The following is a 57,671-nucleotide window of genomic DNA, read 5'->3' on the forward strand; positions in this document are numbered from 1 at the left end:
AGCATGATTTTATTGCCCGGGCCGCCTTCAATGGTCTGATGGCTGATACCGAGTGTGAGTGTAAAACCCGGATTGGTCAAACAGAAGATATAATGCACGATGGTCCCACGGCGCGGTTCAAAACATTGCCCGGTGCCAGTAATGCGACGGCAGTCGATTTTGTCGTCGTAACGGGCATGAACTATGCCAAGTTTCACGGCGATGATCGCATCGATCAAAAACAGCATCTGGAAGAAAACAATACGAAGCTTCCTCAGCCTTATTCCGGTCCGGATAAGCACCTGGGTTATCCGGCGCTGGAGACCATTCTCAAGTTGAAGCCGGACTTTTTTATCGGCACCGGCGATAACGTGTATTACGACACACCCGATAAGCCCCGCGCGGAAACCATTCCCGAAATGCGACGGAAATGGCATGAACAGTTTGTGCAGCCCCGCTATCGCGATCTGTTTGCGGCGGTGCCCACCTACTGGGAAATTGACGATCACGATTACCGTATTGATGACGGCGATAACACAGGCGATCATCATCCCACCCCGGCAGAAGGTCGTGCGATGATGCTGGAACAACTGCCCGTCGCGCCCATGAAAGAGACCGGAGCAAAAACGTATCGCACGCAGCGGGTCAATAAAAATCTGCAGATCTGGCTGCCGGAAAACCGCATGTATCGCAGTCCCAATGCCATGGAAGACGGGCCCGAAAAAACGATCTGGGGTGCCGAACAGAAAGCGTGGCTGAAGAAAACACTCAAGGAGAGTGATGCCACGTTCAAACTGCTCATCTCGCCGACACCCATGATTGGGCCCGACGATCTGCGCAAGACCGACAACCACTGTGACATCGGCGGGTTCCGACATGAACGGGATGAGTTTTTCAACTGGCTCAAAGAGAACGGGCTGGATCAGCAGAACTTTTTCATCGTGTGTGGTGATCGTCACTGGCAGTATCATGCCATCGATCCGAGCGGTTTTGAAGAGTTTTCCAGTGGAGCACTCGTTGATGCCAATTCACGACTGGGACGCAAAGCGGGCGACCCGAAATCAACGGACCCCGAGGGGCTGATCAAACAGCCTTATCTGCAGGATCCGCGTTCCGGCGGGTTTCTGCTGGTGAAAGTGACGCCGAAGACTAAAGAAGATCCGGCAACCCTCTCCTTTCTGTTTCACGATGAAAAAGGAAAGTTGCTCTACCAGCACGATGTTCCCCAGGGTGATGGGAAACCGGCGGAAAAATGAGGGGCTGCTATTCTTTAAAATCGGTGTCGGCTGTTTTCAGGTCGAGAGGTTGAATCCAGATATTACGGTAGCGGACATCGTGTCCTTCGCACTGCAGCTTGATCCCGCCGGGCGTGTCGGTAATCCCGAAACCGTTATTATTGCCTCCATCCAGGCCAGAGTTCGCGCCGCCCCAGACTTTATTGATGGTGACGTTTTCGTGGACTTTTTTTCCGTTGAAGTACATCGATACTAAAGGTTTTTCGACGAGCTTACCATCTTTGAAGCGGGCAGCGCGGAAGGTGATGTCGTAAGCATTCCATTTCCCGGTGCCGTTATAGGCGTGGTATGGTGATTCAGTTTCGTTGATGACGGCCGCCATGCCGTGCTTTGTCTTATCGCCGTCCAGAACCTGGATTTCATAGCGGTTCTGCAGATAAACGCCGCTGTTACCTCCCGGCTTCATTACCAGAAATTCCACATGCAGACGAAAGTCCTGATATTTCTTTTTTGTGACGATGTCAGCGGTTCCGTATTTGCCACCCGCGGCAGCCGGGTCATCTGACATGATGACGGTACCCGCATCGACGGGGTCTTCTACCACTTTCCATTTGATCGGCAGTGAGGAACTGAACCGCGGGCCTTCCCAGTAAGTCCATTTCTGATCCAGCATTTCGCGACTGCCGTCCAGCAGGATTTCCGCATCTGCAGGTGCTGTGGCACCAATGCCGACTTCAGCCCAGGCACTCGAACCAGGTGACAGCAAAAGAAACAGAGCAAATAGGGATGTGATGAATCCAGTGAAACGCATGATGAATCCTTTGAAACAGGGGGAAAGCCAAAGCTGTATTATGTGGTAACCGGGAAGTCAGCACAATCAGGGAATTCAAATTCGGACTTCCCGCTGCGCACTTTTGTTCCGGCACAAGACAGCTGATTTAACAGACATGCTTTCAAATAGATCTCAACTATGACATCCGCAAAGGTTTAATGGTGAAAGCCGGAACCTTCTGCTTCGGTCTGAGGGGTGTGCCGGGGATGGGCGGCAAAATAATCGATGGCGTGTTGCAGATCAGCGAGCAGCATCTCGGCCATGTCGCGCGTGAAACCTTCTTTGCAGACACAACGCAATACGGCGAGGTCGTCACGGTTTTTGGGGAAGGTGTAAGCGGGAACCAGCCAGCCACGTTCACGTACTTTATTCGAAATATCGAACACACTGAAATTGGCAGTTTCGTTGGTAGTAAACGCGAACACGGGGATGTCACTCCCGTCCGAGATTAAATCGAAGGGGCCCAGTTTCGCGATGCCTGCAGATAGATGCAGGGCAACATCCTGGGAAGTCTGATGGATCTCTCGATACCCTTCGTGACCCAGGCGCAGGAAGTTGTAATATTGCGCCACCACCTGGTTACCGGGACGGGAAAAATTCAATGCGAAGTTGGGCAGATCGCCGCCCAGATAGTTGCAGTGGAAAATGAGTTCTTCCGGCAGTTCCGCTTTCTCACGCCAGATGATCCAGCCGACCCCGGGATACACCAACCCGAATTTATGCCCGGACGTGTTGATCGATTTCACCAGCGGCAGCCGAAAATCCCATTCCAGGTCCGGTTGCAGAAACGGTGCGACGAATCCCCCGGAAGCGGCATCCACATGAATGGGAACTTCCCAGCCGGTTTCAGTATTGAGTTTGACGAGTGCGTCGTTGACTTCTTTGACGTTTTCATACCGTCCATCAAAGGTACTGCCCATGATCACGACGACGCCAATCGTATTTTCGTCGACAAGTTTTAAAGCTTCTTCAGCAGTCAGGCAGTAGCGGTCGCCTTCCATGGGGACGAACCGGGGTTCGATTTCCCAGTAACGACAGAATTTTTCCCAGCAGACCTGCACGTTAATGCCCATGACCATGTTCGGTTTATCAGCGGGTTTGCCGGCGGCTTCTCTGCGTTTGCGCCAGTTCCATTTGAGTGCCATCCCACCCAGCATGGCTGCCTCGCTGGACCCGATTGTCGAACAGCCGACGGCGTTTTCTTTTGAGGGTGAATTCCAGAGTTTCGAGAGCATGTTGGTACAGCGCAGTTCAATCTCTGCGGTCTGCGGATATTCATCTTTGTCGATCATGTTCTTGTCGAACGTTTCCGACATCAGCTGCCGGGCTTCATCCTCCATCCAGGTGGTGACGAAGGTCGCGAGGTTCAATCGCGAGTTACCATCCAGAATCAGTTCGTCACGGATCAGGTTATAAGCGACTTTGGGAGGCAGACCTGCGCCTGGCATCTCGTACTTGGGGACAGGCTCCTGGGTGAAGCGTCCCCCGTATGCGGGAGTGATGAAGGATTCGGGGTCAGATGGATGCAGATTTTTCTGGCCATGCAGCATGAACAATGCCCTCCTGGTTGATCAGTACGGATTCAAAAGCGTGTACTGCTATCCTACTGTCTGGCGCAGAGATTTGAATGAAGATCGCTTGTGGGATCTGCTTTTCTGCAAACTTTATGTATTGCAGCCCACGGCGCACTGGCCAATGATGTCCAGCTTATCGTCATTGAGATAGCAGTAGCGGTTGACCCAGACGCCGTCCGGGCTGATATCGGTCGCGACCTGCATGCGTGTCCGGAAATCTTCCGTGGGGCCGTAGCCATGCGCGAGTGCATAAATGGGCATGGGGCGTGCCAGTTTTCTGGCCGCCAGAATTTTCCGTTCCTGTGCGAGGGGGCCGGCGGTGTGAGGTTGATCAGGACCCGGATAATAAACGTCTGCCAGGCGCGTGGGGTGCGACCAGTCGGTGATATCAAGAAATTTGAACAGGGCGCGGACCAGCAGCGATTCCGAGATACCAGGATTGGCGGCCAGTATCTGATCGCCGTAGGCACGCAACATCATCGACCAGTGCATTCCATACAGTTTCACGCTGACCGAGTTACAGTATTTCGCAGCCAGCGAGTAATTCATGCCCGACAGAATTGACCAGGGGGGAGGGAAAGCGCTGGGTGCCAGTTCCACACCTGGTTTACCGCAGTCGTCCATTGTATTCCGGAAACCGGCCAGCAGTTCCCTGGAAAGCTGGGCTTTCATCAGCAGCATCTCTGCGGCTCCGGGATACTGGTCGTTGAGCCAGACAGGGAAGTTCGCGGCCTGGTTGTCTTCGGAGAGCCAGTTTTCCAGATCGTAATTCGTCAGCCCGCCATTGAGTTTCTGGTACAGGGCCTGCGAGTCTGACTGCATGTTTTCAAAGTTGTAACCCAGGCGGCCTGCTGCCTGGCGGGCATGCTCACTGAAATCGAAAAAAGCGGAGTCCAGAAAGTAAGGTGGATATTCGGGCCAGTCAAATCGGAGGCCGTCAATATCGGGATACTGGTTGAGTAAATCGCGAATCAACGCGTGCTGATATTCAATGATATGTGGACTTGCCAGACTCCCGTTATTGGCAACCCGTCTGCGGGGCAGTGATCCATCGGGCAGACGGGGGATATCTTCTTCGACCGGTCCGCCGAACTGCACACGATATCCGGGAGGGATCGCTGCCTGGACCTGGAAGTAAACTTCCAGTCCCCGTTCGTGGGCGGCTTCAATAAAATCTGCGACGACGTGTCCTGCGCTGTGTGTGAGTTCGTCCGCCGGCGCGGGCTGATAGCGCAGACCCGAATAGAGAGACTGATCGGGGATAAAACTGGGAGATGTTTTGACCCAGAGTTCCCGTTTGCCTTCCCACAACGGTCGATCCAGCAGGCGAACCTGTCCCGCGCCTGCATCAGCCGGGGGCTCGCGGACGCCTGTCTGTTCGTCAGCCAGTTGCATCACATAAGGCGAAGTGGAAACGGCCGTGATCCCGGCCCGCTTCATGAGATTATCGAGAACCGATTCGACGCCCTCGTACTGCAGGTACTCCGGTAAGACTGTCACACCAATTTGTCTCTGCTGGCTCATGTTTTCCTCACGTTGAAGCAGAATAAAACTCTGACAACGCTATCTTACCGGTCCGCCAGAATGTTTCTCCACCCCGGTGAGGAAAAAATTTCTGACTTTACGCAGCCCCGGGTAATTTGTCACAGAATGCGACCAGAATAAAAGTGGCGACCGGGCCCAGCAATAAGGAGAGCAGAAACCAGGCCAGGCCGCTGCGGTTCTTCCCTTGTGCCAGGCCCGCATTGATCAAAGCCAGTGACCCCCAACCGACCAGATATCCTGATTCCTGGGGGATTTGCGCTGCGAATAACATGTTGGTTCCTCCTGCAATCATCAGACTGTTTCTCGCCGAATCAGGTCCGGCTCCTTCTTCGATTCAGGCTGCCTGTAAAAAAACGAGCCCCGTCAATCAGTGATCGAGGGGCCCGGTATTTGAAAATCAGATGGTTGTCAGATTCACTCGGTAATGATGTCGTTCACAGTACCACCGCTGGGAATCATCGGCAGTACGTGTTCCTGGTAGGTACAGATGACATCCAGCAGATAAGGTTGATCCGAGGCCAGCATTTCTGCCAGGGCTGCCGGATATTCTGCTTTGGAGCGTACCTGTTTTGCCTGCAGGCCAAAGCCTCTGGCGATGGAGACAAAGTCGGGATAGGTGGCTTCAGCATGCTCGCCTGAGCCTTTGCCTTCCCATTCCGGATGATGCACAGGACCCAGGTAGGTATGAGCACGTCGCCCTTCCATGAAGCGGTCTTCCCATTGCACGACCATGCCCAGGTGCTGGTTATTCAGCAACAGAATTTTGACCGGCAGATTCTCAGTATGCAGTGTTGCCAGTTCCTGAATGTTCATCAGCATCGAGCCATCGCCGTCGATGTCGACCACGAGGTCATTGGGAAACTGTGCCTGTACGCCCATGGCAGCGGGCAGTCCGAAGCCCATGGTTCCCAGACCGGAACTGCTGAGCCAGTGGCGGGGTTTGTTGAATTTGTAGAACTGGGCCGCCCACATCTGGTGCTGACCCACGCCTACAGTGATGTAAGGGTCTCTGTCTTTGGACTGTTGCCAGAGTTCGTGGATCGCATACTGCTGCGACATGACGTCACCCAGTTCGGGGTATTTGAGCGGGTATTTTTCTTTCCACTCTTTGCACTGTGCCAGCCAACTGTCGACCTGGGGCAGGTCGTCATCGGTAATCGTTTCGTTGAGGGCGACCAGCACATGTTTCAGGTCGGCATTGATGGGGATATGCGCTTCCTTGTTTTTCTGCAGCTCGGAAGGATCGATATCGACGTGCACGATTTTTCCATGCTTGGCAAACTCTTCGAGTTTACCGGTCACGCGGTCATCAAAGCGTACGCCGAACGCCAGCAGCAGGTCTGCTTCGTTGACGGCGTAGTTCGCATACACGGTTCCGTGCATGCCCAGCATATCCAGGCTCAAGGGATCCTCGCCAGGAAATACGCCCAGTCCCATCACTGTGGTGGTAACCGGTATATTGGTTCGTCGGGCGAACTTGACCAGTTCTTCAGAGGCGTCTGAAATAATTGCCCCGCCACCCACATACAGGATCGGTTTTTTGGAACGTTTGATGGCTGCCAGAATCTGTTTGATCTGTTCCGGAGCCGCTTTCCGCATTTCCGGGCGATAGCCGGGCAGGTAAGTGTCGGGATTGTAATCGGGTTCTTCATCCAGGGTTGCCAGCTGACAGTCCTTCGGGAAGTCGATCAGTACGGGACCGGGACGGCCGGTATTCGCGATGAAGAAGGCTTCTTTCACGATGCGGGCCACGTCTTTGACATCGGTCACCATATAGTGGTGCTTGGTGATCGCGCGGGAAATTTCCACCATGGGAGTTTCCTGGAAGGCGTCACTGCCGATGACGGCTTGAGGCACCTGGCCGGTGATTGCCACCAGGGGAATCGAATCGAGCTTGGCATCTGCCAGTGCTGTCACCAGGTTAGTTGCCCCGGGACCACTGGTCGCCATGCAGACTCCCACTTCCCCGGTCGTGCGGGCAATCCCCTGTGCAGCAAAGCCGCCCCCCTGTTCGTGGCGGGGCAGAAAGGTGCGGATCTCGTCCTTGTATTTCATTAAAGCCTGGTGCAGAGGCATGCTACAACCACCTGGATAAGCAAAGATGGTTTTCACGCCCTGCCGCACCAATGCCTGGACCAGAATCTCAGCGCCATTGATTGTCTTCGTTTGCGTGTCTTTTTCGTTGGCAGTGGCCACTGTTTCACCCTTCTGTTTTTTCGATAATCTCAAAATGTCTCAATAATTTTCCAGAATCGATCAATGCCGCCGGTTCACTCAGAAAAGCTCCCGTCCGGCTGACCGCTGTTTTGCTGTTACCACAACAGACAGTTACGTAGACGCACCTCGTACGCCAAATGTTCGTTGCGGTAATCAATCACTTGATTGGTGGTCAATTCTATCTTGTCTCAGGGACAATAACGAGTCATTTCCTGCTCAGAATCCAATATTCGTCGAGAGACACGCCCATTAGTCCGCTTCAGCAAACAGATTGCAGAGACTGTTTCGTTTATAGAGATTAAACATGTTAGATCGGGTCCTCTGCTCGACCGCGGACAGGTGATGTGCGCGAAGATTAATGTCAGATACGTTTAAGTCTATTGCTATTCGTTGTTTATGAAACAGGGGATGGGCCGGATTGACCGAGAATCGCTGGTTTGAGAACAATGGTGGGCGGGCGAAAAGTTGATTCGGCACTTTACATAAATGATCTTTGAAATGAGCTTGCCTGGTAGCACAGTCGATCAGTAATGATAGAGCGGAAAATCGAATCTACTCTGATGAGCATAACTTCACTGTCACCTCCTGCTCGCTGCGCTCGGCCCGAATTGCATTCGAGCTCACCCGATCCTGATCGTATGGCTAAATATTTCGATCACTGCTGGTGAGCGAAGAGTTCCACACAACAGGAATATCGTGCTCAATCTTTCCCACCCGGCTTCCGCGGAAACTGTGCTTCCAGCAACTGCACCGCTTTTTTAAATTCCGCCTGATCCGAGGGATGTTCGATGATGTTCGTATTCTCTGCCGGATCGCTGGTGTGATCGTAAAGTTCCCGCGCGATCACCTTACCGGTATTGAAATTACGCCATTCGGTGTAACGATAGCGGGGCGTGCGGACGGAAACACCCATGTTTTCGGGCTGCTTTTTGTAGTACGCGGGGCGTGGATGCTGCGTATAGGCGGCTGGTTTGACTGACTGTGTCGGGTCCTTCAATACAGGCACCAGGCTTTTGCCCTCCAGCTTTCCGGGGGAGGGGAGTCCGCATAATTCGACCAGCGTCGGATACATGTCGAGCAGTTCCACCAGCGCGTCTGATGTCTTGCCCGCCTGCTGCATATGAGGCGTTGCGATCAACAGAGGCACACGCGCATCATTTTCGAAGTTGGATGTTTTGCACCACAGCCCATGTTCGCCCAGATGAAAGCCATGGTCCGACCAGAATACGATGATCGTGTTCTCGCGCAGTCCCAGGCGATCCAGTTCCGCCAGTACTTTACCAATCTGCGCGTCCAGGTAACTGATGCCTGCCAGGTAACCGGTCCGCAGTTCTATGATCTGCGCATCGGTCAGCTTCCCCTCCACGGCTCTCAAAATTTCCCGACTGTCATGCAGGGCAATATCCGGTACGTTTTTCGGAGGCTGGGGATTATCGGGAACCGTAATCGGACTGTCGTCATACAGGTCCCAGTATTTCTTAGGTGGATTGAACGGCAGATGCGGTTTCCAGAAGCCCACTGCCAGGAAGAAGGGCTGCTGTTTCTGTTTGATGTTCTGCAGCGCTTGGACGGCGAGATCGGCGATGCGACCGTCAAAGTAAGCGGAATCAGGGACGTCGCGGCACTCGGATCGCGGCGCTTTCGCAAGGTTGACCGGCAGTTCCCGGTTATTGTTTAACAGAGGCTGGTCGTCATCGTGTCGCGCAAAATGCATGACGGCCGGCACACTCCACGAAGCGGGGTCGCCCTCGATCTTCTGCCGCCAGTTATGAAAAATCTTGCCGATGTTCTGTGTGAAGTAACCTTGCTGCTTGAACAACTGTGGCAGCGTCACGATGTCCGCATCGACTTCGCGAAAGTGTGTGGGCAGATCCCAGATCTCAAGACTGTCCGGACGTCGCCCCGTCATAAGTGAGGCCCGCGAAGGGTTGCACAGCGCCTGCTGACAGTAGGCCTGTTTAAACAGCACGCCTTCCGCCGCCAGCTGATCCAGGTGCGGCGTCTTCACCAGGGGATGTCCATAACAGGCCAGATCGCAACGCAGATCATCCGCGCCGATAAACAGCACATTTGGTTTTTCAGCCGCCTGTGATTGTAACCCGAGGGCAGGGCAGAGGATCAGGAGTAACACAACTACCAGCGGAGAGCGGCGTCTGCCAGTAAAAATCATGAGCACAGGCTTTCAGAGTAAGAATTCAGAACGATCAGGACCGACTCTGTTTTCATTCTGCAGCCCGCAGACTGATTCCGCAAGCATTGATTTGCAGAGGCTCCCATTTGCGGAATAAATAATATTTGTGAAAAAACAGCAAACTGAATAAACAAATAATTTGATTGACAGTGTCTGATAATTGTATTACTGTGTTGATACAGTACTAAATGAGGGTTTTCCCAATGCAGATTCAATTATCAGAAGCGGATGGCACGCCTTATTACCAGCAGGTTGTGAACCAGGTCAAGTTTCTGGTGGCCTCCGGTCGTCTCGAAGCCCACGAGCAGTTGCCGTCCGTCCGTGGTCTGGCACAGCAGTTGACCATCACCCCCAATACCGTCGCGCGAGCCTATCGCGAGCTGGAAGCCGAAGGGGTTGTGATCTCCAGACGCGGTGCCGGCGTTTTCATTTCGAACGGCGTTTCCCCCCTGTCCAACAAAGAAAAACGCCGCATCCTCAACGAACGCATGGATGCCCTGCTGACCGAATCGCGTCAACTGGGTGTAGATGAAGAGACCCTGTTGAAATTACTCCGTCAGCGGAGCCAGAAATTTGATTCACATCAAGAGGTCGAAAAATGAGCGAGCATGTCATTGAAATCAGCAATCTGAGTCGTCGTTTCGGCAAGAAACAGGCGCTGTCCGACGTCAGCCTGTCTGTGCCTGAAGGCTGTGTGTTCGGACTGGTCGGCGAAAACGGAGCCGGCAAAACCACCCTGTTGAAACATGTGCTGGGCTTTTTGAAGCCGCAGCAGGGGAGCGTGCGCGTATTTGGTCTGGACCCGGTGGCTGACCCGCCGGGCGTACTCGGGCGGATCGGGCATCTCTCGGAAAACCGCGACCTCCCGGCCTGGATGACGGTCCGCGAGCTGATTGAATTCACGCGGGCCTTCTATCCGAAATGGGACCCCGTCTACGCCGAAGAACTGCGGATGATGTTTGAGCTTTCGCTGAATCAGAAAGTACCCACACTGTCGCGAGGCCAACTCGCACGGGCCGGTCTGCTCGTCGCGCTGGCGCATCGACCGCCGCTATTGGTGCTGGACGAACCTTCGTCCGGCCTGGACCCGGTAGTTCGCAAAGACATTCTGGACGCCATCATTCGCACGGTGGTCGAGGAAGGGCGAACGGTTCTGTTTTCCTCGCATCTGCTGGACGAAGTGCAGCGCGTCTCCGATCGCATCGCGATCCTCGATCAGGGCAAACTGTTACTCACGAGTCCACTGGATGAAGTGCTGGTCTCGCATTACCAGTTGACAATCCGCTTCCTGGAACCGCAGCCCTTTTTCCCCCAACTCACCGGCGCACTGATGTGGTCGGGTTCCGGCAGAGAGTGGAAGATCGTCTGTAACGGTCAGAAACAGGAACTGGAATCAGAGCTGGAACTGATGGAAGCCGAAATCCTCGATCAGACGGCACCGACGCTGGAAGAAATCTTCGTCGCCCGGATGAAGTCGGCTCAACGTGCTTCTGCACAGGAGTAAATTATGACACATCTGCTCTTTGTCGTCACAAAAACATTTACGAAACGCGCCTGGCTGGCGGCGGTGCTGGCTGTCAGTGTGCTGGTGTTCGTGCCGCTCGTTTTTCGTGGATTGATGTCGATTAAAGAACTGGGGGCTTATGGTATCTCCACTGATCCGTTTCAGTATCATTTTGTGTTCCTGGGATTGTCATGGATCTTTTTTATCGCAATTTGTGTCCATGCATTACAGGGGTGTGAGAAAATCGTGCTGCGATTGCCAGTTTCTTCAACTGCGATTGTCAGCGGCTTGATCATGTTGACGGTCGGGCTGGTATTGATCCTTAATCTGGTTACGAATGGGCTGTATCGCGTCTTCTTTTTCGATCACAACCGGCTGAGCGAATATTGGCCATTACTGGGGCCATTATTATTTTTAGTCACACTCGTTCTGGTAGGACATTCTTTGTTCTGGAGCAGGTTTGCCCCCAGTGTAACCGGCAGTCTCTTCAGTATCAGTTTCGTCGCTGCTCTTTGCTGGTGGTTTGCCTCACGCTATTTTCCAAACGGTTTTCAAGAACCGGTAGTGCCTTGGAATCATGTCACTCTTTCGGACTGGTCAACCTTGCTGGTTATTAACATCGCTGCCTGGTACCAGGGAACTCGTGCATTTGAGAAGGTTCGAGCTGGGACGGCTGAACCCAGCCTGCAGTGGTCGAAGCTGATGGACTTTTGGAATACCCTTTCATCGGGAATGCATATTGATAGTTCTGTAGAATTCAGTTCGCAACAACGTTCGCTGTCACAATTGCATTGGGGCGATTCCTGTCGCCGTCCGGTGGTCATCGGGGGACTGTGTTTTGGCGCGGGGGGAGTGTTCCTGAGTTTTCTGTTGTTCAAACTGTCTTTTGTACCAGGAAGCCAGCAGTCTGCCTTTTGGAATTATCTCCAAAGCATCTCAGTTGTAACCAATACATTGATTTTACTTGCGGCGCTGCTTACGGGGTTTCTGCTGGGCGATGGGATTCACAATCCCGGACGCACAGAACTGAAACGTTACCTGAATGCCGTTCCACTGTCAGATCGTGTTTTTTCTGCTGTTTTGATGCGAAATTTAGTCAAGACGGTCTGTCTAGTCTGGTCCTGTCTGGTGCTGGGTTGTCTGATCAGTCATATCATCGTACTGCATTATTTTGATTTCAATGCATCCCCATTGAATATGCTGTTTTTAGAGTCTTATGTCAGCAGGATGCCAGAACAGCCAGTGTCTTTTCTGTTTCTCTCGGCGACAATTTTATGGGGTGTTTCATCCACCATGGTATCGATTTTCTGGACGGGTCGTACCTGGTTCTATTTTACGGTGCTTTCCCTGTTTGGCGGATTGTGTTTTGCCTTAATTCTGATCGGTGCCTGCATTCAATCTGAATCCATTACCGGATTGCTTTACGGCTTGGCCATGACGCTTTCCTCTTTTCTATTGGGAGGGACGGTTGCCGCTTATTTGATTACATATCGAAAAAAACTGATTTCAGTAAGCGGTATACTCGTGGCAGTTCTTTTCTCGCTGGCCGCAGTCTGGTTCTGCAGTTCTCTTTCTGCTGAGGATTATGATTCCCTTTTTTACCGAATCCTCGATTCGAATTTCTTCTTTCGTGCAGCGGGAATTAACAGTATGCGATTTTTTGTTTTCGTACTTCTGGTTTTACTTACAACCCCCTTCGCGACGATTCCCCTGGCGGTCTCCTGGAATCGGCATCGGTAATTGTTCAAGGTGCATTTGATGTCATCTGCCTTTGTTGTGACAACTCGACTGATCTACAAGCGTGCCTGGCTGTCGATACTGTTCTGGTCGGTGTTGTTTGTACTCATTCCCTTCGCGTTTTTGAGAATCGAACAATACCTGGCAGGACCAGTCTCCTGGCGATGTGGGAATCGAACATTCACTGATTATGCATTTTATTATTTTTCATATCTGTGCATGTCCAGCACGATTTTCATGAATGTCAGTGTGGATGTGATAAAGGATTGTCGGAAGATCTGTCTGGGGCTTCCTGTATCGTCCCGTGTCATTGCGAGTTGGCTGATGTTAATTGTGGTAGCGCTGTTTGTCGCGATGCAACTGGTGACCTATGGAATGTACCGTCTCCTGATACTGGATCAAACCGTTCTCAGAGAATTTTGGCCAGTGACAGGACCGCTCTCATTTCTCGTGACTTTGATTCTTGTCGGATATTGTTTTTATTGGTTAATGCATGTTCCCAGTTTGCCTCGTCTGTTGGCAGGCATTATCGTTTTGCCGGGGATGTTGGTCTGGTTTGTTGCCCGCTTTTTTCCGGATGGTTTCAATGAAGGTCTAGAGCCCTGGAACCGGGTGACCCCGGGAGAATGGGGGACCATGCTGGGTGTCTCACTGGGAGCCTGGTATCTGGGGACGATTGCTTTTGCGCAGGTTCGAGCTGGCACCACCGTTTCCAGTACATCCTGGGAGCGTCTGCGGGAATGGTGGAAAGTACTATCCGTTGGTACGGGTTCTGAAATACAAAAGAGTCAACATTCGCTGGCGGCGATGCTGGCGCAAGTGCACTGGCGTGATTCGTGCCAGCGTGCTGTGATGACAGGATGTGTGCTGGTAGGGGGTCTGCAACTGACAGCGAGTGGTCTGTTCGGAGCGTTGATGTTCTGGAACAATGCATACTTGCGAGGGGTTTCGCCAGATTCATTTATGATGAATCTGGTCGGGATGCTGGTTGCCGTTTCTACTTCCTTCTGCTTCATATCGGTTGTGGTTGTAGCGGTTCTACTTGGATTGGGAATCAGTAGCAAACGGCCCGGGGAGATGAAGTTGTATTTGTCTCAGATTCCCGTCTCCGATCGAAGTATGAACAGCATTTTTGCTTGCAATATGTTGAGAGCCTGCGGTTATACCTGTCTGATCAATCAGGTTGTCCTGCTGATTTGTCTGTGTGTAGTTGCTGCATTGTATGGTTGGCAGACGTTTACAGTGCTGCTCCATTCCGGATTTTTTCATGTGCGATATTCGCTTCATATTGTGCTGATGCTGGGCGGGCTGTGGCTCATTGCCGCCAATCTGGTCGCTTTGCTCTGGTCGGGCCGAGGAAGACTGCTCGGTGTGGCTTTGTTGTGCCTGGAGTTGGTCTTCATGTTTTATGCGATGACGGTGTATTTACTGGGGCGGTATAGCAGCAACTACTTTTTGAATGGAGTCGTTTTCTATGGAATGCTGCTCTCAGTCTATCTCCCTCTGATTTGGGGAATGTTTCACGCGTTTCGTACCGCTAGCCGTAAGCAACTGTTGACGCGAAGACAAGCCCGGCTGGCATTGTCTGGATGGTGCGTCTCAGCCATTGTACTGCTGATTTACATGCTTAGCCGTTTGGATAATTCTAACATGTTGCCTCAGACGGGCGCATTCTGGTTGGTCAACTCCGGCTTGTGTGCATTATTTCTGCTCCCCTTCGCGACGATCCCCCTGGCAGTGTCGTGGAATCGGCATCGGTGATATATGGCTTTTTCAATTGTAAATCTGGTTCAATGAGTGTGCGGTGAAATCATGACTCATCTGCTCTTAGTCGTTACAAAAACATTTACGAAACGTGCCTGGCTGGCAGCGGTGCTGGCTGTTTGTCTGCTCGTGCTGGGGTCGCTCTCGTTGCGTGAGCTGATCTACCTTCTGGAGGGGCCGACGGACTCCGGCAGTGTGAACCCCTTTCATTTTCATTTTGCGTTTCTGGCGACCTCCTGGGTGACCTTTATTGCCGTCTGCCTGCAGGCGCTGCAGGGGTCGCAGCAGATGATTCGGGGGCTGCCGATTTCTTCTGCCAGGATTGCCAGCGGCCTGATGTTTTCTTCCGTCGGAGTTGTGGTGCTGCTCAGTCTGGTTACAAATGGTCTGTATCGGCTGGTCTTTTTTGACGAACACTGGCTCGCCGACTATTGGCCCGTGCTGGGGCCGCTGTTGTTTCTCTGCACACTGGTGATGGTCGGGTATCACTGTTTCTGGAGTATGCACGCACCCGGTTTTCTGAAAGTCGCAGGCTGGGGGATGGCTTTTGGATTGCTGTTTTACTGGTTCGTCAGCCGATATTATCCGCATGGTTTTGCGAAAGGTGTTGTTCCCTGGAGCCATGTCACGCTGACAGAATTTGTCACACTGCAGCTGGTCAGTCTGGTTGCCTGGCTGGGGGGAGTCCGTGCCTATTCGAACATTCGCAATGGTGCTGCCATGCCGTCGCCGCAATGGGATCAGACGCAACTCTGGTGGACCGCATTGATCACCGGCCGGATTCCCGAACGGATGTCGGTCCCCCTCTCACGACGAATGACACTGGCGCGCATGCACTGGAGTGGCTCCTGTCAGCGGGCAGTCATTGTGGGTGGAATCCTGTTTGGTGTGGCTGTGCTGATTGTGAATCTGGCTGCCGCTGCAATGTATGATTCCAGCAGCCCTGAATTGAATAACCTGCTAGAGCTTTCCGAAACTTTTCAGGTATCCACGCTGGTACTCTCCGGCATTGCGGCGATTGGAGTGACCATCATGCTGGCTGGCAGTGTCGCCGGGACGGGCAATACAGAAATGAATCGCAGCCTGGCGATGACGCCTCTGTCAGATCGCGAACTTTCTGCTTCGCTGTTTGGGAACATGTGGAAAACCTGTCTGGCGTGCAGTGTGATGCTTCAACTGGCCCTGCTGCTCAGTTACGCCGGTTTTTTGATGATGCAGGGAACAGAAATAGTTCACTCAAACTACGACATGGGTGAATGGCTGAAACAGAACCTGATCTATTCCAGCGTCGCAATGATCGGGTCCTGGATCCTGACTGCCAATTTACTCGCACTCTGCTGGACCGGCCGCCAGTGGGTCTGCAATACAGTTGTAGGCGTCGTGGTGGGAGGCAGTGTAACGTTCATGATCATAAGTCAGATTCTGAGATCCAGTGGCTTTTATCAGGCTGCCCAGTTATTGGAAAAAAGCGTATTTCTCGTGATGACGTTGTCGATCATCAGTGCCACGATTGGTGCCTGGCTGGATGCCGGAAAACGGTGCTTAATTCGAAAACGAACGCGCAATGCGGCGTTGTGCTGCAGTATTGCCGGTCTGGTCTTGTTCAAAACCTGGGTCTTCCGGCAGACAGTCGGACCCGATCACTGGATCGGATTTTTATGGATTGCAACTCTGATTGCATTGATCCTCGCACCGTTTGCAACGATCCCCCTGGCGCTCTCCTGGAATCGGCATCGTTGACAAAACTGAATTGTGTGAGATGTATATAGTCTGTTGTATTGAGTCTTCCTGAAAGTTGAGGTGTCCCTGATGTCATCTGCCTTCTATATGACGACCCGCAATTTCTGTAAACGCGCCCGGCTCGGCGCCTTGCTGGCGGTAGGAACGCTGGTGCTGGGGCCGTTGATTTCCCGTATGATCATGCGGCTGCAGGGGTTGAGCCTGGAGCATCTCGAACAGAATGTGTTCGATTATCACTTTGCCTACCTGGGGGTCTCGTACATCTTTTTTCTGGGGGTCTGCCTGCAGGCGCTGGCTGGCAGCGAAAAATTCTGCCTGGGTCTGCCGGTCTCTTCCACTTCCATCGCCACCTGGATGATGCTCTCGATGGTGGGGCTGGTAGTCGCGCTGCAACTGGTAACCAACGGCCTGTATCGCGTTCTGTTTTTCGACGATCGCTGGCTGGCAGACTACTGGCCTCTGCTGGGACCACTGCTGTTTATGGTGACTTTGATTCTGGTGGGGCACGCGGCTTACTGGAGCCTGCATGCACCCAGCCTGACGAAATTCACGTTCTGGTCTGCCGCGATTGTCGCGCTGTTCTGGTGGTTTATCTCTCGCTACTTTCCCAACGGTTACTACCAGAAGATCGTACCCTGGCGAGCCGTCACGCTGGGAGAATTCCTGCTGATGCAACTGGTGGGAATCGCTGCCTGGTATCAGGGAACCCGGGCGTTTGCCCATGTACGAAATGGGACCGCTCTCCCCAGCCCCCAGTGGGAACAGCTTCAGGTCTGGTGCAATGGTTTGCTGACAGGCTCTGTCCCTGAGCAGCCGATTGTGCCTCTCTCACGGAAAGCAGCGCTGGCCCGATTGCATTGGCGCGATTCCTGTCAGCGTGCGGCGTTACTTGCCGGAGTGGGATTTGGACTGACCATGCTGGTGATCAATGTGCTGGTCATCGCCAACTTTGATCCCTCCCGAACCAACCAGAATAATTTCAGTCAACTGGTAGAAGTTTTTTTAATTTCCTCAATGTTCTTTGGTCTGGTTGCAGCCATTATCGTTGCCGTCCTCATGGGAGAGGGGACCACGGGTAGCGGACGAACTGAAATGAAGCAGTTCCTTGCCAAAGCGCCGCTTGTCGATCGCGATCTGAATTCGACCCTGTTCCGCAATCTGCTCAAAACACTGGGACTGACATTTATGGGTATCATCGTTGCGCTGGGGCTCAGTCTGATCATCGCCGGGATCTGGCATGGAGCTGAGGTATTTCAGGTGTTGTTCTCTTCGGTCATTCGGGGAGGGGGCTCGATTCTGCCTGTGTTTTTACTGGTCATCGGTTTCTGGGTCATCGCGGCCAATATGATTTCTGTCTTCTGGACCGGTCGTTCCTGGTTTTATTTTACGGCGATCGGCGTCTTCTTCGGGGGGATTGTCTTTTATATCATTCTGATGAATCTCGGAGATACTCTGTTTCGCAATTCGATTCTTTATCACTACATGACAATCGTGCTGCTGTTGTTGCCGCCTCTGTTGATTTGTGCGGGAACCTTCGCCGCGTATATGGTTGCCTGCCGCAGGAAACTGATTTCACAGACAGGCTCAATTGTGGCGCTGGTGCTCTGGATGTGCTCTGTCACTGGAGTTCTGATCTGGATGCTGGAACGCTCTCAATATTATCACGGTGTTGTCTGGGGATTGTTGCTGATCTACGCGACGCTGGCAGCTTTGGTTCTCGCGCCGTTCGCGACGATTCCCCTGGCGCTCTCGTGGAACCGGCATCGGTAATCTAACTGAAACAGGATCACTCTGCTATGAAAAAGAGGCTTGTTTTAAGCCATGAAATTCGTTGAAAAATGAGGTACCACTGATGTCAGCCATCTTTTATGCGACCACCAAACAGTTTTGTAAACGTGCCTGGTTCGGCGCGGTCCTCGCCGTCGGGGCGCTGGTGATGGTGCCTTTGTTAATTGTGCTTATTCTAAAGTTCAATGGATTACAACCAGGACAGATGAACCAGAGTTACTTTGACTTTCACTTTGCCTATCTGGGGGTCTCCGGGGTCTTTTTTCTGGGTGTCTGTCTGCATGCATTCTCTGGCAGCGAAAAGTACTGTCTGGGTCTACCGGTTTCTTCGACTTCCATCGCCACCTGGCTGATGCTGGCAATGGCGGGATTCGTGGTGGTGCTGCAACTTCTGACCAATGGCCTCTATCGGCTGCTGTTTTTTGATGAGCACTGGCTTGCCAATTATTGGCCTTTATTGGGGCCTCTCTTATTTCTGGTTACCCTGATTCTGGTGGGACATTGTATGTTCTGGAGCATGCATGCTCCCAGCTTTACCAAGACATTTCTGGGAGTCGCTTTGACGATGGGTATGCTGGTCTGGTTCGTTTCCCGGTATTACCCGAACGGGCTCAAGTCAGATATCGTTCCCTGGAGCCGCGTGACGCTGGGCGAGTTTGTGACCATGCAACTGACCTGCCTCGTAGCCTGGTATCAGGGGACACGTGCCTTTGCAGAGGTCCGTGCCGGCACCGCGGTTCCCAGCCCTGCCTGGGAAAGGATGAAGGTCTGGTGGTATGCGCTGCTCACCGGAGCGATTCCCGAGCAGTCAGCGGTTCCCTGCTCGCCGAGATCATCGCTGGCCCGTTTGCATTGGCGCGATTCGTGTCAGCAGTCTGTTATTGTCGGGGGAGGAGTATTCGGCCTGTTGTCGTTGATGTTCAACCTTTTGATAGGGACACGTCTGAATTCAGAGCCGACGGCTCTGCGAGATGTCATGGAAGGTTTTGTAGCCATGTCAACTATTCTCACCTTGGCCGCTGCTGTCACTGCAGGAGCGATATTGGGGCTGGGGATTTGCAGCACGGGACGCACGGAAATGAAACGCTGTCTGGCAATGGCTCCGCTGACGGATTCTGATTTTAATGCCACCCTGTTCGCGAACATGGTTAAAGTGTTGGGCTGGTCCATTCTGATCATTCAATCGGCTCTGCTGCTGAGTCTGATCGTCACTGCAGTACTATATGAAGTAGACACGTTTCGCGTACTGCAGGTAACCGGTTTTCTGGGGAATGGATCAAACAGCTTGAGTGATATGCTGTTGTATTTATTCGGGGAAAATGGATTTTTATGTCATACGCTGGTGACATTGATCGGATTCTGGATCATCGCCGCAAATATAGTTTCCGTACTCTGGACAGGACGTACCTGGTTTATCGTCTCTGCGATCGGAATCTGCTTTGGTGGTCTGTATTTCTACAGCATGATGATTAGCTTGCTGGAAGCATTCTTTCCTCGTCAGTATCTGGCGGAATTGGTTATTATCAGTATGTTGCTGTTTTTATATTTTCTGATTCTGGGGGGCACTCTTGCCGCCTATTTGACTGCCCTTCGCAGGCAATTGATCTCAAAAGCCCGGTTCCTTGGGGCTGGTTTGCTCTGGTCATTTGCTGTCATGGGAGTTCTGGTGACTTTGCTGAGCATGGCTCCCCATTACCCGTTTCGGACGATGTGTGGGGAGTTTTGTGTTTTTTCAGTTCTGGGTGCCCTGAGCCTGGCACCGTTTGCCACGATTCCCCTGGCGCTCTCGTGGAATCGGCATCGGTAATTCAGAGTTGAATAAATAATAAATCAAAGAGTCATACTGTGATATGGATTAATAGAAACTGAGGTAACCCTGATGTCTTCTGCCTTGATTGCGACGACAAAAAGTTTCTGCAAACGTGCCTGGCCGAGTGCCTCGATCGCCGTGGCGACTCTGGTGATCGTGCCTCTGATGATCAATATTCTGATGCGGTTGCAGGGATTGACTATCCCTTATAGCGATCAGGAAATATTCAGCCTGCATTTTACCTACCTGGGAATTTCCTGGATCATTTTTCTGACGATCACTGTCCGTGCTCTGGCAGGCAGTCAGAAATATTGTCGCGGGTTACCGATCTCTTCCCGCGCCATCGCGACGTGGCTGATGCTGGCGATGGTGGGACTGGTGGTTGTCTTACAACTGGCGACCAATGGTGCCTACCGGGCTCTGTTTTTTGATGAACGCTGGCTCTCCGATTACTGGCCCGTTTTAGGGCCGGTACTCTTTCTGGTGACGCTGGTCCTGACGGGGCACGCGATATTCTGGACTCTGAATGCACCCAGTTATACACGCATCATTTTGAGCATGGCTATCATCGTGGCCCTGTTCTGGTGGTTCCTGTCGCGCTACTTTCCCCAGGGATTCAAAGCCGAGGCCGTTCCCTGGAGCCACGTGACTCTGGGCGAATTCGTGCTGATGCAGCTGGTCAGTCTGGCGGCCTGGTATCAGGGAACCCGCGCCTTTGCCGGTGTCCGTTCCGGGACCGCAGTTCCCAGTCCGCAATGGACACAGACACGCAACTGGTGGGACAGCCTTACCACCGGCGCGAGCTCCAGCGGACAGACGGGGTTGATTTCACACCGGGCAGCTCTGGCCCGCCTGCACTGGCGCGATGGCTGCCAGCGTGCGGTCATCATGGGTGGGGGACTGTCTGGAGTCGCCGTCCTGGTTCTCAATACAACGATGCGAAACGGCAATGGTTCACATCCGATTAATATCACCGAGGGTTTTCTGCAAATCTATCTGATGTTCTCGATCATCGCTGCCCTCGTGGTCGGGCTGATCGTCGGTGAAGGAACATGCGGACCGGGCAGAACGGAAATGAAAGGCTTTCTGGCGGTCACCCCGCTATCGGATCGTGACTTCGCGGTCGCATTATTCGGAAATATGGTCAAAACGGTACTCTATTCCAGCCTGCTGATTCAGGCGGGGCTGATGTTGAATATGATGGCGTTTGTCGCCCCCGGAATGCTTCAGGGAGACCAGGCTTCGATTATAATCTCCAGAGTGGCCCTCTACTGGTTCGTTTACAGCGTGAATACCCTGGCCTGTTTCTGGACGATTGCTGCGAATGTGATTTCCGTATTCTGGACGGGGCGTTCCTGGTTTTATTATCTGGTGATCGGAAGTATTATTGGCTGCTTCGGGCTCTTTGTCTTCATCGTCAATTTTACGGATCGATTCTTTTACTCCCGTAATATTAACTACCTGCAGATGGCATTCTTCCTGGTGCTGGCGCTGTTGATTTTCATTGGCGTGGTGACCGCTTTTATAACCGCCTGTCGCCGGGGACTGGTCAAAGTATCAACCGCAAGAATCGTCGGCGGTCTCTGGCTGATCGGTTCTCTGGCAGCGATCTGGCTCAAATTTCCTTCAATGAAGGGGCGGGAAGAGATGATGGCCTTCTGTCTGTACGTCTTTTTACTCTCCCTGTATGCACTCGCATTCGCTCCCTTCGCGACGATTCCCCTGGCGCTCTCGTGGAATCGGCATCGGTAACTCTGGTACTCTCAAGTGATTACGTAGCTGTGTTGCCGCCCTAAATCCTGTGAAATTCTTACTTTCAACGCAATTCCCTCTCGATAGTGACTTGCAGTCCTGAGCTGAGCAACTAAAAATAAACAGTTAAGGCAGCTGTTCTGTTTCAGGGCTGATCGGTCAGTGTGCACATTTCTGAATGTGGATGCCCTTCTCCCCTGAAGAGGCGCGCTGCTGTCCTGTATCAGCTATCTGAGTCGTTCCACTGAGGAGAAATCATGGCAACTGCAACATCTCGCATTTCCGCGCGAACCCTGGCCGCAGGGATCACGTGTACTTTAGCCGTCGGTTTCAGTCTTTCCCTGATTCAGGCTGAAGAACCGGTCATCAAGGTTCCGCTGGGGCTGCCTCCGATTGTCTTTCCGGAAGATAACCCACCCACTGCAGAAAAAATCGCGTTGGGCAAACAGCTGTATTTTGACAAACGGCTCTCGCGTGACAATACCATCTCCTGTGCCAGCTGTCATTCGCCGGATAAAGGTTACAGCAACGCCGATCAGTTTGCGACCGGCTTTAAAGGCCAGAAAGGGGGCCGCAACTCACCCACGGTGATCAACGCTGCCTACAACAAATTTCATTTCTGGGACGGCCGCGCCGGATCGCTGGAAGAACAGGCGCTGGGACCGATTGCGAATCCCATCGAAATGAATTTAACGACCAAAGAAGCCGTCGAACGGATCAATGCCATACCCGGCTATAAAAAGCAGTTCCAGAAAATCTTTGGCTCCGATGCGACCGAAGAAACCGTCGCGAAAGCCATCGCGACGTACGAACGTACGATTCTGTGTGGCGATGCCCCCTACGATCGTTTTAAAGCGGGCGATAAAAAAGCCCTTTCGGAATCCGCACAGCGGGGCATGCAGCTGTTTTTTGGAAAAGCGGCCTGCAGCTCGTGTCATTCCGGTCCTACGTTTACCGACCATGCTTTTCATAATATCGGCGTGGGCATGGATGCGAAAGAACCGGATGCCGGACGCAAAGCCATCAGCAACCTGGGCGGCGATCAAGGCAGCTTCAAAACGCCGACCGTGCGTGATATCGGCCGATCTGCTCCTTATATGCACGATGGCAGCCTGAAGACTTTGAAAGAAGTTGTAGAACACTATAATAAAGGCGGTATTCCCAACGAGTTTCTCGATGAAGAAATCTTCAAACTGAATTTAACTCCTCAGGAAGTCGATGACCTGGTGACCTTCATGAAAGAAGGCCTGACCAGTTCCAACTATCCTGAGCATAAAGAACCTGAGCTACCCTGATTGAACTCTCTCGGCAATGTCTCAATAGATGCAGACGAGACGCAAAACTAATTGAAAATCCCTTTTTCAAAGGAAGATGAACACCATGCAGTGGAATTTACAACGAATCTTGAAAGCAACCGCATACTGCCTGACCGCAGCCTGCCTGATGCTCGGAAGTTCTTACCTGGTCGCCGATGAAAAAGGTGACAAAAAAGGCGATGAGAAAAAAGAAGCCGCCAAGAAAGAAGAACCCAAAAAAGAAGAGCCAAAGAAAGAGGAGCCCAAGAAGGAAGCACCGAAGAAAGAAGATGCCAAGCCTGCTCCTAAAAAGGAAGAGCCTAAAAAAGAAGAACCCAAGAAGGAAGAGCCTAAGAAGCCGGCTGTCACTGTGAAAACCCTGGTGACCAACCTCGAAAGCCCCAGTGGTATCGCTATTCAGGAAGGTACGGGACACGTCTTCGTTGCCAGCCGCTACGGTGTTTACCGCTATGACCCCAAAGGTAAAACCGTCGATCTGGAAATCGCCGGCTACCCGACCGACGTCTACGGCAAAGGTCCTAAATACAACATCGGACCTCTGGGCGTGGCTTTCATGGATAAAGATCATCTCGTCGTAGGTGACGGCAGCCGTCCCGATGGGGAAGAACTGGTTCGCATCTACAAAGTCGGCGACAAACCTCTGGAAAAATGGGTCAAAGAAGACACTGCCGCGCAGACGCTGGGTCCCATCAAAGCCGGCGATAAATCTGCCAAAGGCGAAGGTAACTTCTACGGCGTTGCCGTGGGTGGCGGAGATATCTTCATCACCTGTAATGGCGACGACACCAAAGGCTGGGTCGCCAAGTCGGTCATCAAAGACGGCAAAGCCGGTCCCCTTGAACCGAGCATTGCTACCAAGGAAGCAACCAATGTCGATGCACCGGTTGCTATTACATTCTCACCCGATGGAAAAGAACTGGTCATCGGCCAGATGGGTGAAGTCAATGTCGCCGACGATTGCCTGCTGACCTTTTACGATCCCAAAACCGGCAAGCTCACCAAGAGCCTGAAAACCGGTCTGAACGATATCGCCGGCCTGGCTTACAGCCCCAAGACCAAGAAGCTGTATGCGACTGATTTCTCCTGGGTCGACGCTGCCAAAGGTGGCCTGTTCGAACTGAAAATCGAAGGCGATAAAGTGACCGCTGAAAAAGTGATTTCACTCGATAAACCAGCGGCTATCTCTTTTGACAAAGAAGGCAACCTGTATCTGACCGTCTTCGGAACTCAGGGGAAAGATCCTGAAAAATCTCCCGGTTCACTGGCAGTCATCAAGGCTGGTCTCTAAAACAGACGCTCACAATGCGGGTTGTTTCGTTCAACGATCAACCCGCGTTCTGTTAAAAACAAAATTTCTATCCCCCATATTTTGAAGGTAAGTAAAGACTAATGACCGTTCAAGTTATGCAACCCGCTCCTGATTTTGCACTGCAGGGTTACGATCGCGCCTCTGATTCATTCAAGGATTACAAACTGGAAGACTTCAAAGGCAAGTGGGTTTGCCTGTTCTTCTATCCGCTGGACTTCACATTTGTCTGTCCTACAGAGCTGGTCGCATTCAATGAAGCTCTCGGCGAATTTGAATCACGCAACTGCCAGGTTCTGACTGCCAGCACCGACAGCAAGTACTCCCACAAAGGCTGGTGCGACGCGGATCCTCAACTGGGTGGCCTGAAATACCCCATGCTGGCTGATGGCACTCACAAGCTGTCCCGCGATTACGGTGTACTCAAAGAAGATGCCGGTATCGCTGTGCGTGGGATCTTCCTGATCGACCCCAATGGCGTCTGCCAGTGGCTGGCAATCCACGGTCTGAGCGTCGGACGAAACGTGGAAGAAGTCGTGCGTGTTCTCGATGCACTCCAGACAGGCGAAAACGTTCCCTGTAACTGGAAAAAAGGCGAAAAGACACTCTAAGCCATCCGGCTTCGTTAAACGAATTTCAAAGCAGGAGACTCCCATTTGGGGCTCCTGCTTTTTTTACCGCCCTCCTCCGGTAAGTCGCCGGGATTCGGCAGTTTGAATGCAAAAGTAAGCTCCGTCACCTCGTTTTTACGTGACTTCCGACCCGTCTGCTGCTACCTTAAAATTATCAAACCCTGATTCGCATCCGATCCAACTGAGGAGAAAACCGTTGAAGTGCTCAGCCTCTCTGTTCCGATTTTCGTTACTGTTCGTCGTTGCCTGCAGCTCGGTCTCCTGCCTGGCTTCCAACCAGGCCGATCAGAAAGAGCAGCAGACTCAAGAGCAGACGCAGCAGGATAAACTTTCGGTTCTGCTCATTGACGGACAGAATAATCATCAATGGCAACTGACAACGCCGGTCCTTAAGAAGATCCTCGAGAATTCCGGGCGCTTCACCGTCGAAGTCTCCACCACCCCCGAAGGCATCCCCCGCAAGCCACGTGTGCCGACCGGGAAAGATCAGGAAAAAGACGATGTACAGCAACTCAAACGCTGGGAAGAAACCGTCGCCCGCATCAAATGGGAAGCACCCGCGCAATGGAAAGCGTGGCGGCCGGACTTCAGCAAATACGATGTGATCGTCAGTAACTACAACGGCGAAAGCTGGCCCGAGGAAGTCAAACAGTCGTTCGAAAAATATGTCAGCGAGGGAGGCAGCTTCGTCGTCGTGCATGCTGCCGACAACGCATTTCCCGACTGGCCCGCCTACAACGAAATGATCGCCGTCGGTGGCTGGGGAGGCCGCGATGAAAATTCAGGCCCCATGTTGAGACTCCGCGAAGGTGAATGGGTCGAAGATACCTCCGCCGGTCGGGGAGGCACACATGGCACGCGGATTCCTGTTGTCGTCAAGGTCCGCCAGCCCGAGCATCCCATTGTAAAGGGACTCCCGCAGGAGTGGATGCATCCCGCGGATGAAGTCTACGGCAAACTCAGGGGGCCCGCCAAAAACGTTTCTGTTCTGGCAACCGCTTATTCCGAACCCGAACAGCGGGGCACAGGGGAACATGAACCGATCATGATGACGGTCGATTACGGCAAAGGACGTGTGTTTCATACGACCCTGGGGCACGATGTTACTGCCCTGCAGGGAACCGGTTTCCAGATCACGTTGCAGCGGGGAACCGAATGGGCGGCGACCGGCGAAGTCACACAGCCCCTGCCCAATGTCAAGTGGAACGATCACGAACCGACCGTCCAGAAACCTTAACTTAAGGTGACCTCCGAGGCGTGAGTGAAGTCATTCAACGGCGTCACTCTCGCTGATCGGTTTATGCAGCTGCACCGGTTTGGTCTGGTTCTTTCGCATCTTCAGATTAATCATTTCGACGGTAATTGAAAATGCCATTGCGAAATAGATATACCCTTTGGGCACATGCACGCCGAAGCCTTCCACCATCAGCGTCACGCCGACCATGATCAGAAACGACAGTGCCAGAATTTTGATCGTCGGGTGATCGTCCACAAAATCGCCGATCGGCTTCGCAGCGAACAGCATCACGAGGACCGAGAGAATAATGGCAATCGCCATCAGTGAAACATGGTCCGACAGCCCGACTGCCGTAATCACCGAATCCAGTGAAAAGACGATGTCCAGCACACCAATCTGTATCAGAATCGAACTGAAACTGGCCTGAACTGCACTCGATGCGGTTGGATCATGCGCACCACCTTCCAGGCTGTTATGAATTTCATGCGTTGCTTTCGCCAGCAGAAACAGGCCGCCACCAATCAGAATCAGATCCCGTCCCGAGAAGTCCCGCTCGAACAGCGAGAACCAGGGCTCGGTCAGTCCCATCACCCACGAGATGGAAAACAGCAGAACCAGCCGCGCCACCATCGCCAGGCCCAGTCCCAGTGAACGGGCCAGGTCCCGTTGTTTTTCCGGCAGGCGTCCCACCAGAATGGAGATGAAAATGATATTATCGATTCCCAGGACGATTTCCAGCGACGCCAGTGTCGCTAATGCAATCCAGGCTTCCGGGCTGGCCATCCATTCGAACATTCTCACTCCAATCGGTAAAGGTGAAATTCAACAGCTGAATCGCATCACGATGAATCATAGCGTCTCCCGATCTATTATACTCGGTACAAATGGCCTTGGAGACGCTACAGTAAAACTGGACACAGTCCAGCGGATTATACACATCCGCTCGAATCTGAAAAGCAGAAGAACGAGCAGGAAGCCAGATTGGATGAATGAAAATCTGAAAACGGTCCCCATGTACTGAAAATCCGCAACTCCTGCCGGGTCATATTCCTGTTGCCTTCCCGGAACCACTGAATAAAAGGGGTTCGATATTTGTATCTTGACTCGCAGTCGCCATTCGGGAAACTGCGTTGACTTGTGTCGCGCGCGTGTCCAGTTCTGCGAGCACTGGAATTGTCAGCACCTGCGCGGCAGAGCACCACAAAAGTCGCTTGTTGCAGCACGCTGGATTCAACCGACTCTGCCACCTGTTCCCGATGAGCAGTTCAAAAAGCTGCGGGTCGACTCGGTTCGCTCCGCCATCGTTTCGCAGTGGTGCCGTTTCAGCCACGATCACCCCGGTATCGCGACTTATCGCCTTGACTGGTGAACGCCGATCGACAGAATCCTCCATTCGTAAACCCGGTACGACAGAATGACCTCCCCAAAGTCTGAGTGTCAGGGTGCCAGACAGCAGCGCGCAGATCGGCATGGAAGCCACCTTCTTGATCAGGTACGGGAAAAAGAGCCAGACGGACATGAACAATCAGCCTGGGCCAGCACAATAAATAGGCTGGATTCTACCTGAAAGTCGCGATCGCCCTGCAGATAAACAACGGCCAGCAGTGATCAGTGCTGTTGCCCCCTGGTTTTTAAGGTTTTTCAGGGGGCAATGAGCGGAGTTTTACTGAACATTAATAACCATGAATCTAGCCGGTGATGCTTTAAGTATTCTTTGTAACGACTCCAGATTACGGTAGTATACATGTCCCTGCACTGCAGGTGTCCAATTGTTACAGCAGCGCGATTCACAGCCGGATATTTCTTTATGTTTCCATTCCACTGGTTAACCACTCTCCAGCAGCAATACCGTAGCCGTTTCAGAAAGAGCGCGCGGCTCAGACAACACCGGAATCGACACGCCTGCACCCCCTGTATCACGCGCGCCACTCCCCGCCATGCGGTCGAGTCGCTGGAAGACCGCACGTTGCTGACCGCTTTCACAGTGGTGAATACGGATGACTCCGGAGCAGGCAGTCTTCGCGACGCGATCGAACAGGCCAATGCAAGTGCCGGTGCAGATACGATCTCGTTTGATGCTGCGCTGGCGGGTGAATCGATTGTGCTCTCGACTGAGCTGCAGATCACAGATGACCTGACAATCACCGGTCTGGGGGCCGATCGACTGACCCTTGATGGAAACGGCGACAGTCGGATATTCAACCTGAATAATTGGATTGCAGATGAGGCAATCATAGTCGAAATAACTGGTCTGACTCTGACAAATGGATCCGCGGATAGTGGGGCTGCGATTATCAGTTACGAATCACTGTCTCTTTCGGGGATGGTTTTCTCAGACAACATAGGATCTTCTAGAGGAGGGGCCATATACTCCGATGACTGGCACCTCTCAATCAGTGACTCAGAATTTCTGCGAAATACATCCCGGTCCGGTGGTGCGATTTATAGTCAGTCAGCTTTTTTAAACGTGGAACGTGTCACTTTTACAGGCAATACTGTAACTGGAAACAGGGACGGTACAGGAGGAGCCATCACTAACATTGCTGGTTCAATGAGGGTCACCAACTCATTTTTTTCTCAGAATACTGCATCTCGACTGGGGGGAGCGATCCATAATTCGCAGTACAGCAGCGCTCAGATTTCCAACACGGTCTTCTCGCAGAACAGGGCTCAGAGTGGTGGGGGAATCAGTAGTCTGGAAGCGTTTCTGAATGTGGCAGATAGTACGTTCACGGAAAATCAGGCAACCGAAAACGGAGGTGCTGTTTTTGTTAAAGTTTATGAAAGCGTTGTCATAGGATCACAGGCCACGATTTCAGGCAGTACATTCTCTATGAACTCGGCAGGAAATTCTGGAGGAGGGATCGCCAATCATTACGGAACTCTGATCGTGGAACATAGTTTCCTGCATGCCAACAAGTCGCTGGTTATCGGTGGTGGCATTGACAACAGAGGGACTCTCACACTCCTGGGCAGTACGCTTTCTGAAAATACCGCCGACTCTTTTGGTGGGGCCATTTCCAATATACAGGAGGGGACTGCGACGATTTTTAACAGTACGCTCTCCGGAAATACCACCTTTTTTCTGGGGGGTGGTCTGTTCTCAGTCACTGCGTCCCCTGTCACGATTATCAACAGCACGATTACGGGTAATTCCGCTGTGACCTCAGGCGGCGGGCTTTACGTTCAAGGTTCGAAACCACAGATTTCCAACACGATCATCGCCGGAAATCTTGCGAATAGGAGTGCACAGATCTTCGGAGCTGATACCGGTTCAAAAAATATCGTTCAGGAAAGTGTTGAAAACCTGATCGATCCCGTCCTGCGCTTCAGCGGAGGGGCAACTCCCACCCATGCCCTGCTGGCAGGCAGTGCGGCGATTGACGCGGGCAAAAATAATGCAGCCACTCAGGTCGGCCTTAACACGGATCAACGGGGGGAAAACTACGCGCGAATCAACGCGGGAACCGTTGACATCGGGGCGTATGAGTTCAACGGATATACCCTGGTTGTCGATACCCTGTCCGACGAAGATGACGGTAACTATGCCACCGGTCAGCTATCTCTGAGAGAAGCGATCCGTCTGGCTAATGAAAGTCCTTTTACAGAGACGATTGTCTTTGAGGATTCCCTTTCCGGGCATACGATCATTTTCAGTCAGGAAATTGCCATTACTGACGATCTGAAAATCATCGGACCGGGCAGAGATCAACTGACCCTCGACGGGAACGGCGACAGCCGCATTTTCAATATCAGTGACGGAGTCCAGCAGACCAGAATCCTGGTCGAAATCAGTGGCCTCACACTGACGAATGGCTACGCCGAAAATGGGGGTGCCATCCGTTGTCTCGAAAATCTTTCAATCGTGGATTTGACGATTACCGGAAATACTGCCCTGGAAAACGGGGGAGGGATTGTTAGCGACTTCGGTATTGTGACGATTTCCAATTCCAGTTTTACTGCAAACCAAGCCTCACGAGGCGGCGGTATCAGCAGCGATGCCGGACTACCGAATATCTATTCGAGCGTCTTTAATATCACCTCAAGTACCTTTGCTGAGAATATTGCCAGCGATAAAGGGGGAGGTCTTTACGTATCTGCCTATGGCATGGAGATCTATGATTCTGATTTCACACGCAATTCAGCCGAATCAGGAGGTGGCATCTTTATTCAACAGGCATACAACAAACCACTGATTTATAATTGTCGATTCACTGATAATACGGTGCTCAGATCTGGTGGCGGCATCCACAATGCGACTAGCGATTTGAGAGTCTATTATTCCAGTTTTACAGGCAACGCTGCAACAGGAAGCCCGTACTGGGGGGTAGGTGGGGGCCTGTATAATTCGGGATATTCAGTGCAGATATGGGGTTCGATCTTTTCCTCAAATACAGCGATATCGGAAGGGGGAGGAGTCTATCTTTTCGGAGAGGCGGACATCGGGTACACGCAATTCTCCGGGAATTCCGCTTTGTATGGTGGCGGGCTTTATTATTGCGGAATTACATTGTCAATTTATGATAGTTCTTTCATTGAGAATGTTGCCCTGAGAAATGGCGGAGGCATCAATCATCAGGGACTGGAACTGGAACTGGAATCGATCCGCTTCATCGGGAATACTGCAGCAGAGTTCGGCGGCGGTCTCTTCAGCCGGGGAGATCTGCTGGTCCAACGCAGCTTATTTACTGAAAACACAACGGGCACTTTCGGTGGTGCTGTATACGCCAACTCCGCTGGAACCACTACGATTTACAATACTACACTTTCCGGAAACACGGCATTCGACCAGGGAGGCGGCTTTATTCCAGAAGCAATTATCCAGTGACCGTCATTAATTGCACAATAGTTGGAAATACTGCGACCAATAAGGGGGGCGGGATTGCGATTTATAACATCAAAGGCAAGCTGCCGGCTAACATGGTTTCTCCCATGGTTACAAACACGATTGTTGCCGGAAATACTGCAGCCTCTGATTCCCAGGTTTCAGGACCATTTTTCAGTGACAGTAATATTATTCAGGACAGCATCCAGGGACTGCTCGATCCGGTATTGAGAGATCATGGCGGCCGGACAAAGGTGCACACCTTGCTGCCAGGCAGTGCTGCCATCAATGCTGGTAACACCTCGATTGTATGGCTGACAGGATTGCATAAAGATCAACGGAGCAATTTGGAGATTCCTCGAGTTGTCGAATGGATCGTTGATATCGGTGCTTTTGAATATCAGGGACCATTTACCTATTTTGATTTACGTGTTGTGGAGACAGAAACTCCAGTCACAGGCAATGGTGAGACGGAATCGATTCCCTTGGGGCTTAGCGTAATTGATGAGTGGCAACCATACTGGCTGGAAATCTGGGTCAGTTCATCCACGTTAGAGTCAGGCATATTCTCTGTTTCTCTGAATTTCAGTTACAACACTGCGATTACTACCGCCACTCGTATTGAATTCGGCTCAGCCTTCACACTGAACCAGGCGGGTACTATCAACGATCAGTTGGGAATGATCACAGGGTTGTCCGCAGAGAGCAGTCTGACTGATGTCGGCGACGATCAATACGTTCTGTTTGCCCGCATTCGGTTTGAGTCAACGCCAGAGGATGGCATCGACCTGGACAGCAGCAGACCGTTTCTGACTGTCGCCGGTACTGAATTCTCTATCGATCAACCAGAGATCCGCTTTGTGGGAGGCGCGGAAAGTGAAGAAATCATCTATGCCTTATCTGACTTCCAGATTCAGGCGAACCCGTTTGATTTGAATGATGATGAGCGGATTAATTTTCGTGACCTGCAGATCTTTATGAACGCTTACAGGTCGCAAACAGTCACACAAAATAATAACGTGAGTCAGTTCATAGACTATAACCAGAATGGGCGTGTCGATCTGAACGATCTGATTCTCCTGGCCATGAAGTGCGGTACGACTAAAAAACAAACAATGTCGAGCACTGTTCTGATGAACGGAGATCAGCTGTTAACCCTAGAAGCTCCCGCAACATCAACCCAGGTGAAAACACGAACGGTCACGCAGAACGCTGCAGAGACAGTACTGGAATCCGTCGTCGAGCAAATCAGTCCGCAGCTGACGTCTGATCAACGTGAAACACTGGAGGCAGTGAATATCGAAGTCGTCGACCTGGCAGCAGGCACTCTGGGCCGCGCGGTTCCGGGTACAATTTACATCGACGTCAACGCCGCCGACGATGGCTGGTTTGTGGATGCGACCCCCGCGGACAACAGCGAGTTTTCCTCTGCCAGCGAACTCTCATTGATCGCCTTACCCGACAGTGAAGCGGCAGGGTACGTTGATCTCTGGACCGTCATCCTGCACGAACTTGGGCACCTGCTGGGTTACGATCATGCAGATGATGGCGTCATGCAGGAAAGTCTGACCCCCGGCGAACGTCGCCTACCGGACTGGAACGAAGAGACCGATGATTTTTTTACAGGGCTGACTCAAGGGGCAGAAATGATAGGCTTCTAACTGGACTGAGACAGACCTTGACTGACATGAAAGACAGGATCTGTTACAAAAGTCTCGCACTGTTTATTTTCCACTAAACGACTCTGATACGACCGATCTGAATCTTTCCAGATCCCAACTCGGATTTATAAATATGTTTCGCTCACAGTGGCTGACCTCACTGGCCCGCCAGCTCCGCAACCAATGTTCCCGTTCCCGGTACTCGCGCCGCCACCAGCACCACGGCTTTCACAAGCCCTCCGCCCAGGCACTCGTTTCCCGCAAGGCAGTAGAGTCGCTGGAAGACCGCACACTGCTGACCGCTTTCACGGTGGTGAATACGGACGACTCCGGCGCAGGCAGTCTCCGCGATGCGATCGAGCAGGCCAATGCGAATGTCGGCGCGGATACGATTTCCTTCGACTCTTCACTGGCGGGTGAGACGATTGTACTGAGCGATGAGATATTGATTTCCGATGACGTAACGATTACCGGTTTGGGGGCTGATCAGCTCACGCTGGATGGGAATGGAGACAGTCGGATCTTTAATATCGACGACTCTCTCTCGGAGTCTGAAATCATTGTCGAGTTAAGTGGCTTGACTTTGAGCAATGGATTCGCAATTGATGGCGGGGCGATCCTCAATTATGAAAACCTCACGATCACGGACTGTATCGTATCGGGGAATAGTGCATCGAATAGCTTCTTTCATGCAGGCGGCGGTATTTATAGTGCGGCTGGCTCCCTGACAGTCTCAGGTTCTTTATTCTCTGGAAATTCAGGGTATAGCGGAGGAGGGATTGCTACTGTCAACACGATGCTGACGGTGACGCACAGCACGTTTTCAGGTAATACAGCGCAGGAAGGCGGAGGCATAAATTTTGAGTCACCCTATCAGAATGACATCTATACTGCGTCTGTAACAAGTTGCAGATTCTTACAGAACAATGTTACTGGTAACGGTGCCGGAATTCTCTTCGAGCATGGTCAGGCATCTGTTTCAAACAGTATTTTTACGGGCAACATTTCCGACAGAGTTGGAGGAGGGATTGCAAACTACTGGACTACCTTGTTCGTAGAGAACAGTACGTTTCATCAGAACTACGCCAGAGTATATGGTGGCGGAATCAGTAACGGTGGAATATTTTCTTCAGAGGGAGGAGGAGACCTCACTCTTCTCAGTAGCACACTTTCAGAAAACAGTACAGTTAATAACGGTGGTGGATATTACTCTAATTACGGTCTGACCAGGATTTTCAACAGCACGCTTTCAGGTAACAGTACGCTTCATTCAGGGGGAGGGATCAATGTTGGCAGGCCAATCTACGTGGATACGTACTCTGCTCCCAATGTCGAAGGCCCTGCAGAACTGGAAATATTCAACTCCACAATCACAGGAAATACAGCCAACCATAGATCCGGGATTTACACGATATATCAGATTGAGGTTACGAATAGTATCATAGCAGGAAATCCAGCAGACGAATCTTATCCACAAAACTCAGACAAAATCACTGCCACCAGCAGTATTATTCAGGACAGCATTGAAAGCCTGCTGGACCCGGTGTTGAGAGACAATGGCGGTACTACGAAAACACATGCATTATTACCGCTTAGCGCTGCCATTAATGCCGGTGACAATTCCACAGCTTCAAACGCGGGGCTCATTAATGATCAACGAGGAATCGGTTTCCCAAGAATATTTGATGGTATAGTTGACATCGGTGCTTTTGAATCGCAGTCATTGCACTTTCTCGTCGACTCTACCCTGGATACCGATGATGGCAACTATTCCGCCGGAAACTTATCGTTGCGGGAAGCCATCAAACTGTCGAATGAATCAGCGTCGGTTGATACCATCACCTTTGATGCCAGCCTGTTTGATCAGACGCTCCTGCTTTACAATGAGCTGGTGATTACCGATGACGTGACCATCATCGGCCACGGTGCCGCGCACCTGACCCTCAGCGGCGATGGAACCCGCCGGCTCTTTCGAATTGACGATGGGGATGCTGAGACTTCCATCAGCGTGGAGTTGAGCGACTTCACACTGGCAAATGGGTTCGCTTATTACAACAGTGGTGGCGCCTTCACAATCTGGAATCACTGTCCGTTTCCGATGTCGTGTTTGCAGACAATCAGGCCAGCATTTTATATGGCGGGGCTATTTTCAGTGCCGGCGACCTGACAGTGACGAACAGCACGTTTGTCCGCAACTGTTCAGATTACTATGGCGGCGCCATTTACAGTACCGAAGGTTTATTGTCGATCACGGGCTGCGATTTCACAGAAAATCAATCGGCCTATGCGGGAGGCGCAATCGTCGTTCAAAACGGTAACCTGACGGTTTCTGGCAGCACGTTTTCGGAAAACAGCAGTGCTACCTTAGGAGGGGGGATATTCATCAAGGAGGGAGTTTTAATCGTCAGTAATACGGACTTCACAGAAAACAGTTCAGGAACAGGAGGTGCGATCTATCATCAGATCTCGTCGACCTTCCCTCCCGTCTTTACGGAATTGACCATCACGGACTGTACCTTCCAGGGCAATACGACAACCTCCAGCGGAGGGGCCGTGTTTTATTTGTCGGCGCTTTCTGTGTATGGTTCCTATTACACTGCTTATGTTGAAAACAGTCTCTTTTCAGAAAACAGCGCCATCTCAGGCGGCGCGCTGTTTTTAAGTGGAGAAAATATTCTTGTCACAGGTTCCACCTTTTTTAAAAATTCGGCAAAGTTCTACGGCGGGGGCATCAATAGTGAAAGTGATAACCTGACGATCCAGAGCAGTCTGTTCGAAAAGAATTCTTCGAACTACTGGGGAGGAGCAATTTTTTCAAAGAGGTCCCTGGTTCTCCAAAACAGTACGCTCTCCGGCAATACAGCTGAACAGGTCGGCGGCGGCATCGCCTTTAATAACATGGGCTATGACTGGGAGATCATTAATTCCACTTTGACCGGAAACGCTGCCTCCAGGATCGGGGGCGGTATCTATGTGTTTCCCGGTATGTATGGGACGATCACCAATTCGATTATTGCCGGTAATACGGCTGCTTCGACTCCGCAAGTTGTAAACTCTGTCACAAAAACAAACAGCATCGTCCAGGAGAGCGTGGCAGGTTTGCTCGATCCTGTTTTGAGAGACAATGGCGGCGTTACGAAAACACACGCGCTTTTACCAGGAAGTGCAGCCATCAACGGCGGTGACAACAATGCTCTGGATGACACGAACCAGTTGATCATCAACCGCAGAGCCATCACTCAGGACCCGCGCGGCGAAGGATTTGAACGCATTGCAGGTGAGACCATCGATATCGGTGCCTTCGAAGTGCAACACACGTTTGCCCAGGTTGAGTTGCGGATGGTCGACGAAAAGACGACCACTCAAAGCAATGGAGAGCAAACGACTCTTCCGGATAACCTGACCTGGATTGATGAATGGAGCGGTTACTGGCTGGAAATCTGGATCAGTACTCCCGCGGCGACCGATCTGGGAGTGTTGTCTGCAGCCATGAACCTGAGTTACAACACCGCGATTGCCACCGCTGTCAGTATTGAATATGGGGCTGCATTTAACCTCAATCAAACAGGAACGATCAATGATCTGACCGGTTTGATTGAAGGTCTGTCTGCTGAATCAAGTCGGACCGATGCGGGAGACGATCAACGGGTGCTGTTTGCCCGCATCCGGTTTGAATCGACGGACAGTGATGGCATTGACCTGGATCTGACAGGTCAGCTCATGATTCCGCAAAGTCCTGAGTTCACGGTTCACCAGACCGAGGTGCAACTGGTGGGCAGCATCGCTACCGAAGAAGTACAGGGGCCTGCCCCCGAAACGCTGGTCTTCGCGAACCCCTATGATCTCAACGATGACGACAAAATTAACTATCGTGATCTGATCCTGTTTGTCAGTGTCTATAATTCTGACCCCAGGGAGGTGAGTTCCGACTATGCCTGGTTCGCAGATCTGGATCAGAATCATAATGTCAACTACCGCGATCTGATCTCCCTCGTCGGTAATTACGGTAAGAGTAAAGCCAATCAGTCGACGGTCAATTATCCCCAGGGTTTCCCTGATACCTGGAACAGACATTTAACAGTCGAGACCACACTGTTACCACAGTTGAGTGCCAGGCCTGTCGAGCAGGCGTCAGCGGAGTCCGTGTTGAGCAACGTCGTTGAGTCTCTCGAGCCGCAATTGACACCAGCAGAAAATGAAAAACTGGCGCAGGTTGACATCGAGATCGTTGATCTTCCCGAGGGCGTGTTAAGCAATACCGTCCACGGTACGATCTATATCGATGTCAACGCTGCCGACTATGGCTGGTTTGTGGATGGCACACCCGACGACAACTATGAATTTTATGCGTCAGGACCTTACACTTTGATTGCCGTGCCTTCTGGTAGCAGTAGTGCTTTCGGAACCATTGATCTCTGGACCGTCATCCTGCATGAACTGGGACACCTGCTGGGCTACGAACATGCAGACGTCGGAGCCATGCAGGAAAGTCTGACCCCCAGCGAACGTCGGCTGATGGACTGGAATGATAGTGCGGACCAGTTTTTCATGGAATTTCCCACGCAATCGTTATTAACGTCATTTTAGGTGTACGTATGAGATCGTGTGTTCGTGGAACGAGACTGTGACCAGTTTTACTGTCGCATCTCCAGAATCGTTAGGGTCGATAAAAATAGATTGAGAGACGCCAGGGTTTAATGTGTTGCGCTCTCGTGAGAAGACAGGGAAAATACGTTTGTATCCTCTCTGATTTATGATAGTATACGATCTACTCGACACAAAATATTTAAGTGTCATTCAACCCAATTTAGATTTCTAGAACGCATCACATTTAACCCTGGCGTCTCCCGAGCTATTATGCTCGGTCCAAATGGTCTTGGAGACGCTACAGTAAAACTGGACACAGTCTAGAACCCACTCACTAAACTCCACTCATTCCAGTCAGTTGTGACGACACAACTGCCAGTCGGAACAGGGTCCCAGTAAGACAACCGGATCACTCTCAATCATGTTAGTACAACAGTGGCTCACCTCGTTGCAGAACCAGCTCCGTTCCCGATTTGCCCGCTCTCCCCGTGGCCGTCGTCAACAGAATCGCAGGCTGAAAACCCCGTCCGCACAGGCACTGGTTTCCCGCAATGTCATTGAGACGTTGGAAGACCGCACGCTGCTCACCGCTTTCACGGTGGTGAATACGGATGATTCCGGTGAGGGCAGTCTTCGTGCCGCCATCGAAGCCGCCAATGCGAACGCCGGTGCGGATACGATTTCGTTTGATGCAGCGCTGTCAGAGCAAACGATTGTATTGAACGATGAGTTATTGATTTCCGATGACTTAACGATTACCGGTCTGGGAGCGAATCAGCTCACACTGGATGGCAACAACAACAGTCGGATTTTTAATATCGATGATGATTCCGATGCATCAACAATCTTAGTTGAGATCAGCGGTCTGACGTTAACAAACGGGAATTCCAATACCGTTGATACTGAATTGGCAGACAATGGTGGCGCCATTTTCAGCACCGAAAATCTGCTTGTTGAGAATTGTGTCTTTATCGGCAATACTGCCGGATCGGGTGGGGCGATCTATGATGATGCCAGTTCTTTAACAGTGCGAGGCAGTCAGTTTATCGGGAATACGGCAGAAGAAAGTGATGGAGGCGCTATCTATCACAGTGAAACGTTCCCTTACCCGGAAGACGGTGAACGGTTATTGATCGAAAACTCTCAGTTTGCAGGCAATCATGCCCGGTTCTCAGGGGGAGCGGTTCTGCTGCGCGATGGAATCAGTATCGTCACTGGCAGTACCTTCACTGAAAACACGGCAGAATTTCCCGGTGGTGCCATCGCAAATATCTTCGGCGACCTGACCGTGAATGACAGCAGTTTTATCGAGAATCATACTGATTTCAGCGGTGGGGCGATCGATAACAACGGTACGCTGTTCGTTTCCGGTTCGACTTTTGACAGGAATACTGCGGATGTCAATGGCGGTGGAATCTACAGCCAGGGAGCGGAGAGTGTCACCATTTATAACAGTACATTCTCCGGAAACAGCAGCGTGTCCAACGGAGGTGGAATTTTTGCACTCGGCAGCAAGCCCGTTTCTATTATCAACAGCACGATTGTTGGTAATGTGGCTGCCGGAAGTGGGATCAGCAACGGAGGCGGAATCTATCTGTTTAGCACCGACCCTACCTTGATTTTGAATACCATCATCGCAGGTAATCAAGCCGACTCAGGTCAGCAGATTGCCGGCGATTTCACGGGCACTGCCAACATTATCCAGGAGAGTATCGCTGGTCTGCTGGACCCGGAGTTGAAAGACAACGGCGGTCCCACCAAAACGCACGCGCTGTTGTCAGACAGTGCCGCGATCAACGCCGGAGATAATATTGCTGCGACCAATGCAGGACTGACAACAGATCAGAGGGGAACCGGTTTTTCCAGAATCGTTTCCGACATCATTGACATTGGTGCTTTCGAATCGTCCGTCGTGGAACCAGTCGATCTGGTCGTCAGTACCACCTCCGATGTAGTCGATGGAAATTATTCACCCGGCCTACTGTCGCTTCGTGAAGCCATTCAACTGGCGAATTCCACTTCCGGCGCGGATACGATTTCGTTCGATGCCTCGCTGGCCGGGCAGACGATTGTGCTGACCAGTGAATTGCTGATTTCGGATCACCTGACCATCACCGGCCTGGGGGTCGATCAGCTGACAATCAGCGGTGACAATGACAGCCGGATTTTCAATATATTTGATGGTCAAGTTGATACTTTGATCGATGTGGAAATCAGTGGTCTCACACTGACGAAAGGATCTTCCACGCAGGGCGGAGCAATTTATAACTACGAAAACATCGTGCTGACAGACACACTCTTTACGGAAAATAAAGCCAGCAGTGAAGGGGCAGCAATTTTTTCCGGCCAGGGTAGTGTGTCGATGTCGGAGAGTAGACTGTCTGCAAACATCGCTGATCGCGGGGCAGGAATCTTTGCGATCAACAGCATTCTGACACTGGATACATCCACATTCTCCGGGAATACCGTGACGAGAGACGGATCCGCCATTTATAACATTTTCTACACCCCATCCCTGGAACTGAATCCTTCGACAATTACAGGGTGCACCTTTGTAGATAACACAGCAGCCGGCAATGGTGGAGGAATTTATAATTCCGGAGGCATCATCATCGTGAGTGACAGTACGTTTTCTGAACAAAAAGCAGTCCTGGGAGGGGGTATCTATTCGAAGACTAATGGATATACGGGAAACATCTCAGTCATCAACAGCACGTTTTCAAACAATACCGAGGTCGAATCCGGAGGAGGAATTTATAGTGATGGAGTCGGTCTGTCAGTGGAAGATTCTTTCTTCACAGGCAACGTAGTATTCGGAGAGAACACAAATGGTCTGGGTGGAGGCATTTATATTACAGGTGGCTCTCTCACTGTAACCGGTACAGAGTTTTCTGATAATGTGGCCTCCAGAGGCGGTGGAGGGATCTATTCGGGGGGCAACGAGTTTCTGACCATTTCAGCTTCAACTTTCAATAGAAATCAATCCCGCTCAGGTGGCGGAATTTTTAACAATAACACGACGTTGAGCATTCTTGACTCTCGCTTTACGGAAAATCAGGCGTTAGTGACTCCTGGAAAGGAATATCTGTCGGCCGTTGGTGGTGCTGTATTTAACTCTTATGCTGTGGCTACAGCAGCGGGGGAAATGGATACGCTCATTGCCAATACGGAGTTTACTGGTAATTATGCCGATAATGCAGGGGCTGCCATACAACAATCATTTGGTTTTATCACCATCAACAACAGCTTGATTACTGAAAATCTGGTCGGCACAAGTGGAAGCGGCATTCATAACTCATTTGGCCAGATGACAGTGCATCAAAGTACGATTTCAAATAATAAGTCTCTCGGAAACGGGAGTGGAATTTCCAATAACGGAACGTTGCTGCTTTCTGAGAGTACTGTCGCTGGCAATATTGCAACTTATTTTGGTGGGGGGGTCTATATTTCGTCCGACGGAACGACAACCATTTCCAATAGCACGCTCTCTGGAAATCAGTCTGCAAGAGACGGAGGGGCTCTATATGCCAATACTAACCAACCTTTGAGCATTATTAACACGACCATCACCGGGAACTCTGCAGTTCGCGGCGGTGGAATTCGCGCCGATAATGTCATTCCGGCACTCACGAACAGCATTATTGCCGGAAATACAGCGGATCTCGAACCGCAGCTTTACAGCAATTACACGAACGTGAACAGCATTGTCCAGGACAGCATTGTCGGCCTGCTGGACCCAGTTCTGCGCGACAACGGCGGTCCCACAAAAACGCATGCCCTGCTGCCCGGCAGTGCTGCCATTGATGCCGGCGATAATACAGCTGCCACCGCCGCCGGTCTCACAACCGACCAGCGTGGGGAAAGTTCCTCCCGGATTGTCGACGGAACGGTCGATATCGGTGCTTTCGAAGTTCAGGCCCCGTTTGCCCAGGTAGATTTACGCATCGTCAGTTCGGAAACGACAACGGAAGACAATGGTGAAGTCAGCGCGCTTCCTGCAAACCGGGAGTGGATCAATGAGTGGGGCGGCTACTGGCTGGAGATCTGGATCAGTTCGCCGTTGGCAACCAGTCAGGGAATCGCTTCTGTCAATTTCAACCTCAGCTATAACACTGCTGTCACCACTGCAGTCGCCATCGAATATGGTGCTGCATTCACAATCGGACAGACAGGAACCATTAACGATCATACCGGCGTCATCGAAAACCTGTCTGCAGTAACCAGTTTGAGTGATGTCGGCGATGACCAGCCTGTGCTGTTTGCCCGTATTCGTTTTGAATCTGAATCTGCTGATGCAGTCGCCCTGGATGTCGAAGGTCAGACTCTGAATCCACAGAGCCCCTCGATTCTTGTTGACTCTTCCGAGATTCTGTTTGCAGGTAGCGCTGCCAGCGAAGAAGTAAATGGACCTGCTCCGGAAACGACCATCTACGCGAACCCGTTTGACCTGAATGACGATGAGCTGATTAATTACCGTGACCTGATGCTCTTTATCCGTGCCTTCGGTACCACTCCAGGCCAGTCCTCAAACCACTTTGCCTGGGCAGCCGACTACAATCAGAATGGGCGGGTCGATTTTCCCGATCTGCTCGCGATGGTATTCAACTTCGGCAAAAGTAAAGAGGGTGCCATCCCCATTGATTACCCGGCAAACTTTCCGGAAGCCTGGAACCAGTTGCTGACGGTCGAGACACAACAGCCGCTACAGACAACAGCAAAATCGGTAACACAGGCTACTGCTGAGACCATGCTGGAATCAGCCAAAGCGGAACTCAGTCCGCAATTGGACTCAGAACAACGGCAAGTGCTGTCTGAGGTAGATATCGAAGTCGTCGAACTGGCAGCAGGCACTCTGGGCCGCGCGGTTCCGGGGACAATTTACATCGACGTCAACGCCGCCGGCTATGGGTGGTATGTCGATGCGACCCCCGCGGACAACAGCGGATTTTCCTTTGCCAGCGAACTCTCATTGATCGCCTTACCCGACAGTGAAGCGGCAGGACACGTTGATCTCTGGACTGTCATCCTGCACGAACTGGGTCACCTGCTGGGCTACGAACACGCAGACGATGGCGTCATGCAGGAAAGTCTGACCCCCGGCGAACGTCGACTGGCGGACTGGCAATCTGAAACCGATGCTTTCTTCGGCACTCTGACGGATGATGCAGAACTGAGCGTTTTCTAAATCAGATCTTCTTTGAAAGGTGTTGCCAGTTTTGGGGAATGATTCGCTTCCCGGTTGCGCCTGGCTTAGAATCGGGGTTTGAATCAAATCCGAAGTTCGATCACCGTCCGCGTTCAGGAGGCTGAACTTGAATTTTCTGCGCCGTATCCATTTCATGATTGCTTTCCTGTTAACGCGACTGTTGAGCAGTGCCTCTGTTGCAGCCGCGCGTCCCAACATTCTGCTGATCCTCGTCGAACGCTCTCGCCCGGTCGAATGACGCCCCTGCAACAACCCGACAGCGCCCGCCATTTACGAACTCTACGACTACCAGACCGATCCCCAGGAAACAAAAAACCTGGCAGCCGACAAACCGGATATCGTTAAAATGTTGTAACAAAAACTGGCGAACTACCCTGAGCCCCGCCCGCGAAATGCTAAACCTGGGAAAAAGAAAACAGGGCTTTAGGGCAAGCACCACCTGTTTCACTTGCCAAACTCGTGGCCAGATATATTGAAGAGTGGGATTTATTGTATGCTGTTATTCCCATTTTTCCTCTACACGATCAGCCACAATTTTCAATTCCTCAGCTACTTCGAGCTTTTCAGACCAGTATCGAAGATATTCTTGATCTATTTCAGATCCTTGAACCAATAGAATACTTGCACAGTCACGTAAATGCTTGTCAGAACCACCTCCCTGGAAGAATATCAGTTTCTTCAGGATGACATTTTCAGGTGAAGCAAACAGGGCGTTAAAAAATCCTTGACTTGAGATGCGTCGTCCCTGACTGATATCCAGCCGACCAAACTCTGTATCTATTGTTAAAATGAGATCAGCTTTAAATCCAGAAGGAAGATGTATGATATTAAACTGTTTCCTTGCTGCAATCGCCTCGCGGGCAGCATCGGGAGAGACATGATAATCTGGCGGAGAAAACTGATGACAAAGCAGCTCGATCTTGCTTTCAGGTAAATCAACGAGTATGTCGACATCATTAGTAAAACGAGGTTCGCCATAGATAATACTGGCGATGGAACCGACGATCCTGTAGGGAACAGATTCTCTTTCCAGAAAATCGACCACTGACTGCATCAGTTTATAAGGTTTGAACTCATTCATAGAGCGATCTGATGTCTCGATGGCACATGCGTCTGGCGATTTCCCGATTGAGTCTTTCTACACTCCATTCCGGGTGTTGCTGGGTGAGTGTTCCCTGCAGCATAACACGTGCTGTTTCCCACATACCGGCAGCGATCAACAATCGTTGTGGCGGAATCTGTTTTCTGAGTGCATCCACCTGAATTGGGTCGATAATCTCTACGACCGGTGGCCTGGTACTCATGTTGATTGCTCTCCTCATTTTCAAGAAACAAAGGAAGATTCATACTGCTGGAAATTATAGTAGCCCAGTCTGGTCCTGTGATCAATAAGCTAACCCAAAACGATCATTCTGATAGGAAACCTCAAACGAGCTGGTTACTACTACCTGACTGCTGCAGGAGTACTGGATTGTCGATCCGGAGGTGCAGGAGCCGTTGAGTGCGCAGCGTTGCGATGCCTTTATTCTAAATCAACCTCAGCGCAAACAAAAACCCCGATGCGGTGATAAGTTCACTGCATCGGGGTTTTGAAAGTGGCGGGGACAGGATTCGAACCTGCGACCTCGAGGTTATGAGCCTCGCGAGCTACCGGGCTGCTCCACCCCGCGCTATGGGTCCATACATGGACTGATTAAGAGCAGTTTCAGATACAAATAACGCCTGTGACAGGCACTATTTAGATGATTAAAAGCCCTAAATACAGTAAGCGAATATCGTTACCGTATGGGGGCATTATAGACAGGTCCTCCGCTGGCGTCGAGTAACTTTGTCTAAATTCCCAGAATTCGATGCGAAGATTGTCTGATCAGCCGTCAAGCTTCCACTAATTCGTATCATCCTTAACCAAAGCGGCTCTCGTGCTGTTATACACGCTCCAAATACACTTTGAGACGCTCTGGTCAGCCTGAATTTCGGCGGCTTACTCGTATTCCCACTTCAAAACCCAGGGATCATTGGTTTTTTCCTGCCAGGCTTTCAGCTTCTCCTGCATTGTAGTCAGGGTCTCCTGGTGTTCCGGCTCGAATGCCAGGTTCTTCGCTTCCCAGGGGTCGGCTTTAATATCGTACAGCTCGTGCCGGGGTCGGTGCAGGTAGGAATAGACGGTCCGCTGTCCGTACATCTTATCACCTCGTTTCAACACGCCCTGCCAGGTGGGTGACCGATATAAATCGGAGGCGAACGGGTAGGGGAGTTCGTGAGCGATGTTGAAGATGTACTTAAAGTTGCCGCTCAGAATTACCCGCATCGGGTAATACATGGTGATCTCGTGGAACGTGTGTGAGGCGTAACTTTCATCGAACTCGGGAGCATGTTCTTTCCCCAGGATCTCCAGGAACGAGCGTCCGTGGAACGTGTAAGGCACTGGCTTGCCTTTGCCTTCCACGCGCTTGCCGTTGTTTTCGACCGTTCGCAGTTTGGGAACTTTCTTAGGCGTGACATCGCAGTAGTCGAGAATCGTGGGTGTCAGGTCGGCCCAGGTGACGAGGGCATCGGTGACGATTCCCTGGTTCTTGACGGTCGGATCGCGGACAATTAAAGGCAGGTTCATGCCCGGCTGATACAGGTTCGTTTTGGCTCCGGGGAACGGGGGGCCGTTATCGCTGAGGAACATGACCAGCGTGTCTTCCCAGTGACCGGTTTCTTTGAGTGTGTTGATCAGCGAAACGACGCCCTGGTCGAGACGCGAAATCGCCTGGTAGTATTCCGCCAGCTCTTCCTTGACTTCCTGATGATCGGGCAGCCAGGGCGGAACCTGGATCTGTTCGGGCTTGTATTTCACAGGCGTGACGCCGGGGTAGTGGTCGGGGTCAGCATTGAAGTTGGAATAACCGTCGGGGCCGCCACCACGATGCGGGTCGCTGCTGCAGTAGTACAGAAAGAAAGGGCTGTCGTCGTCTGCGGTGATGAACTCTCTGGCGTTGGCCGCCATCACTGCGGAGTTGCGGTTCCCCTGGATTCCTTTGTTACGGTACTCCTGAAACTGGTAAACGTATTCGGGAGCGACATGATACTTGCCGATCGAACAGGTGCGGTAGCCTCCTTCTTCCAGAATAATGGGGAGTGACTTTACGGTCGCGTAGGTGCTGAAGTGGTTGTAACTGTGGGCGTGGCCGTAATGTCCGGTGGCATGATTATACAGGCCGGTGAGGATGACCGAACGACTGGCCGAACAGCTGGCGGTCGTGCAGTGGGCGCGGGAAAAGCGTGTTCCCGATTCTGCCAGCATGTCGATGCCCGGCGTTTTGATGACTTTGTTTCCGTAGCAGCCCGCCTGAAAGCCCTGGTCATCCACGACTATGACAATGACGTTTTTCTGCTTCGCCGCAGCGGAGAGAGGTTCGACGGAAACGCACAACAGCAACAGGCTGAGGATTCCAAACAGACATCGATTCATGGTGTGGCTTTCTCACTGGAGTAAAAGGCGGGAATCAATTGCAGGAGAGTCGTTAAAATCTCAGTTTCATTCTAATCGTGGTGGCAGGCAATCGCAAATCGACATTCGGGAAAGCAGGGGACTTTACGGGAAAGGGACGAAATCAGGGGGGACTGGCTTGAAGTGGCTTCAATTCCTTTCGATAATTAAGAAATTCCTCACGAGTACCGTTCTTCCCGGAGCTGTTTTTGATTTAGCGCGCGGGAAGATTTCAGACCGATATCAGAATGAAAGCAATGATTATGACTACCATGAACCGCGTCGCGACGATGCTGGCTGTGTTGCTGGCTGTTACTGCACTCAACCTGGCAGCCGCCGAAGAAGGCAAACTCAATCAACCCCCCGAAGGTTACAAAGCACTGTTCAACGGCAAAGACTTAAGTGGCTGGAAAGGCCTGGTTGGTAATCCCAAAACCCGGGCGAAGATGAGTCCTGAAGAGTTGGCTGAAGCACAGAAAAAAGCCGACGACGAAATGAAAGAACACTGGAACGTCGTGGACGGCGTGATCGTGTTTGACGGCAAAGGGAAGAGCCTGTGTACTGCCAAAGATTACGGCGACTTCGATATGCTGGTCGACTGGAAAATCAAAAAAGATGGCGACAGCGGCATCTACCTGCGTGGTTCACCACAGGTTCAGATCTGGGATCCGGCTGTGAAAGCTGCAAATGGCGTTGGTTCCGGCGGACTGTACAACAACAAGGAAAACCCTGATAAACCGCTGGTGACCGCCGACAATCCCGTGGGCGAATGGAATACGTTCCGCATCAAAATGGTCGGTGAAAAAGTCAGCGTCTGGTTGAACGGTAAACTGGTGACCGATAACGTCACGCTGGAAAATTACTGGGAACGCGATAAGCCGATCTACGAAACCGGGCAGATCGAATTACAGAATCACGGCAACACACTTTATTTCCGGAATGTGTTTATCAAAGAACTTGATTAGCGACATTCGTGTGAAGACCGGTTAAAATGAAAGCACGGGGAGTCCGCTCTCTGTGCTTTCTGTTTTTAAACCAACCCCCTGATTTCGAAATCTCACCGCATGCTTTCACACGATGCTCCCCTGGATGACCCGACGGCGCTGGCCCGCTTTGGCAAGCTGGATGTTGTCACGCGACTGGTGGTCGAAGGGTTTATGATGGGGCAGCATAAAAGTCCGTTCAAAGGTGCCAGTGTCGAATTTGTGGAGCATCGGCAGTATTATCCGGGTGACGAAATTCGCCACATCGACTGGCGGGCCTACGGGAAGACGGGAAAATACTACGTCAAAGAGTTTGAAGAAGAGACCAACCTGCGCTGTTATCTGCTGCTCGACTGTTCGGGCAGCATGGCGTATGCCGGCAAGACGCTGAGCAAGATCGATTATGCACGTCAGCTCGCAGCCGCGCTGGGTTACCTGTTGCTGCGTCAGCGGGATGCCGTGGGTCTGATCACCTTCGACAGCAAACGCCGCGATTTTATCCAGCCGTCTGCGAATCCGAAAAACTTCGGGCAGATGCTGGATATTCTCGATCAGGCGCGGCCGCGCAACGAAACCGCGATATCGACCGTTCTGCGTGAAGTGCAGCCGCTGATCAAACGCCGCAGCCTGGTCGTACTGATTTCTGATTGCTTCGACGAGCCCGATGCGCTGACGACGACCCTTAAGCAGTTGCGCCACGATCGTCATGAAGTACTGCTGTTTCAGGTGGTGACGCCGGAAGAAGAAGAGTTTCCGTTCAGCAAGCCGACGCAGTTTCGCAGCCTGGAGCGCCGCGGTCATCATCAGCTGGTGGATCCGCATCAACTGCGGGCCCGCTACCTGGAGCAGTACCAGGAGTTCTGTGCGACGCTGTCCCGACAGTGTGGATCAGTGAAGGTGGATTACCTGAAATTTCGCACGACGGACGCGTATCATTTAGCCCTTGGTGCTTTTCTGAATCAACGCACACGCCCCGGACGAAAGTGATAGAGCAAACTTATGTCAGGTGAAAAAATTCCAATCAACCGGACTCTGACAGGCATCATCTCTCTGGTCTGCCTGGGGATTGCCGCCTATCTGTTCTGGCTGGCACCCCCCGATCAGTTTGCCCAGCAGGATGTGGCCACCGGTGCTTTCATGCGCGTAGGGCTGCTGATGCTAGCCTTATGGCTGGCACTGCCGACCAGGAACCGGGACGCTGCCTGGGCGAACGTGTCTCCCTGGGTATTCGTCGTCATCATCATGGCGGTGGTGGGAATTGCCGTGCGTCCCAAAATTGTGGTGCCGCTGATTGTCGTGATGGCCGTGATGGGTTTTATTCTCCGACCGCGCAACAAAAAACGCTCGCGGCGCTAACCGGAGCGTTGTTCTGAATGGTTGGGTTACTGCGGGTTCTGTCCGCGGCTCACCGGTTGCACTTTGAGATTATCCGGCAGCTTGCGGGGAACCTGATTTCCGGTCTGCGAGATGACATCAATCGGCTGGGGAGGTACGAACCGATTGGGTACCTCGCCGTTTTGTGCGGCCGCTGCGGCTTCCCGCTGTCGGGCATCAATGTAAACCCGGGCAGCGACCTTCAGCAGTTGTGGACGGCGGACCGGCAGCACTCCTTCCAGTTGACCGGCGATCCGTTCGACCCAGCCGGGCTGTCGTTCCATCGCCAGTGACATCATATGCATAAAGATGGAAACTTCTCTGAAGTTGCGATCCAGAATCGTATTGCTGACCGGAGCCAGGATCTTGGCCGCCATCTCGACCGTCTGGGAGGGAAAGGAGACGTACATCGATACCTGGTGCGAGACCGCATCGATCTTCTTGTTCTCGCCGGGATAAAATTCGGTCTGCAGATGCAGCAGGGCTTTGGCAGAGATCGGCTTGGCCAGCAGCGGACTTTTATAAACTCCCGAACAGAGCACGATGGTCTCTTTCGGTGACTGGTGAATGACTTCCAGTGTACCCACCGTGCCATCACCGGCATCGACTTCATAGGAATAGGGGCCGGTCTGCCACATCTGGAACTCGGACAGTTTCATTTCGCGCCAGATGCTGACGACCACATCCGGGTGAGCGATGAAGAAAGCATACGCGGAATGATTGACGTCGAGATGTATTTTGGGCAGCACGCGAAACATGCTGAGATCTTTGAGTACGTGTTCGGCGTTCGTGCGGTTCGCCTGCGTCATCTGATCCAGGGGAATCTGCGCGAGGCATTCCTTTCTGGATGAGCGGGACGAAGAACCTTTGGTGAGTAATGTAATCAGGTCTTCTTCATCAGGAATGCGGATTTCCTGATCGACTTGCCGATGTTTCTGTTGGAATTCAGTCAGCTGCCGATCATCGTCTTTTAACAGATATTGATCGGCAGCTGACTCCGTCAGGGCCGGGCTCTGGCCATCGCGCTCGTTGGATTGTGGTTGTTGTGCAGAAACAGTAGTTACAGAAACCGCTACGCTACTTGTGACAGCGATCACCAGAATCGTCATTTTCTGAATGAATTTTGTCATGCTCATTTTCGTCATGTGAGAACCTGTTTCTTTCCGCGTTCAACATGTGTTGTCTGGATTTGTGCCCGTCAGTCTGTGTGGCAGTCAGTTTGGAGGTGCATTCACAGGAGGTGCCAGCGCCGGGCCGGGCTCCTTGAGTTCAGACTCCAGACCCGTTTCATCGGGAAACGGATCGGGGGGCACAAAAATAGAAGGTTCGGGAAGAGGAACCAGGTCATCTGCAGCTTCGCCGTCGTAAGACTGCTGGCTGCTGTAGTCGGTAATTGGCGTATCACTGATATAGTGTTGTGGCTGGCAGTCATCGCAGCATTTACACCACCAGCGATTGAAGCGAGACTGACACCAGTCTGGCTTGCCGATACGCGTCAGGTCCCACGTGGGACGATAGAAGCGGTCTGCATAAAGCTCTGTGTCGCTGATGTCATCGATCAGGTTATAGTAGGCGTTGCTGACCCTGAAACACTGGCAGCCCGAGCATACTATGAGCGGCTGGATCATGACTATGCAGACAAATGCTGCGCGCATTCGCATTTTCCTCCCCCGGTTGAATGTGACCATCCTGTGTCACAAAAGTACCAATGATGGCTCGCATCATCGGTAGTACAATCGCCTGTACCTAAGGATGATCGGCTATCGTGGAAGAGAAACTTTATCGATTATTCCGAATGACCCGGTTATCCCGGCGATGGAAGCAGGCGGTACACGTAACCCCTGAAAAACAGGGCTGAACGTGCAATACTCTGCAGGGAAAGTGGTGCCCGCCAGGCTCAAATTCGGCGAATATCCCTTGCGATACGAAGGGTTCTTGCGATCCGGGAAACGGGCTGTGATACTGGTAGTGAAGAAAACGCCACATCCGGTTTCAGGAGGTTCCCATGCGAACGTTTACAAATACGATTCTGTCTATCGCTTTGATTCCGACGTTTCTATCCACTGAAAACGCGGCCGGCGAAGAAACGGAACGGGGGGCTCCCTGGGAGTGTCATATTATCGACCAATCTTCCCGGGGCGCAGACGGGGTGAAGCTGTTCGACGCCGACGGTGACGGATTGCTCGACATTACGACCGGCTGGGAAGAAGGAGGTCTCACCCGCATCTATCGCAATCCGGGGCCTGCTCAGACAAAAAAACTTTGGCCGGCAGTGACATTAGGGAAAACACCCCACATAGAAGATGCCGCCTGGATCGATCTGGAACGATTGAATGTGAGAAGGGCTGTCGTCAGTTGCTGCGAAGGGAAGACGCGTGCGATATACGTGCACTGGCCTCCGGTTGAGAAGCCGTTCGAAAATCCGTGGGAGCAGGCAGTGATACCTGCGTCAAAAGACCGGATGATGTGGATGTTTGCCGTTCCTGCGAAGATCGGTCTCGATTCGCGTGGGGGAGAAGAACTGGTGGCCGCCGGCAAAGGACCGGGGGCAGAAATTGGCTTCTTCCTGCCGACATCGGACACACGCGATCTGTCAAAGTATCAGTGGATTACTTTGTCTCCCGCCGGCTGGGTGATGTCGCTGTTTGCCGTCGATATGGATGGAGATGGCGACCAGGATCTGCTGACAACAGACCGCAAGGGAAAACTGCGTGGCTGCCGCTGGCTGGAGAATCCGGGAGTTCCGACTGTCATTGTCGGTAAACAATGGAAGAATCATTGGGTCGGCGGTCAGGATCGGGAAGTGATGTTTGCGCATCTAGCCGACCTGGATCAGGATGGTCTGCAGGACATCCTGGTTGCCACAAGCACGCCGGCTGAAGTGCTCTGGTTTCGCAGACGGGATGCGAGCGGTCAGAAGTGGGAAAAACAGGTTATTCCATATCCGGAGAATACCGGCAGCGGAAAAGGAGTTGCGGCGGGCGATCTGAACGGGGATGGGCTGCTGGACCTGGTGCTCAGTTGCGAACATGCGGAGCCACCCAAATCCGGTGTGGTCTGGCTGCGCGGTTCACGCAACGGGAATCAGTTTCGCTGGGAACCACAGGAAATCAGCGGCCCGCGGGGGATTAAATACGATCGGATTGAATTACTCGATCTGGATGGAGATGGCGACCTGGATGTGCTCTCCTGCGAAGAGCGGGACCAGAATAAGGGATTGGGCGTGTTCTGGTATGAGAACCCGTTTAAGTAGAGTGGCCGCCGATTAAAAGAAAAAGACTTCCCGCTGAACCGTTTCGAACAATCGTCTGAGCCAGACATAACCCAGTGAGCGCGTGCCACAGTCGATCTGGGGGAGTACCGATGCGCCGGGACGGAGACCTCTGATGGTTTCATGATCCAGTTTGACTGTGATCTGCACAACCGGCTTGCCGTCGGCATCGGGTTCGGCAGTCGCGGCGATTTTTTCAATCGTTCCCCGGTAGGTCTGATCGGGATCGGTCAGCAGCAGGAATGAGACGGGTAAGGGCGCTTTGCTCTCCCGCTGAGCTGCGAGCACATGCCCGATTTCGGAATCGGGGACTTCCATTTTCAAGACCCAGGGGCCTTTCAGGTCGGCGACTGTTAACAGTCGCTGGCCGCGCTGGACAGGGCGTGCGAGAAGTTTTTCCTGTAAGTCCCAAGTGAGGACTTCCCCCCTGATGGGGCTTTTGAGCGTGAGGGCTTCCTGCTGATTTTTGAGCAGCGTCGCTTGTTCGTTCAGACTTTTGAGGCGTTCGTTGAGTTCTTCCTGTTCGGCCGTCAGTCGATTGGCCTGTTGCAGTGCATTGGCGTCAGTGGGGTTCAGTCCCAGGCGGGCTGCCTGGATGACGGCCAGTCGTTTCAATGTCGTCTGGATCTCGCCACGTACCCGGCTGGATTCCAGTTCCAGATCCGAATCACGCAGAGTAATCAACGTGCTGTCTGCAGCAACCTGTTCCCCCTGTCGGACGAGGATCTGATCGACAACGCCGTCTGCTGTTGCAAACACATTCTGCTGGTCGACGGGCTGCAGACTTCCCGTGCCTTCGATTTTGAAATCAGCGGGCGTCAGGATCAGGACAGCTGAGATGACTGCCAGAACCAGTGCCGCTGTCAGCAGTTTGCGGCCCGTCAGCTGTTTTTTTCTGAGCGGGGAATACGACCAGTGTTTGAGGAGCGGGAAAAAGGGGAAACTTTCAAACTGCAGCGAATTGTACAACGCCGTTCCGCCATGACGCGAGACGGCCAGTGCCCGTTCCAGAACGGTGTGGCTGGAGGGGGCTTCCTGGAACTGTTCCATGACAATCGCCCCGACGGTCAACTGGCTGGTATCGACCTCGCTTTGACTTTCAGCAGAATCATCACTGGTTTCCTGTATGATATGCGAAAGCGGGAAGATCATCAGAGATCGCAACCCGGCAAGATCCAGGTAGGCGTGCAGTGGTGTGGCGATCTGGGGCGGATATTTTTCATCCGCTTCCATGATCCAGTAAGGACGGTTGAGGGAGAGAATCGCAGTGACGAGGGCCTGCAGTCGCTGGACGGTTTCCGAACGTCTTTCAATGCCTTCTACGCCGCTGGCTGCGATCAGCTGGAAGGTCTTGCCGGTTCTCTGTAAAACGGACAGACGGTCGCAGTCGATGAGGATGCGGCCTTCATTGGCGATGATGAACGCGGTCTGCTCTGTATTTAAATGGAGATGAACGTGTTCAGAGAAGCGTTCAAACTGTTCCCAGAGTGCTTCCAGCTCGCGCAGTTTCTGTAACTGGCTCTGCTGGCAGAAGTCTTCGGAAATTTCACACAGCGCACTGATGAACCGGACATATCCTTCCTGCGCTGAAAATGAACGGGGTCGCTGATGGATGATCTCCAGCAGGCCGACCTGGGGACTGGGGTGGGCTTCGATCGAGACCGGACAGAGAATCAGGTTGTCGTGCAGGGGATTGACGCCCCGGTGTTGTTTCGACCAGCGTCCCTGGGGTTCGATGGTGGCGGGCCGCTGTTCGTGCAATGCTTCCCGCAGCAGCTGACGATGCTGTTCGAGTTCGCGTTCATCCAGAGGGCCGCCGCCGCGGGTTTCCGGAAACGCACCCCGCTGTTGCAGAACTTCCAGATTGCCCGCAGTATCAGTAACCCAGAGTACCGCTCCCTGCGCAGACATTCCCCGTACCGCGCGATCCAGGAGTTCCGAGTAAAATGTCTGACTCGAAATCTCCGTGCGTGCGAGTTGGGCCAGCCCCAGTACAAGTTCTTCAATCTCCTGCCAGAGGTTCTCAATTGAAGAGGATTCTTCCGTCGTCATACGTTTAACTACAGCGGGGAGTCAGAGAAAGTGGCACGACGATCAAAGCCGACTCACGTCGGTCTGATCCCAAAAGTAATTTTCATCCTATCATAGCGATCCGCGATCTACTCTGCTTCTCTCGAGAAAAGCAGTCAGGCTCCCCAAAGTATTTGGTGTACAACTTTAAATCATTGCCCAGCTTGACTGACTGGTACAGGTTTTCAGCACCGGAATGGGCCGAGGGATGTGTGACGGGGTCGATTTGGCGAGATGGGTTGTCCTGGTTGAGGTTTCCGGTAATCCGATTATGCGGAATATTCCGAATATGCTGAAAATTCGCTTTGGGATGAGTTGCTCTGCTGCCGATGAGTTGAGAGAGCGTATAGCCTTTATATCAATGGTCCCCTCTGACCAGGGAAATTCGATGAACTGTTTCTTAGCCCGGATGATACTGCTGTTTGCCACAGTTGTGCTGCTGGGCCCGGGGTGCAGCCGCTTCCTGAGCAATTCATTCCAGGAAGAGTTCGTTGAAAGCGATGAGACCTACCAGCGTGCGCTGACTCAGATCGAGTATCCCAATGTGGAAGACATCGATGAAGGTGATACGATTGGCACGCAGATGCCAGCGACGGTAGCCAGTACAGCCAATCCGGAGTACTGGGATCTGTCACTGGAAGAAGCAGTGCGGATGGCGTTACAGAGTTCCAAGGTTCTGGGTGATGTGGGCGGCGTGGCGTTGAATACTCCGGCTGCTGTTCACACCAAATACGATGCCGCAATTACGGAAGCGGACCCCCGATATGGTGTTCCCGGTGCATTGAGTGCCTATGATGCGACCCTGTCTGCCAGTACCTTCTTCGAGAAAAATGATAAAGCATTAAACAACGTCTTCTTCGGCGGTGGAACGCGACTGTTGCGTCAGGATGCGATGGTTGTCCAGGCACAGTTAACCAAACGCGCCATGACCGGAACCGAATTTACTCTGCGCGATTACATCGACTACGATGCCAACAATTCGCCGGGTAATCAGTTTCCCCACGCCTATCAGAACAATATCGAAATGGAATTCCGTCATCCGCTGATGCGGGGCGGCGGAGTGGATTTCAACCAGATTGCGGGCCCCAGCAATACGCCGGGCGTGATCAATGGTGTGATCATTGCCCGCATTAATACGGATATCAGTCTCGGCGAATTTGAAATCTCCGTGCGTGATATGGTAAGTGATGTAGAGAATGCCTACTGGGATCTGTACTTCGGCTACCGTGATCTGGATGCCAAAATCATGGCCCGTGATTCGGCCCTGGAAACCTGGCGTCGGATACATGCATTGTATGTGAATGGTCGCCGTGGTGGTGAAGCAGAAAAAGAAGCCCAGGCCCGTGAACAGTATTTCCGGTATCGGGCAGAAGTCGAAAACGCATTAAGCGGTCGCCTGCTGAATGGAACCCATACCAACAACGGCAGCCAGGGTGGTACCTTCCAGAGTAATCATGGCGTCTATGTGGCCGAGCGTCGTTTACGCATGCTGATGGGTATTCCCATTAACGATGGCCGTCTCATTCGTCCGGCAGATGAACCTTCGCTGGCCCGAGTCGAATTTGACTGGGAAGAAACACTGATCGAATCGCTCGAGCGTCGACCGGAAATCCGCCGTCAGCGCTGGCAGATCAAAAAACGTGAACTCGAACTGCAAGCCAACAAGAACTTCCTGAAACCGGAACTGGACCTGATTGGCCGCTATCGTTGGCGCGGGTTCGGACGAAACTTCCTGGCCGAAGGTTCTGACACGGGTGAATTTGACGGTGCCTTGAATTCTCTGTTCGACGGTAATCTGCAGGAATGGCAGATGGGGATCGAGCTGTCTGTCCCCCTGGGGAAACGTCAGGCGCATGCCGCGATGCGACATGCCGAGTTGATGCTGGCCCGGGATCGCGCGATTCTGCATGAACAGGAACGAGCCATCGTACAAAGTTTAAGTAATGCCATCTCTGATGTGGATCGTGCTTACGCGGTGTTGCAGACTACGTTTAACCGACGTCATGCGGCCCGCCAGGAAGTGGCAGCCGTCGAAGCCGCCTACGATTCGGATAATGCCACACTGGACCTGCTGCTGGAAGCACAACGCCGCCAGGCAGAAGCGGATGGCAGTTATTACCGGTCCCTGGTGGAATACTCGCTGGCGATCAAGAACGTGCAGTTCGAAAAAGGGTCTCTGCTGGCCTACAACAATATCTATCTTGCTGAAGGGGGCTGGCCCGAAAAAGCCTACATGGATGCCTCGGAACGCGAACGTCTGCGAGGACGTGTCCGGAAAATTGCGGACGCTCCGGAATACACGGGCGCGCTGTCCCAGGGGGCCTATCCTCAATTGCTGACTCCAGGTGAAATGCCCGTTGAACCGCTGCAGCCCACACCGGCACCCGCAGAACCGACTCCGGAACCAGTAACAGAAAGATTAGTGCCTCCCCCTGTGCCCGGCGTGACGCAGAAGGCAGCCGGGAATGCCGATTTCATTCAGTCCATCGACTTTGATGAGTCTCCCGATGTAGAAAATTCCATCCGAAACCTGGAGGGAACCAGTAACCAGAGTGAACCCGAAGCGTATTTTGCACCTCGATCCATGGTTCCTCCCGGACCGGAATCGGGCTACCGGCCCGACGCCAGTGGAGCCGGATTCAATGCTCTGCCAGTGACAGGACCGCAGGAGGCAGCCGCCACTCTGCCCGCTCAGAACCTGTCTGCGGGAAGTGCCACGTTGAATGTTGTGCCAGATTCGACTCCCACCCTGAGATCTGCGATACAGAACCAGACACTGAAGTTCCCCCTCAAGGAGAATTCCGGCAGTCAGGATCCTTTTAAAGACTATCGGAACGCAGGACCACGCTGGGAACCAGTGCCCATTCCCGAGATGAAACAGCGGAATTTAAGGGACTTTTCGGGTGAAGTGAAACGATTTCCCTCGAAAGAGGCGAACTAGACGGTCTCCCAATTTGCTAAAGCGTCACCCGAACGGTCTGAGTCAGGTATAATAGGTGCTGAGGGCGTTTTCTAAGCTGTGAACCTCTCTAACTGTCCAGTTAAGTGCGTCATATTTTCGGGGTTTGATTCCAACCTGTTCACCCTGGTAAACCGGGAAATCTGCCTCGAGACTGAGATTTTCACTAAAAATACTGTATCAGTGTAACTTGCCTCTTTCCCGGTATTGATATAACTTAAGGTGGAACAGTATAGTTAAGTCAGTTTTCGATCTGGATACGAGCTGGTGGTCAAAGCATCTCATTTGAGATGTTCTTTTTTTACTGCCAGCTATAATATTAAGTGTGTGCCGCGAGCTCAGGTGGATTCACCCTCGAGACACGAAACCTGGTTTTTTTACATTACAAGGAGAAACAAGCAATCGAAACAACGCAGAGACTTAATGACCAGATTCGGATCAGTCCGGTACGGGTCATTGATCAAGACGGGGAGCAGTTAGGGGTGATTCCTACCGCTGAAGCTTTAAGGTTAGCAATGGAGGCCAATCTGGATCTGGTTGAAGTCGCCTCGGATGCCAAACCCCCGGTCTGTCGGATTATGGATTATGGTAAGCTGAAGTACGAGCGTAAAAAGAAGACCAGCAAAAATACCAAGCAGCATCAGGTGCAGCTGAAAGAAATTCGGATGCGTCCGAAAATCGGTAAGCACGATATTGAGTTCAAACTGAAAAGTGCCCGCAAATTTCTGGAACAGAAAGACAAGGTCAAATTCAATATCATGTTCCGGGGACGCGAAAACGCGCACCATGAACTTGGTCGAACCATCCTGGGAGAGATCCAGGAACAGCTTTCCGAGATCGCCAAAGTAGAGCAGGCCGCCACCATGGCCAGTGGACGGAACATGATCATGGTACTCGCACCCCGCTCATAACAGATCCGGGACCGGCTGAGCTCGGGAATAATCTGATATTACAGGAATGAAGCAATTGCCTCGAAGGCTCTCTGTGCGCGCTGCTGATCAGGCTATTCTACATCGCCGATTTCGCTCAGGCTGAAATCCAGGTGCCACTGCGATTGCTTTCCAGCACTGCTTCAATCACTTTCATGTTCGCGATGGCATC

The 57,671-nt window shown here is 52.1% G+C and carries 40 protein-coding genes and 1 tRNA gene (1 of these 41 running past the window's edge); 26 read left to right on the top strand and 15 right to left on the bottom strand.

Annotation, left to right across the window (positions count from 1 at the left end; all coding sequences use genetic code 11):
• Nucleotides 1-1,235: alkaline phosphatase D family protein (locus AACZ40_RS03525; RefSeq protein WP_339673311.1), on the top strand; the 1,235-nt coding region annotated here is incomplete at its 5' end.
• Nucleotides 1,236-1,242: 7 nt separating this feature from the next.
• Here AACZ40_RS03525 and AACZ40_RS03530 read toward each other — a convergent pair.
• The 6 genes from AACZ40_RS03530 to AACZ40_RS03555 form a co-directional block, all read right to left on the bottom strand.
• On the bottom strand, nt 1,243-2,025 hold the full coding sequence (locus AACZ40_RS03530; RefSeq protein ID WP_291168060.1) for a DUF1080 domain-containing protein: 783 nt from the start codon (nt 2,023-2,025) through the stop codon (nt 1,243-1,245).
• A gap of 176 nt (nt 2,026-2,201) precedes the next feature.
• A complete protein-coding gene (locus tag AACZ40_RS03535; RefSeq protein WP_291168062.1) occupies nt 2,202-3,596 on the bottom strand; it encodes a glutamate decarboxylase in 1,395 nt (464 codons plus the stop codon).
• Between the two features lie 114 nt (nt 3,597-3,710).
• Complete coding sequence (locus tag AACZ40_RS03540) at nt 3,711-5,144, bottom strand: hypothetical protein (RefSeq protein WP_291168064.1); 1,434 nt, start codon at nt 5,142-5,144, stop codon at nt 3,711-3,713.
• A 97-nt stretch (nt 5,145-5,241) separates the two neighbouring features.
• Nucleotides 5,242-5,436: a hypothetical protein gene (locus tag AACZ40_RS03545; protein WP_291168066.1), complete on the bottom strand. Its 195-nt coding sequence runs from the start codon at nt 5,434-5,436 to the stop codon at nt 5,242-5,244.
• A gap of 143 nt (nt 5,437-5,579) precedes the next feature.
• The gene (ilvB, locus tag AACZ40_RS03550) at nt 5,580-7,361 is read right to left on the bottom strand and encodes a biosynthetic-type acetolactate synthase large subunit (protein WP_291168068.1); all 1,782 of its coding nucleotides are present in this window, start codon (nt 7,359-7,361) and stop codon (nt 5,580-5,582) included.
• A gap of 721 nt (nt 7,362-8,082) precedes the next feature.
• Nucleotides 8,083-9,552 (bottom strand): sulfatase, encoded by a 1,470-nt coding sequence (locus AACZ40_RS03555; protein WP_291168069.1) that lies wholly within the window; start codon nt 9,550-9,552, stop codon nt 8,083-8,085.
• Nucleotides 9,553-9,776: 224 nt separating this feature from the next.
• Between AACZ40_RS03555 and AACZ40_RS03560 the strand changes: the two genes are divergently transcribed.
• From AACZ40_RS03560 to AACZ40_RS03615, 12 genes are all read left to right on the top strand, one after another.
• Complete coding sequence (locus AACZ40_RS03560) at nt 9,777-10,175, top strand: GntR family transcriptional regulator (protein WP_154935044.1); 399 nt, start codon at nt 9,777-9,779, stop codon at nt 10,173-10,175.
• Complete coding sequence (locus AACZ40_RS03565; protein ID WP_291168072.1) at nt 10,172-11,077, top strand: ABC transporter ATP-binding protein; 906 nt, start codon at nt 10,172-10,174, stop codon at nt 11,075-11,077. The genes AACZ40_RS03560 and AACZ40_RS03565 overlap by 4 nt, the downstream gene beginning before the upstream one ends.
• A gap of 3 nt (nt 11,078-11,080) precedes the next feature.
• Nucleotides 11,081-12,817: a hypothetical protein gene (locus AACZ40_RS03570; protein ID WP_291168073.1), complete on the top strand. Its 1,737-nt coding sequence runs from the start codon at nt 11,081-11,083 to the stop codon at nt 12,815-12,817.
• A gap of 18 nt (nt 12,818-12,835) precedes the next feature.
• Entirely contained in the window at nt 12,836-14,575 is a 1,740-nt protein-coding gene (locus tag AACZ40_RS03575) for a hypothetical protein (RefSeq protein ID WP_291168074.1), read from the top strand.
• 51 nt (nt 14,576-14,626) lie between these two features.
• On the top strand, nt 14,627-16,318 hold the full coding sequence (locus tag AACZ40_RS03580; protein WP_291168076.1) for a hypothetical protein: 1,692 nt from the start codon (nt 14,627-14,629) through the stop codon (nt 16,316-16,318).
• A gap of 69 nt (nt 16,319-16,387) precedes the next feature.
• Entirely contained in the window at nt 16,388-18,088 is a 1,701-nt protein-coding gene (locus AACZ40_RS03585; protein ID WP_291168078.1) for a hypothetical protein, read from the top strand.
• Nucleotides 18,089-18,170: 82 nt separating this feature from the next.
• A complete protein-coding gene (locus tag AACZ40_RS03590; protein WP_291168080.1) occupies nt 18,171-19,913 on the top strand; it encodes a hypothetical protein in 1,743 nt (580 codons plus the stop codon).
• Nucleotides 19,914-19,985: 72 nt separating this feature from the next.
• Entirely contained in the window at nt 19,986-21,668 is a 1,683-nt protein-coding gene (locus tag AACZ40_RS03595; protein ID WP_291168082.1) for a hypothetical protein, read from the top strand.
• 257 nt (nt 21,669-21,925) lie between these two features.
• Nucleotides 21,926-22,963: a cytochrome c peroxidase gene (locus AACZ40_RS03600; protein ID WP_291168084.1), complete on the top strand. Its 1,038-nt coding sequence runs from the start codon at nt 21,926-21,928 to the stop codon at nt 22,961-22,963.
• Nucleotides 22,964-23,048: 85 nt separating this feature from the next.
• On the top strand, nt 23,049-24,272 hold the full coding sequence (locus AACZ40_RS03605; RefSeq protein ID WP_291168086.1) for a hypothetical protein: 1,224 nt from the start codon (nt 23,049-23,051) through the stop codon (nt 24,270-24,272).
• A gap of 101 nt (nt 24,273-24,373) precedes the next feature.
• Complete coding sequence (locus AACZ40_RS03610) at nt 24,374-24,901, top strand: peroxiredoxin (protein ID WP_291168088.1); 528 nt, start codon at nt 24,374-24,376, stop codon at nt 24,899-24,901.
• Between the two features lie 217 nt (nt 24,902-25,118).
• Nucleotides 25,119-26,159, top strand: coding sequence for a ThuA domain-containing protein (locus tag AACZ40_RS03615; RefSeq protein ID WP_291168090.1), 1,041 nt, complete (start codon nt 25,119-25,121; stop codon nt 26,157-26,159).
• Nucleotides 26,160-26,189: 30 nt separating this feature from the next.
• Here AACZ40_RS03615 and AACZ40_RS03620 read toward each other — a convergent pair whose 3' ends face one another.
• A complete protein-coding gene (locus AACZ40_RS03620) occupies nt 26,190-26,954 on the bottom strand; it encodes a TerC family protein (RefSeq protein WP_291168091.1) in 765 nt (254 codons plus the stop codon).
• Between the two features lie 340 nt (nt 26,955-27,294).
• Here AACZ40_RS03620 and AACZ40_RS03625 point away from each other — a divergent pair, with 340 nt between their 5' ends.
• The 7 genes from AACZ40_RS03625 to AACZ40_RS03655 all read left to right on the top strand — a co-directional run bounded on the left by AACZ40_RS03625 (nt 27,295) and on the right by AACZ40_RS03655 (nt 42,676).
• The gene (locus AACZ40_RS03625) at nt 27,295-27,528 is read left to right on the top strand and encodes a hypothetical protein (protein ID WP_291168092.1); all 234 of its coding nucleotides are present in this window, start codon (nt 27,295-27,297) and stop codon (nt 27,526-27,528) included.
• 438 nt (nt 27,529-27,966) lie between these two features.
• A complete protein-coding gene (locus tag AACZ40_RS03630; RefSeq protein WP_339673320.1) occupies nt 27,967-30,987 on the top strand; it encodes a choice-of-anchor Q domain-containing protein in 3,021 nt (1,006 codons plus the stop codon).
• Complete coding sequence (locus tag AACZ40_RS03635; RefSeq protein WP_339673322.1) at nt 30,984-32,645, top strand: choice-of-anchor Q domain-containing protein; 1,662 nt, start codon at nt 30,984-30,986, stop codon at nt 32,643-32,645. The genes AACZ40_RS03630 and AACZ40_RS03635 overlap by 4 nt, the downstream gene beginning before the upstream one ends.
• 133 nt (nt 32,646-32,778) lie before the next feature.
• Entirely contained in the window at nt 32,779-34,812 is a 2,034-nt protein-coding gene (locus tag AACZ40_RS03640) for a choice-of-anchor Q domain-containing protein (RefSeq protein WP_291168096.1), read from the top strand.
• A complete protein-coding gene (locus tag AACZ40_RS03645; RefSeq protein WP_291168097.1) occupies nt 34,749-37,232 on the top strand; it encodes a choice-of-anchor Q domain-containing protein in 2,484 nt (827 codons plus the stop codon). The genes AACZ40_RS03640 and AACZ40_RS03645 overlap by 64 nt, the downstream gene beginning before the upstream one ends.
• A 421-nt stretch (nt 37,233-37,653) precedes the next feature.
• Nucleotides 37,654-42,417, top strand: a complete 4,764-nt coding sequence (locus AACZ40_RS03650; RefSeq protein WP_291168099.1) for a choice-of-anchor Q domain-containing protein — start codon at nt 37,654-37,656, stop codon at nt 42,415-42,417.
• Nucleotides 42,418-42,544: 127 nt separating this feature from the next.
• Complete coding sequence (locus tag AACZ40_RS03655) at nt 42,545-42,676, top strand: hypothetical protein (protein ID WP_291168101.1); 132 nt, start codon at nt 42,545-42,547, stop codon at nt 42,674-42,676.
• Between the two features lie 261 nt (nt 42,677-42,937).
• Here the strand turns inward: AACZ40_RS03655 and AACZ40_RS03660 are convergent, their stop codons facing one another.
• The 4 genes from AACZ40_RS03660 to AACZ40_RS03675 all read right to left on the bottom strand — a co-directional run bounded on the left by AACZ40_RS03660 (nt 42,938) and on the right by AACZ40_RS03675 (nt 45,895).
• Nucleotides 42,938-43,519 carry a hypothetical protein gene (locus AACZ40_RS03660; protein ID WP_291168103.1) on the bottom strand — a complete coding sequence of 194 codons (582 nt, stop codon included), beginning with the start codon at nt 43,517-43,519 and terminating at the stop codon, nt 42,938-42,940.
• The gene (locus AACZ40_RS03665) at nt 43,512-43,742 is read right to left on the bottom strand and encodes a hypothetical protein (RefSeq protein ID WP_291168105.1); all 231 of its coding nucleotides are present in this window, start codon (nt 43,740-43,742) and stop codon (nt 43,512-43,514) included. Before AACZ40_RS03665 ends, AACZ40_RS03660 begins: the two co-directional genes overlap by 8 nt.
• A gap of 292 nt (nt 43,743-44,034) precedes the next feature.
• Nucleotides 44,035-44,108: transfer RNA gene (locus tag AACZ40_RS03670), tRNA-Met, on the bottom strand.
• Nucleotides 44,109-44,419: 311 nt separating this feature from the next.
• Complete coding sequence (locus tag AACZ40_RS03675) at nt 44,420-45,895, bottom strand: sulfatase (protein ID WP_291168107.1); 1,476 nt, start codon at nt 45,893-45,895, stop codon at nt 44,420-44,422.
• Nucleotides 45,896-46,176: 281 nt separating this feature from the next.
• Between AACZ40_RS03675 and AACZ40_RS03680 the strand changes: the two genes are divergently transcribed.
• The 3 genes from AACZ40_RS03680 (at nt 46,177) to AACZ40_RS03690 (ending at nt 48,252) form a co-directional block, all read left to right on the top strand.
• Nucleotides 46,177-46,878, top strand: coding sequence for a DUF1080 domain-containing protein (locus AACZ40_RS03680; RefSeq protein WP_291168109.1), 702 nt, complete (start codon nt 46,177-46,179; stop codon nt 46,876-46,878).
• 99 nt (nt 46,879-46,977) lie between these two features.
• Complete coding sequence (locus AACZ40_RS03685) at nt 46,978-47,883, top strand: DUF58 domain-containing protein (RefSeq protein WP_291168110.1); 906 nt, start codon at nt 46,978-46,980, stop codon at nt 47,881-47,883.
• 12 nt (nt 47,884-47,895) lie between these two features.
• A complete protein-coding gene (locus tag AACZ40_RS03690) occupies nt 47,896-48,252 on the top strand; it encodes a hypothetical protein (protein ID WP_291168111.1) in 357 nt (118 codons plus the stop codon).
• Between the two features lie 26 nt (nt 48,253-48,278).
• Here the strand turns inward: AACZ40_RS03690 and AACZ40_RS03695 are convergent, their stop codons facing one another.
• Both AACZ40_RS03695 and AACZ40_RS03700 read right to left on the bottom strand, forming a co-directional pair.
• Nucleotides 48,279-49,400 (bottom strand): hypothetical protein, encoded by a 1,122-nt coding sequence (locus AACZ40_RS03695; protein ID WP_291168113.1) that lies wholly within the window; start codon nt 49,398-49,400, stop codon nt 48,279-48,281.
• A gap of 84 nt (nt 49,401-49,484) precedes the next feature.
• Nucleotides 49,485-49,925: a hypothetical protein gene (locus AACZ40_RS03700; RefSeq protein ID WP_291168115.1), complete on the bottom strand. Its 441-nt coding sequence runs from the start codon at nt 49,923-49,925 to the stop codon at nt 49,485-49,487.
• Between the two features lie 350 nt (nt 49,926-50,275).
• On the opposite strand from AACZ40_RS03700, the gene AACZ40_RS03705 reads away from it, so the two are divergent.
• The gene (locus AACZ40_RS03705; RefSeq protein ID WP_291168116.1) at nt 50,276-51,523 is read left to right on the top strand and encodes a VCBS repeat-containing protein; all 1,248 of its coding nucleotides are present in this window, start codon (nt 50,276-50,278) and stop codon (nt 51,521-51,523) included.
• Between the two features lie 12 nt (nt 51,524-51,535).
• On the opposite strand, the gene AACZ40_RS03710 is transcribed toward AACZ40_RS03705, so the two are convergent.
• The gene (locus tag AACZ40_RS03710) at nt 51,536-53,593 is read right to left on the bottom strand and encodes an HlyD family secretion protein (RefSeq protein WP_291168118.1); all 2,058 of its coding nucleotides are present in this window, start codon (nt 53,591-53,593) and stop codon (nt 51,536-51,538) included.
• A gap of 406 nt (nt 53,594-53,999) precedes the next feature.
• Here AACZ40_RS03710 and AACZ40_RS03715 point away from each other — a divergent pair, with 406 nt between their 5' ends.
• Together AACZ40_RS03715 and infC are read left to right on the top strand one after the other, a co-directional pair.
• Nucleotides 54,000-56,552 carry a TolC family protein gene (locus AACZ40_RS03715; protein ID WP_339673329.1) on the top strand — a complete coding sequence of 851 codons (2,553 nt, stop codon included), beginning with the start codon at nt 54,000-54,002 and terminating at the stop codon, nt 56,550-56,552.
• Between the two features lie 341 nt (nt 56,553-56,893).
• Nucleotides 56,894-57,481, top strand: coding sequence for a translation initiation factor IF-3 (gene infC / locus AACZ40_RS03720; protein ID WP_291168120.1), 588 nt, complete (start codon nt 56,894-56,896; stop codon nt 57,479-57,481).
• Nucleotides 57,482-57,596: 115 nt separating this feature from the next.
• On the opposite strand, the gene AACZ40_RS03725 is transcribed toward infC, so the two are convergent.
• Nucleotides 57,597-57,671, bottom strand: partial view of a Gfo/Idh/MocA family oxidoreductase gene (locus tag AACZ40_RS03725; RefSeq protein WP_291168121.1) — the final stretch only. Its footprint extends 918 nt past the window's final position; 75 of the gene's 993 nt are visible here — the last part of the coding sequence; its start codon lies off the right edge, out of view; it ends in the stop codon at nt 57,597-57,599.

This window comes from uncultured Gimesia sp. (genome assembly GCF_963972345.1).
Classification (GTDB): domain Bacteria; phylum Planctomycetota; class Planctomycetia; order Planctomycetales; family Planctomycetaceae; genus Gimesia.

Coding starts and splice junctions, on each gene's coding strand:
- AACZ40_RS03530 (WP_291168060.1), bottom strand. CDS start 2,025: ATGCGTTTCACTGGATTCATCACATCCCTATTTGCTCTGTTTCTTTTG.
- AACZ40_RS03535 (WP_291168062.1), bottom strand. CDS start 3,596: ATGCTGCATGGCCAGAAAAATCTGCATCCATCTGACCCCGAATCCTTC.
- AACZ40_RS03540 (WP_291168064.1), bottom strand. CDS start 5,144: ATGAGCCAGCAGAGACAAATTGGTGTGACAGTCTTACCGGAGTACCTG.
- AACZ40_RS03545 (WP_291168066.1), bottom strand. CDS start 5,436: ATGTTATTCGCAGCGCAAATCCCCCAGGAATCAGGATATCTGGTCGGT.
- AACZ40_RS03555 (WP_291168069.1), bottom strand. CDS start 9,552: ATGATTTTTACTGGCAGACGCCGCTCTCCGCTGGTAGTTGTGTTACTC.
- AACZ40_RS03560 (WP_154935044.1), top strand. CDS start 9,777: ATGCAGATTCAATTATCAGAAGCGGATGGCACGCCTTATTACCAGCAG.
- AACZ40_RS03565 (WP_291168072.1), top strand. CDS start 10,172: ATGAGCGAGCATGTCATTGAAATCAGCAATCTGAGTCGTCGTTTCGGC.
- AACZ40_RS03570 (WP_291168073.1), top strand. CDS start 11,081: ATGACACATCTGCTCTTTGTCGTCACAAAAACATTTACGAAACGCGCC.
- AACZ40_RS03575 (WP_291168074.1), top strand. CDS start 12,836: ATGTCATCTGCCTTTGTTGTGACAACTCGACTGATCTACAAGCGTGCC.
- AACZ40_RS03580 (WP_291168076.1), top strand. CDS start 14,627: ATGACTCATCTGCTCTTAGTCGTTACAAAAACATTTACGAAACGTGCC.
- AACZ40_RS03585 (WP_291168078.1), top strand. CDS start 16,388: ATGTCATCTGCCTTCTATATGACGACCCGCAATTTCTGTAAACGCGCC.
- AACZ40_RS03590 (WP_291168080.1), top strand. CDS start 18,171: ATGTCAGCCATCTTTTATGCGACCACCAAACAGTTTTGTAAACGTGCC.
- AACZ40_RS03595 (WP_291168082.1), top strand. CDS start 19,986: ATGTCTTCTGCCTTGATTGCGACGACAAAAAGTTTCTGCAAACGTGCC.
- AACZ40_RS03600 (WP_291168084.1), top strand. CDS start 21,926: ATGGCAACTGCAACATCTCGCATTTCCGCGCGAACCCTGGCCGCAGGG.
- AACZ40_RS03605 (WP_291168086.1), top strand. CDS start 23,049: ATGCAGTGGAATTTACAACGAATCTTGAAAGCAACCGCATACTGCCTG.
- AACZ40_RS03610 (WP_291168088.1), top strand. CDS start 24,374: ATGACCGTTCAAGTTATGCAACCCGCTCCTGATTTTGCACTGCAGGGT.
- AACZ40_RS03620 (WP_291168091.1), bottom strand. CDS start 26,954: ATGTTCGAATGGATGGCCAGCCCGGAAGCCTGGATTGCATTAGCGACA.
- AACZ40_RS03630 (WP_339673320.1), top strand. CDS start 27,967: ATGTTTCCATTCCACTGGTTAACCACTCTCCAGCAGCAATACCGTAGC.
- AACZ40_RS03640 (WP_291168096.1), top strand. CDS start 32,779: ATGTTTCGCTCACAGTGGCTGACCTCACTGGCCCGCCAGCTCCGCAAC.
- AACZ40_RS03650 (WP_291168099.1), top strand. CDS start 37,654: ATGTTAGTACAACAGTGGCTCACCTCGTTGCAGAACCAGCTCCGTTCC.
- AACZ40_RS03660 (WP_291168103.1), bottom strand. CDS start 43,519: ATGAATGAGTTCAAACCTTATAAACTGATGCAGTCAGTGGTCGATTTT.
- AACZ40_RS03665 (WP_291168105.1), bottom strand. CDS start 43,742: ATGAGTACCAGGCCACCGGTCGTAGAGATTATCGACCCAATTCAGGTG.
- AACZ40_RS03675 (WP_291168107.1), bottom strand. CDS start 45,895: ATGAATCGATGTCTGTTTGGAATCCTCAGCCTGTTGCTGTTGTGCGTT.
- AACZ40_RS03680 (WP_291168109.1), top strand. CDS start 46,177: ATGACTACCATGAACCGCGTCGCGACGATGCTGGCTGTGTTGCTGGCT.
- AACZ40_RS03685 (WP_291168110.1), top strand. CDS start 46,978: ATGCTTTCACACGATGCTCCCCTGGATGACCCGACGGCGCTGGCCCGC.
- AACZ40_RS03690 (WP_291168111.1), top strand. CDS start 47,896: ATGTCAGGTGAAAAAATTCCAATCAACCGGACTCTGACAGGCATCATC.
- AACZ40_RS03695 (WP_291168113.1), bottom strand. CDS start 49,400: ATGACAAAATTCATTCAGAAAATGACGATTCTGGTGATCGCTGTCACA.
- AACZ40_RS03700 (WP_291168115.1), bottom strand. CDS start 49,925: ATGCGCGCAGCATTTGTCTGCATAGTCATGATCCAGCCGCTCATAGTA.
- AACZ40_RS03705 (WP_291168116.1), top strand. CDS start 50,276: ATGCGAACGTTTACAAATACGATTCTGTCTATCGCTTTGATTCCGACG.
- AACZ40_RS03710 (WP_291168118.1), bottom strand. CDS start 53,593: ATGACGACGGAAGAATCCTCTTCAATTGAGAACCTCTGGCAGGAGATT.
- AACZ40_RS03715 (WP_339673329.1), top strand. CDS start 54,000: ATGAACTGTTTCTTAGCCCGGATGATACTGCTGTTTGCCACAGTTGTG.